The organism is Nocardioides sp. Soil796 (assembly GCF_001429525.1).
In the GTDB taxonomy this organism is placed as follows: Bacteria; Actinomycetota; Actinomycetes; order Propionibacteriales; family Nocardioidaceae; genus Nocardioides.
Genome location: NZ_LMSQ01000018.1, coordinates 1,158,227 through 1,213,296, shown reverse-complemented (window position 1 = coordinate 1,213,296; position 55,070 = coordinate 1,158,227). Strand labels below are relative to the sequence as shown.

Here is a 55,070-nt window from a genome sequence, read left to right as displayed (position 1 = left end):
CGGCAGGTCGGCCTCCTTCACCCACCGCAACCAGCGCATCCACGTCAAGCTGGGCACGACGATCCCGGCCGGCGAGGTCTTCGACCTGCGCGTGAAGTACGCCGGCAGCCCGAGGCCGGTGCCCTCGAGGGTGCTCGGCACGTCGGGGTGGGAGGAGCTGGACGACGGCGTGATCGTCGCCGCGCAGCCGCACGGTGCGCCGTCGTGGTTCCCCTGCAACGACCGCCCCGACAACAAGGCGACCTACTCGATCGCGGTCTCGGCGCCCTCCGACTACTACGTGGCCGTCTCCGGCGAGCTGGTGTCGTCCCGTCGCAGTGGCAGCGCGACCACCTGGCTCTACGAGCAGCAGTCGCCGATGCCGACGTACCTCGCGACGGTGCAGATCGGCCGCTACGAGGTGGTCGAGCTCGAGGCCGACGTACCCCTGCGGGTGATCGGCCCGGCCGACCGCGACGAGGACGCATTCGCTGCGGGATTCGGCCGCCAGCCGGAGATGCTGGCGTTCTTCGTGAAGCTGTTCGGCGACTACCCGTTCGCCTCCTACACGGCGGTGATCACCGACGACGACCTCGAGATTCCCCTGGAGTCACAAGGGCTCTCGACGTTCGGACGCAACTTTGTCAGCGACGACTGGGACGCCGTCCGGCTGGTCGCGCACGAGCTCTCGCACCAGTGGTTCGGCAACGCGGTGACGCTGACCAAGTGGAAGGACATCTGGCTGCACGAGGGCTTCGCCTGCTACGCGGAGTGGCTGTGGTCGGAGGAGTCCGGGTCGAAGAGTGCCGACGAGCGCGCCGCGATCCACCATGCGCGGGTCGCCGACGACGACGGCCCCGACCTGCTGCTGGGCGACCCGGGCGCGGAGCTGATGTTCGACGACCGCGTCTACAAGCGTGGGGCGCTTACCCTGCACGCGTTGCGGGCCGAGGTGGGCGACGAGACGTTCTTCGCGATCCTGCGCGGCTGGGTCGCCGAACACACCGGCGGCAACGTGACCACCGAGCAGTTCATCGCGCACGCGGCGGGGGTCGCCGACCGCGACCTCACGGAGCTCTTCGACGCCTGGTTGTTCAGCGTCGAGCTGCCGGAGCTGCCGAAGCTCTGACCCCGGGTCGGACCGGCAGCACGACGACCGCGGCCACCGAGCCGACGGGCGCGTCCAGCTCGCGCACGTCGTGATCGGCCAGGCGCACCGACGTCATCGCCACGTCGAGTCCGGTGCCGCGCGCCTTGAGGATGGCCTCCTTCGCGGCCCAGGCCCATGTGGCCTCGACGCCGGGCGGGTCGTCCGGATGCAGCACGAGGCCCGGGTCCCAACGCGCCTCGACATCGGCGACCACCTCGATGTCGACGCCGACGGGACTCGTCGCCACCGCTGTGACCAGGTGGTCACCGGCGCGCGACAGGCTGACGTGAGCGCCGGTGGCCCACGGCCGCCCGTGCGCGTCCGAGCCGCAGCGCGGGCACAGTCGACCGACGCGGACGCCGCCCGCGTCGACTCCGAGAAGGGCGGCGACGTGCCGGGCGAGCGCCTCGTCGGCGTCCCCGGTGCGGGGGTGCCAGGCGATGTCGGCGACCCCGTCGCCCGGGAGTCCGCCGGAAGAACTCATGGCGTGAACCCTATGCGTGCCCTTAGTGTGACGTGGGCCACATGTGGGGATCGACAAAGGAGTCGTGTGCATGAAGTGGAAGATCTCGGGCGCGGTTGCTGCGGCAGCCTCGGTCCTCACCGCCACGCTGGTGGCCGCTCCCGCGGCCCACGCCGCCGGTCCGTCGTACGTCGCCCTCGGTGACTCGTACGCCTCGGGTACCGGCACTCGCAGCTACATCGACGACGGCACCTCGTGCCAGCGCTCGACGTACGCCTATCCCTCACTGATCGCGGCGGCCCGCGGCTACTCGCTCAACTTCCGGGCCTGCTCGGGGGCGCGGATCCCCGACGTCACCAACAACCAGCTGAGCGCGCTCACCTCGACCACGAAGTACGTGTCGATCTCGGTGGGCGGCAATGACGCCGGCTTCGCCGACGTGCTCACCGAGTGCGCACAGCCCGGCTGGATGAGCGACTGCGACGGTGCCATCGACGGGGCACAGGCCTACATCAACAACACCCTGCCTGCGAAGCTCTCCACGCTCTATGCCGCGATCCGGGCGAAGTCACCCACCGCCAAGGTGGTCGTGGTCGGCTACCCGCGCATCTTCAACGGTGAGGACTGCAACGCGCTGACCTGGTTCTCGCCGGCGGAGGAGAGCCGGCTCAACGCCACGGCCGACCTGCTCAACAGCCGTACCGCCACGCAGGCCGGCGCCAAGGGCTTCAGCTTCGCCAACCCCACGAGCCGGTTCGTGGGCCACGCCGTCTGCGACGACCCCGAGTACCTCAACGGGCTGTCGAACCCGATCTCGGAGTCCTACCACCCGAACAAGCCGGGCCATGCGAGCGGCTACACGCCGACGGTGAGCCCGCTGCTCACCGGTGCCTCGTTGACGGTGACTGCCGACGTACGCCGGACCGCCGCGGCGAGCGCCGACGACCTGGCGGCGCAGCAGCGCCAGTACGCCGCGGCCGACGCGTCGATCACGCCGGAGACCTTCGGTGTGCCCGACCTCGACAGCCCGCGCGCCCGGGCGGCCGCCCGCAAGGCCGGCATCGACATCGACCGGTGGGTGGCCAGGCAGGCCCGGCGCTGACCCGGAACCTCCGAAAATGGGCCGTTGTGGGGCGAAATCTGCCTCTGCGCACGCTGGGCCACCCCGCAGTGGAGGAGAACTGCGGACTTCTTCGGTGGAAGAACGTGCGAAATGGGGACGGGCGTGCGATACTCAAGGTGAACAGAAAGTGAACAGGAGGTGTCCCATGCGCAGCCACGACCAGAACGACCGCCCCACGATGACGTGGATCGAGGTCAAGGACGCGGATGGTCGCACGCACCTGGAGGCACGCTGGAGCGTCACCACGCACACGTCCGCCGCCACCGTGCACGCGGCCTGAGCTGGATCCAGACCGACGCAGCAAACTCTCGAACCGGCCCGCCACCGAGTGGCGGGCCGGTTCCGTGTTCGGGTAAGGATTGCCCATGCGTGCTGCCTGGCGAGACCTCTCGGAGAGACTCGGCCCCGGCACGCTCCGCGACATCCTGCTGGTGAACCTCGCCGTCGGCATCGTCGGTGTCTCGTACGGCGCGATCACCGTCGGCGACGGACTGCCCCTGTGGGCTCCCAACCTGATGTCGATCGTCGTGCTCGGCGGGGCGAGCCAGTTCCTGTTCACCGGCATCATCGGGGCCGGTGGCAGCCCGGTCGCGGCCGTGCTGGCGGGCCTGCTGGTGAACGCCCGCCACCTCCCCTTCGGCTTCGCCCTTGCCGACACGGTCAAGAATCGGCCCGTGCTGGGTTCCTACCTGATGATCGACGAGGTCGTCGCGTTCGCACTGTCCGAGAAGGATCCGGTGCGGCGCCGCCTGGTGTTCTTCACCTGCGGTGGCTGCCTGTGGGTGTTCTGGAACATCGGCTCGCTGCTGGGCGGGCTGCTCGGCAGCGCGGTCACCGACACGGACGCCTTCGGGCTCGACGCGGCGTTCCCCGCCGTGCTCGTGGCGTTGGTGATGCCCGCCCTGCGTGACCGTCGGACCCGCACCGTCGCGTTGGTCGGTGCGGTCGTGGCGGTGGCGGTCACCCCGCTCCTGCCGGCCGGGACCGCGGTGCTGCTCGCGCTTGCCGCGTTGGCCCTGCTGCCCCTCATGCGCGGAGCCGGTGAGGCGTCGTGATCTCGGCCCCGGTGCTGATCGCCTCCGCCGTCCTGCTCGGCCTCGGCACGTTCGCGTTCCGGGCCGTCGGCCCCCTGCTGCACGCCCGCATCCGGGTGAGCCCGTCCGTGCAGTCGCTGATGTCGATGTCCGCGACCGTCCTGCTGGTCGCCCTCGCCGCGACGGCCGCGATCTTCGACGGGTCGTCGCCGGCCGGCTGGGCCCGGGTGTCCGGGGTCGCGGTCGCCGTGGTCCTGGCCGGGCGCCGGGCGCCGTTCGTGGTCATCGTGCTGGCCGCGGCCGGGACCGCCGCGGGTCTGCGCGCGCTCGGCGTCTGAGAACTGGCGACAGGTCGATCAGAACTGGCGACGGGTCGATCGGAACTGGCGACAGGTCGATCGGAACTGGCGACGGGTCAGTCGTCGTCGACGCGCTTGCCGTTCTTGTACACGATCCTCGTCCTGAGCTCCGGCACCGTCACCTCGGCGGCCACCAGCGGGTGGTCGCTGGCGCGCTGGATGTCCGGGGTGCGCAGCGCGCGGTAGTCGCTGAACTCCACCTTGTCGGAGCCGAACACCCAGTCGACGGCGAGCGGTCGCGGCGGCGGGGCGCACGAGCTGCCGGTGCTCCCTCCGTTGGCCGCCTTGAGTCCCGTCGAGGTGGTGATCCGACAGAAGTAACCTTCCCAGTCGTTCATGTCACCGGTGAGGAAGACGGGCTCGTCGGGGTGGTCGGCGGCGAGCTGGTTGGCCAGGTCGATCTCGACCTGGGTCGCGGCGCCACGCCACTTGGCGGCGTTGCCATGGGCGTTGGCCGGGTTGTGCACGTTCATCAGCCACAGCTTCTGGCCGGTGGCGATGTGCTCGAGCTGGACCACCGGCATCTGCCGGATCTGGCCGAAGAAGTAGGGGATGCCGAACGTCTCGCTCTGCACCAGGTTGAACGTGTCGGTGCGCCACGCGACGGCGTTGGCATGCAGCTGTACGCCGGCGCTGGCCGGCGGGTACACGCCGTACGACCCGCCGGTCTGGGCCAGGAACGCGCCCATCTGCGGGGCCTGGAACTCCTGGAGGCCGACCAGGTCGACACTGCTGTTGCGCAGGGCGCCGACCGCGAGCCCGGTGCGCACGCCGCTGGGGGCCATGCCCTTGCGGTCACCGCCCGGCGCGGTGTGGCTGTGGCCGAGCAGGTTGAAGGACGCGATCGTGAAGCTGAACTGCGGCGCCACGTCGTACTTCGGCTTGGGCTTGCGTTTGATCGTCACCGTCGGGCCGACCAGCTTCTTCTGCACCGTCGAGCCCTCGGGACGCCCCGGAACCGTCGAGGACGCCGTCGGCGATCCCGAAGGCTGCTGCGAGGGCGGGGCGGAAACCGTGGTGCTGGGCTCGGCACTCGTCTTGTTGCTGTCGTCGGACTCGCCGCCGAGCACGAACCCGAAGATCACCACGAGGGCGGTCACGAGCGCAGCCGGAGCCAACATCACGAGGAGCTCGGGTGGTTTGCGCACCGGAGAAGGTTACCTGTGGGAAGGCTCAGTGCCGAACCTGCCGAGATCCACACCCGCACTAGGGTGAAAACATGAGCGATGTCTTCGATGTCCTGGACCCCGTCGACGGATCGGTGATCGACCGGGTGCCCGACGCCACCGTCGCCGACGCGATCGGCGCACTCGACCGGGCGGTCGCCGTACAGGCCGAGTGGGCGGCGACCCCGCCGCGAGACCGCGGGGAGATCCTGCGCCGGGCGTTCGAGCTGATCACCGAGCGCGCCGACGAGTTCGGCCGCACCATCAGCCTCGAGATGGGCAAGCCCTTGGCCGAGGGCAAGGGCGAGGTGGCCTACGGTGCCGAGTTCCTGCGCTGGTTCAGTGAAGAGGCGGTCCGCATCCGCGGCAGCTGGCTGAACGCACCGGCCGGCGGCTCGCGGCTGCTGACCCTCAAGAAGCCGGTCGGCCCGTGCCTGTTCGTCACGCCGTGGAACTTCCCGCTGGCGATGGGAACCCGCAAGATCGGACCGGCAATCGCGGCCGGCTGCACGATGATCGTCAAGCCGGCCTCGGCCACCCCGCTGACGATGATCAAGCTGGCCGAGGTCTTCGCCGAGGCCGGCCTGCCCGACGGGGTCCTCCAGGTGGTCACCACCAGGTCGTCGAAGGAGGTCACGGCGGCGCTGATGGCCGACGACCGACTCCGCAAGGTCTCGTTCACCGGCTCCACCGCGGTCGGCAAGGGCCTGGTCGAGCAGTCGGCCGCCAACCTCCAGCGGGTGTCGATGGAGCTCGGCGGCAACGCACCGTTCCTGGTCTTCGACGACGCCGACGTCGACGCCGCGATCGAGGGCGCGATGGTCGCCAAGATGCGCAACATGGGCGAGGCCTGCACCTCGGCCAACCGGTTCCTGGTGCAGTCGGGTGTGGCCGAGGAGTTCACGAGGAAGCTGGCCGAGCGCATGGGCGCGTTGAAGGTCGGCCGCGGCCAGGACGCCGGGGTCGAGGTCGGGCCGCTGATCGACGCCGACGCCGTGGCCGGCGTCCGCGAGCTGGTCGACGACGCAGTGGCGCAGGGCGCCCGGGTCGCCACCGGTGGTGGTGAGCCAGACGGCAACTTCTACGCGCCGACCGTGCTCGCCGACGTGCCGGCCGGTGCGCGGATCAACCGCGAGGAGGTCTTCGGGCCGGTCGCGCCGGTGACCACGTTCACCGACGAGGACGAGGCGATCCGGCTGGCCAACGACACCGAGTACGGCCTGGCGTCCTACGTCTACACCCGCGACCTCGACCGCACCCTGCGCGTCGTGGAGTCACTCGCCTTCGGCATGGTCGGGGTCAACACCGGCCTGGTCTCCAACCCGGCGGCTCCGTTCGGCGGGGTGAAGGCCAGCGGGTTCGGCCGCGAGGGTGGCTTCGAGGGCATCGAGGAGTACCTCGACACGACGTACGTCGGCATCGCGCGCGGGTGACTCTCGCGAGCGGCTCGGCCGACGTGGCAGGCTGGGACCATGGCTGACAACCCGCAGGGCACGCCAGGGCCGCCCACCACGATCGTCCTCTTCGGCGCCACCGGTGATCTCTCCCGGCGCAAGCTGCTGCCGGGCATGCTGCACCTGTGGCGCTCGGGGCTGCTGCCCGAGATGCAGGTGGTCGGTACGTCGCTCGACGAGCACACCCGCGAGTCGTTCGTCGACTTCGCCCGTGAGGCGATCGGCGAGTTCAGCGACGACGAGCAGGACAAGGACGAGTTCGAGGAGTTCGCCAAGCGGCTCTTCTGGGCCAACGACGGGGTCGACAACCTGAAGGCCGGCATCGAGGAGGCCGAGGCCGACTGCGAGAAGCCGCAGGCCCGACTGCACTATCTCTCCGTGCCGCCGAAGGCCGCGCTCAGCGTCGTGGACACCCTCGACAAGGCCGGCCTGGTCAAGAACAGCCGCATCGTGATGGAGAAGCCGTTCGGCACCGACCTGGCCTCGGCCAAGTCGCTGAACGACTCGATCCACAAGGTCTTCAAGGAAGAGCAGATCTTCCGCATCGACCACTTCCTCGGCAAGGAGCCGGCCCTCAACATCCTCGCGCTGCGCTTCGCCAACGGCCTCTTCGAGCCGATCTGGCACCGCAACCACATCGACCACATCCAGATCGACATCCCCGAGACGCTCGGCGTCGAAGGTCGGGCGGCCTTCTACGAGGGCACCGGCGCCTACCGCGACATGGTGGTCACCCACCTCTTCCAGGTGCTCGCCTTCATCGCGATGGAGCCGCCGACGGCGCTCGACCCGATCTCGATCAGCGAGGAGAAGCACAAGGTCTTCCGCTCGATGCTGCCGCTCGACCCCCACGACGTCGTGCGTGGGCAGTACGACGGCTACCGGGCCGAGGAGGGCGTCGACCCGCAGTCCGACACCGAGACCTTCATCGCGCTGAAGTGCTTCGTCGACAACTGGCGCTGGGCCGACGTGCCGTTCTACCTGCGCACCGGCAAGAAGCTCGCCGAGGGTCAGCGGATCATCTCGATCGCGTTCCGTGAGCCACCGAAGTCGATGTTCCCCGAGGGGTCCGGCATCGGCGACCACGGGCCCGACCACCTCACCTTCGACCTGGCCGACACCGCGAAGATGTCGTTGTCGTTCTACGGCAAGCGCCCGGGCCCGGGGTTCGGCCTCAACAAGCTGTCGATGCAGTTCGCCATGGAGGACACCGGCTGGGCCGGGTCGATCCTCGAGGCCTACGAGCGCCTGATCCTCGAGGCGGTGAAGGGCAACCGCACCCTGTTCACCACCGCCGAGGGCGTCGAGCGGTTGTGGGAGATCTCCGAGCCGCTGCTCGAGCACATGCCGCCGGTGCGCAACTACCCCCAGGGCTCGTGGGGCCCCAACCAGATCCACCAGCTGATCGCCCCGTTCGCGTGGCGGCTGCCGTTCGAACGCAAGTGGCGCGCCAACTAGGCCCTCGCCGCTGATGGAGCCCTACGCCGAGGTCGTCGCGTCGTACACGTCCTTCGCCGAAGAGGCTGGGGACTCGCCCTGCTTCGTGGAGTGGTCGCTCGGCGTCGCCGGTGACCCGGAGGTGCAGCGCCTGATCCGCACCCTGCCGCCGGTCAAGCAGCAGCCGAACCTGGTCTTCGCCGCCGCGCGCTGGCACGGCGCTCCCGCGCCCGGGCCGTACGCCGGACTGCGCGCGACGTTGCTGGAGCGCTGGTCGCAGGTGCGCGAGACGATCCTGGCCCGCTCGACCCAGACCAACGAGGTGGGGCGGCTGGCCACCCTGCTGCCGGCCTTCGCCACGCTCGGTGACCGGCTGCACCTGATCGAGGTCGGTGCCTCGGCCGGGCTGTGCCTCTACCCGGACACCTACCGCCACGAGTGGGTGCAGTACGACGACCCGACGGTGATGCACCACGTGGGCGACGGGCCGGTGCTGACCTGCCGGGTCTCCGGGCCGGTCCCGTTCCCGGAACGGATGCCCCAGGTCGTGTCGCGCGCAGGCATCGACCTGAACCCGCTCGACGTCACCGACGCCGACGAGATGGCGTGGTTGGCGAACCTCGTCTGGCCCGAGCAGGACGCGCGTCGGGCCCGCCTGGCCGCGGCGATCGACGTGGCCAGGCAGGACCCGCCGAACCTGGCCCGCGGCAACCTGCTCGACGCGCTGCCGCGGCTGCTCGACCGGGCACCGGACGAAGGATCGGGGGAGAAGGCGGTCAAGGTCGTCTTCCACTCCGCGGTGATCGCCTACCTCGAGGAGCCCGATCGCCGTCGCTTCGCTGCGCTGATGGCCGGCCTGGTGGCCGAGGGTCGGTGCCACTGGGTCAGCAACGAGGGCCCGAACGTGCTGCCCGGGGTGACCTCCACCGGCCCGGCCCCGACCAGCCCCGGGTTCGTGCTCGGCATCGACGGTCGCTCGGTCGCCTTCACCCACGGCCACGGCAGCACCCTCCGTTGGCACGAGCCAGCAACTCTTGATGCGCGAACCGTGGGTTCTTGATGCGCGAACCGTGGGTTCTTGATGCGCGAACCGTGGATCCTTGACGTCGTTTGACTTCAAGCGAACTTCAAGTTTCACCATGGAGTCATGAGAGCGATCAGACTTCATGACTTCGGCCCCGCCGACAACCTGCGGCTCGACGAGCTGCCCGACCTGACACCCGGAGACGGACAGATCCGCATCGCCGTCGAGGCGGCCGGCGTCCACCTGCTCGACACCACCTTGCGTGCGGGCGACCCGGCCGGGCCGATGCCCCTGCCAGACCTTCCGACCGTGCCCGGTCGCGAGGTGGCCGGTGTCGTCGACCGCGTCGGACCCGGCGTCAGCGAGAGCTGGCGGGGCGCCCGGGTGGTCGCGCACCTCGGCATGGTCCCCGGCGGGTACGCCGACCAGGCGGTCACCTCGGTCGACAACCCCAACCTCTTCCGGGTCCGTGACGGGGTCGACCTGTCCGATGCGGTGGCCATGGTCGGCACCGGCCGGACCGCGCAGGGCATCCTCGAGATCGAGCCGCCGATGGTCGGTGACGTGGTGCTGGTGCCGTCCGCGGCCGGCGGGCTCGGCTGGCTGCTAGCCCAGGCCGCCCGGCGCGGCGGCGCCCGCGTCGTGGCGCTGGCCGGCGGCAAGGAGAAGGTGGACCGGCTCGCCGCACTCCGACCCGATCTCGTCGTGGACTACCGCGAGTCCGGCTGGCACAAGCGGGTGGCGGACGGCCCCGGCCCGATCAGCCTCGTCTACGACGGCGTCGGCGGCGAGGTCGGCCGGCATGCCCTCGAGCTGCTGCGCCCCGGCGGCCGGATGGTGATGTTCGGCTGGTCCTCCGGCACGGCCACCGACTTCACCTCGGCCGACCTGGTCCAGCGCGGGTTGTCCGTCTCGTGGAGCCTCGGCCCGCGGATGGCCGCGCTGCCCGGCGGGATTCCCGGCCTGGCCGGCCGGGCGCTCAACCGCCTGGCAGCCGGTGACTGGAAGCCGCTCGTGTCGACGTACCCGCTGGCCGACGCCGCCCGGGCGCACTCCGACCTCGAGCAGCGCAGGGCGCTCGGCAAGGTTGTCCTGCTGCCCCGACAGTGATCCCGGGGCTGAACCACCGATGAAACAAGGTGCATTTGTCGGTCTGCGCGACAAGAATGGCCCAAGCCTGATCGGAGCACCTCGTGACTGACCTCCACCCCGCGGCCCGGGAGCCGCTGGAGGAACCCCCGCCGCTGCCGCGGCCGTTGCCGCGCGCCCTCGTGCCGTTCCGTACGCCGGCCTACCGCAAGCTCGCCATCGCCCTGGTGTTCACCCTGTTCGCATGGGGTGTCTGGGTGATCGCGCTGGTGTGGGAGGTGATCCGGCTCGGCGGTTCGGCGGGCGACCTGTCCTTCGTCGCCGGGGCCAACGCGGTCGGCATGCTGGTGCCGGTGCTCTTCGCCGGCGTGGTCGCCGACCGGATCCCGCAGAAGGTGATCCTGCTCGGGGTCGCGGCCGTGCAGTTCTCGGCGATCGCGCTCGTCGGATTCCTCTCGCTGACCGACCTGTCGAGCATCCCGGTCCTGATCGGCATCAACTTCGCCTACGGCTGCGCCACAGCGTTCTACTACCCGGCGTACTCCGCCTGGCTGCCCTCGCTCGTCCCCGAGGAGGACCTGCTGGCGGTCAACGGCTTCGAGGGCGCGGTGCGGCCGATGATCGGCCAGGCCATCGGCCCGGCGTTGTCCGGCTTCATGGTCGGTGCGGCCTCGCCCGGGTGGGCGATCATGGTCGCCGCCGTCGCGGCCGGGCTGGGCATCGTCACGCTGCTCGCCGTACCACTCACCCCGGTCCACCGCGACCGGTCCAGCGACGCGCCCGTGCACCCGGTGCGGTCGGCCCTCACCGACATGGGCGAGGGCTTCGGCTACATGGTGCGTACGCCGTGGCTGCTGGCCACCCTGGTCTTCGCGAGCCTGATGATCCTGGTCTTCATCGGCCCGTTCGAGGTGCTGGTGCCGTTCCTGATCAAGGACACGCTCGGCGGTGACGCGGGCGACCACGCCCTCGTGCTTGCCGCGTTCGGCATCGGTGGTGCGGTCGGCTCGTTCGTGATGGGCTCCCTGCCGATGCCACGGCGCTACCTGACCGTGATGAACCTGATGTGGGGCGTCGGCTGCCTGCCGATCGCGTTGTTCGGCATCGTCGACCACGTGTGGATGCTGGTCGGCCTCGGCCTGCTGCTGGGTGGCATGTTCTCGGCGCCGATGGTCATCTGGGGCACACTCCTGCAGCGGCGGGTGCCACCGCACATGCTGGGCCGGGTCTCGTCCCTCGACTTCTTCGTCTCGATCTCGTTGATGCCGGTGTCGATGGCGCTGGCCGGTCCGGTGGCCGAGGTGATCGGCGTCCGCGAGACGTTCTACATCGCCGGCGCCGTGCCGATGGTGGTCGCCGTCGTGGCGATCATCTGGGCGCGCCTGCCGCGCGACGAGATCGCGCACCCGCTCAGGTAGGCAGCTCCTTGCGTCCGCTGATGCCGAGCTTGCGGTAGACGTTCGACAGGTGCCACTCGACGGCCTTCACGGTGACCACGAGCCGGCCCGCGATCTCGCGGTTCGTGAGGCCGCTGGCGGCCAGCTCGACGACGCGCAGCTCGCTCGGAGTCAGGCCTTCCAGCCCCGGTGGTGCCGTGGAGCCGGCAGGCTGGTCGAGGCGCGTCAGCAGTCGTCGTACCCGATCGAGGAGAGGCCGCAGGCGGGAGCGGACGGCGATCAGCTCGGCCTCGCGCAGGAGCCTGATCACCCCCGGTCCGCGGTCCTCGTGCAGCAGGACGAGTACGCCGGCCAGGTCGGTCAGCACCTGGGCACGCAGGCGGGTCGCCTGGATCCCTTCGAGCTCCTCGAGCGCCTGGGTGAGCAGGTCACGCCGACTGCTCGCGCCGTCGACGGCGGCCAGCGTGCGCAACGCGAGCGCACGCGCGTACGCCGACCCGGAGGCCCGGGCCCGGGTCAGGTGCTCGTGGGCCAGCCGGACCGCCTCCGGTGACCGGCCCTGACGGGTCAGCGCGAGTGCCAGGCCGGCGCGCCAGGGCAGCAGGTCGGGGTCGTCGGGGCCGGCCTCACCGGCCGAGCGGAAGTGCCCGGCCGCCCGGTCGTGGTCGCCCTCGAGCTCGGCGAGCCCGGCAAGGGCCCAGTGCGCCAGGCCGGTGTGGTGGTCCTTGCTGGGTGCGTGCAGCGCGGCGTCGGCCAGGTGCGGCATCAGGGGGGCCACCCGGTGGGCCTCACCCAACGCGAGCCGGCTCTCGACGAGGCCGGCCAGCACGGCAGGGTCGGGGCGACGCGGATCGTGCATCTTCTCGAAGAGGACCAGGGCGCGACTGACCTCGCCCTTGCGTAAGAGCTCGTGAGCGTCGAGCGGAGAGGCTCCCGAGGCGACAGGCACCCCCATGTCCAGCAGGTTAGGGCGACCTCACCTCAAATAACCAGACAACTGTCAAGGGATCACCCAAAAGGGGTACGTTGCCCTGATCTCAACGGACCACCCGAGACCCCAGTTTCGGGACAACTCCGACCGAGGAAGGCCAACAGCCGGACCGAGGCCGGAGCGGCGTCGGGGACCGGCAGCGCCTCTGCGAAGCGTACGCCGCGATCCGCCGCGTCGACCAGGGCGTACGCCGCCGGCAGGAGGTCTGTGGCCAGCCCCTCCGGGAGTGGTGCGTCGAAGCGGGTGGCCCGGGCCACGTCCCAGGCGTGGACCGCGATCTCGAGGGCGCCGGCGCTCAGCAGGATGCCGCTGGCCAGGCGTCGGTCGCCGAGCCGGACGGTGCGGGCGGCCGGTGAGGTCCAGGCGCCGAGCAGCGTGCAGGCCTGGTCGTAGAGCACGCCGACAGGTGTCGGGTCGTCGCCGGCCGGCGGGCGGATGCTGATCAGCCCGGAGCTCGCCTCGGTGAACGCGTCGAGCGAGTCGGACATGTGGGCCAGGAGTGCGCCGAGCCGCCACGCGGAGCAGGGCGTGGGGGAGTCGGGGTCCGCGGTGGCCGCGGCGCCGAGTGCTCCGCGGGCGTAGCCGATGGCGCGTTCGAGCAGCTCCACCGGATCGGTGGTGTTCATCGCGGGCTCAGCTGGTTGTGGGGGCGAAGCGCTCGGGAAGGTCGTCCTCGGTGAGCACCAACGGGAGGCCGAAGCGGGCGAAGGCGTCCTTCTCGAAGAACGCGGCCACCCGCGCCACGCGGTTGCCCTCGATCTGGAGCACCTGCAGGTGGAACGGCGTGTAGGTGCCGTCGGGCTGCTTCAGGTAGAGGCCGAACGCGGGCTGGCCGTTGGCGGTCGTCGGCAGCATCGGCATGTCGTTGACCCCGCCGGGGCACTGCGTGGCGATCAGCTCGCCGATGTTCTGGTTGCCGACGTACCAACCGGTGAAGGGCGGCATCTCCCAGATCGCGTCGGCCTTGAGCATGTCGACGATGGCGGTGATGTCCTTGCGCCAGAAGGCGTCGACGTAGGCGTCGAGCAGGGCCTGCTGGTCGGGCGCGACCGTCGCGCTGGCGTCGTCGGAGGAGAGGTGCGCCTCCTCCATCTGGGCGTGGGCCCGCTGGAGTGCGGAGTTCACCGCGGCCGGCGTGGTGTCGAGCGCCTCGGCGACCTCCTTGGCCGACCAGCGGAGGACGTCGCGCAGGATCAGCACCGCACGCTGTCGGGCCGGAAGGTGCTGGAGGGCGGCGACGAAGGCGAGGCGGATCGACTCCCGGTCGGTGACCACGACGGCGGCGTCGGGCACCGGCTCGAGCCACGGCACCTCGTTGTCGGCGATCAGCTCGTCGGAGGCCTGGGCGTCGGCGGTGCCGAGACCGGTGGGCAGCGGCCGGCGGGCCTTGCCCTCGAGGTTGGTCAGGCACACGTTGGTCGCGATGCGGTAGAGCCACGTGCGCACCGAGGAGCGACCCTCGAAGTTGTGGTAGGCCTTCCAGGCGCGCAGGTAGGTCTCCTGGACCAGGTCCTCGGCCTCGTGCACCGACCCGGTCATGCGGTAGCAGTGGGCGATCAGCTCACGGCGGTAGCCGTTGGCGACGTCCTGGAAATCCGTCTCGTTCACAAGTGTGGTGGTCACGCCCGCCTCCTGGTGCGTTTCAGTCTGCCGGAAGTAACGACCGCCCGCCACCGGAAAACTCATCGCTCATCACGAGACGAAGTTCCGTGAGCGATGAGTTCGATGCTCGGGCCGGGTCGGAACGGTGACGCGAACACACGAGAAGGAGCACCACATGGGACGCATGATCTTTCCGAACCTGCCGGTCAAGGACGTCTCCAGGACGATCGACTTCTGGACCAGCCTCGGATTCGAGTTCAACCGTGACTTCAGCAGCCCCGACGCCGCCTGCCTGGTCGTCAACGACCAGGCCAGCGTGATGCTCCTGCAGGAGAAGTTCTTCCACGGGTTCCACGACACCACCCCGCACACCGGCACCGAGACCCTGCTGTGCCTGGGGGTGGAGAGTCGCGAGGAGGTCGACCGCCTCTGCGAGGCCGCTGCCGCAGCCGGCGCCACGGACGCCGACCAGCGGGTCGACCAGGGGCCGATGTACGGCGGCTCGTTCCGCGACCTCGACGGTCACATCTGGGAGGCGTTGTGGATGGCCACTACCTGACCGCGGCCACCAGTTGAAGGGCGCGCTCTGCGGCCGGTACGGCGAGCACGCGGTCGGCCGGAACCAGTCCGACGCGGGTACGCCGGTCGAGCAGGTCGTCGACGTCGACGGCACCCTCATGGGTCACGCCGAAGATCAGCTCCGCCAGCGTGGCCGGAACGGTGGGCGCGATCGGAGCCAACAGTTCCTCGTCGGAGAGACCACTGACCGTGCGGGCGTTCTCGAGCACGGCCCTCGCCTCGGTGCCGAAGCGACGGACCAGTCTGGCCGGCTCCTCGAGCTTCGCGAGCTCGGCGCGCGGGGCGGCACCGACCAGCGGCAGGTTGCGGGTGCGGCAGCGGCCGTCGGCCAGGTGCGTGGCGTCGACGGCGTCCTCGGCCATCTGGCGGTAGGTCGTGAGCTTGCCGCCGACGATCGTGATGACCCCGGTGTCGGAGGTCAGCACCGCGTGCTCGCGTGACAGGTCGGAGGTGCTGCCCTCGCTCTGGAGCAGTGGCCGCAGCCCGGCGTACGCCCCGATCACGTCGGAGCGGTGCAGCGGCCGGTCGAACGCGGCGGCCACCACGTCGAGCAGGAAGCCGATCTCGGCCTCGGACGGTTCGGGGACGTCGGGGATCTCGCCCTCGACCTCTTCGTCGGTGAGCCCGACGTAGATCGTGCCGTCGGGCTGCGGGAGCACGAGCACGAACCGGTTGGAGGTGTGGGGGATCGGTGCGGTGACGGCCGTGGTCAGGCCCGGCAGGGTGTCGGCGCGCAGCACGAGGTGGGTGCCGCGGCTCGGCTTGAGGGTGACGTCGACGATGCTGGCCGCCCAGACGCCGGTGGCGTTGATGACCTTCTTCGCGCGGATCGTGTGCTCCGCGCCGGTGATCTCGTCGCGGATCACGGCGCTGGTGCCGGTGGCGCTGAGCACGCGGGCATGGTTGCGGACGTCGGCGCCGTGCGCGACCGCCGTTCGGGCGACGGCCGTGACGAGTCGGGCGTCGTCCTCGAGCTGGCCGTCCCACGACAGCAGCCCACCGCGGAGTCCGGCGCTGCGCAGGGCGGGCGCCATCCTGAGTGCCTCGGTGCGCGAGACGCGTCGGGGCCTGGGCAGGGTGTCGGCCGTGGTGCGGGCCTTGCGTCGCAACAGGTCTCCGGCGAAGAAGCCGGCCCGGGCCAGGCTCGCCTGCGGCCGGCTCACGCTCGACATCAGCGGCAGCAGCATCGGCATCGCGTGCGTGAGGTGCGGGGCGGTGGTCTCCATCAGGATGCCGCGCTCGACCGCGCTCTCGTGGGCCACGCCCAGCTGCAGCTTGGCGAGGTAGCGCAGGCCGCCGTGCACCAGCTTGGACGACCAGCGCGACGTGCCGAAGGCCAGGTCGAACGCGTCGACGGCCACGACGTCGAGGCCGCGCGAGGCGGCGTCGAGGGCGACGCCGGTGCCGGTGATGCCCAGGCCGATGACGAGCACGTCGGTCTGGTCGGGCAGGTCTGCCACACCGGTGCGGATCCTGGGCTCGGTGACGGGGTCGGTCATGGTGTCAGGCCTCCGGTGATCAGGTCGGCGAGGGCGGCGCCCAGGTCGCCCTCGGAGATGGTGTCGTCGGCCATGGTGTGGGCCGAGAGGGTGAAACCGTGGGCGGCCAGCAGCACGGTGCGAGCCAGCAGCTGCGGGTCGCCCGCCCGGACGTGACCGGCCTTCTGCCCCGCCGCGATGCGCGGCGCGATCATTTCGAGGATCAGCTGCTGGGAGCGACCGCGGCGGACGAGCAGGTAGGGGAGCAGGAGCTCGGGGTCGACGTCGAGGATGCGTCGCATCAGCGGGTTCTCACGCAGTGCGCCGATCGCCGCGACGATGCCGTCGGCGATGCGTCGTGGGGTCGGTGCGTCGTCGGGCGCCTCGGGCACGGTGGCCACGATGTCGCCCCATTCGCGGGTCATCAGGTCGGCGAGGAGGGTCTGCATGTCGGGCCAGGCGCGGTAGATCGTCATGCGCGAGACGCCGGCGCGACGTGCCACCTCGGTCAGCGTCGTGCGCTTCCAGCCGAGGTCGAGGATGCAGCCGCGGGCCGCGTCGAGGTAGATATTGTGACGGGTTGACGTCATATGTCACACTGTAACACATGACCACAGAGATGCACCCCTCCCGCTGGGGCAACCCGGCCGAGGCCACCGCCCTGCCCGAGTCCACCCGAGGGCTGGTCGAACTGGCCCTCGGAGTCCGCGAGACCCCGGCAGTCGAGGAGGTCTCGTTGCCGCCCGTCGGGCTGGCCGACGACGTCCTCGCCGAGCTGCGCGCCCTGCTCGGTGACGACCACGTGCTCACCGACGACGAGCACCGCCGACTCCGCACCCGTGGCAAGTCGACCCCCGACCTGCTGCGCGCCCGCTCCGGTGACCTCACCGACGCGCCCGACGTGGTGGCCCGCCCCGGCACCCACGACGACGTCGTCGCGCTGATCGCGCTCGCCGTTCGCCATCACATTGCGATCGTCCCCTTCGGCGGCGGTACGTCGGTCACCGGCGGCCTGGTCGCCCGACGCGAGGGCTACGCCGGCGTCGTCTCGGTCGACCTGATCCGCATGAAGGCGTTGCGAGAGGTCGACAAGGAGTCGATGACGGTCGTGCTCGAGCCGGGCCTGCGTGGACCGGAGGCCGAGGAGCTCCTCGCGGCCGAGGGCCTGATGCTCGGTCACTTCCCGCAGTCCTTCGAGTTCGCCTCGATCGGTGGTTTCGCGGCCACCCGGTCCAGCGGCCAGTCGAGCGCCGGCTACGGCCGCTTCGACGCGATGGTGATGGGCCTGACCCTGGCCACGCCCCAGGGCACGCTCGAGGTCGGCAGCTCGCCGGCCAACGCCGCCGGCCCCGACCTGCGCCAGCTCGTGCTGGGCTCCGAGGGTGCCTTCGGCATCATCACGTCGGTGCGCGTCCGGGTGAAGAAGCTGCCCGTCGAGAAGGTCTACGAGGCGTGGAACTTCCCCTCGTTCACCGCCGGTGCCGACGCGATGCGCCACCTCGCCCAGAACGGCCTCATGCCCACGGTGCTGCGGCTCTCCGACGAGAACGAGACCGCCCTCAACCTGGCCTCGCACTCCGACGTCGGCGGCGAGTCCACCGGCGGCTGCCTGATGATCGTCGGCCACGAGGGGATCTCGGTGGCCGCTCGCCAGGCCCTCGTCGGCGCGGCCCTCGAAGAGCTCGGTGGCACTCCGCTGGGCGAGGACCGCGGTGCCGTGTGGGCCGAGGGACGCTTCCACGCCCCCTACCTGCGCGACTCGCTCCTCGACGTCGGCGTACTCGTCGAGACCCTCGAGACCGCCACGTTCTGGTCGAACCGCGACCGGCTCTACAAGGCCGTCGCGAGCGCACTCACCGAGGCGCTGGGTGAGAAGACCTTGGTGCTCTGCCACATCTCGCACGTCTACGAGACCGGTTGCTCGCTCTACTTCACCGTGGCCGCGCCCCAGGCCGACGCGCCCCTCGAGCAGTGGCTCGCCGCCAAGGCGAAGGCCAGCCAGGCCATGGTCGACGCCGGCGCCACGATCACCCACCACCACGCGGTCGGCACCGACCACAAGCCCTGGCTCGCCCAGGAGATCGGCGAGGTCGGTGTCCGCATCCTTCGCGCGGTCAAGGCCGACCTCGACCCGACCGACGTGCTCAACCCGGGGGTGCTGATCCCGTGACGCGCTCCTTCTCGTTCCTGGTCAACCCGTCCTCCGGCGGCGGTGCGGCCCCCGGCGCCGTCGTACCCGTCGCCAGGCTGCTCCGCGACGCCGGAGCAGCGGTCGACGTGACCTACTCACCGGGCCCCAAGGCGACCCACGACCTGGTCTCCGGTGCTGTCGAGCGCGGCGACGTGGTCGTCTCGGTCGGTGGCGACGGCATGCTCTCCTCGATCGCCGGCGAGGTGTCGCGACTCGGGGGCACCCTCGGCATCGTGCCGGCAGGACGCGGCAACGACTTCGCCCGCATGCTCGAGCTGCCCGATGAGCCCGACGCCGTGGCCAGGATCCTGCTCGACTCCGTGCCGACCCCTACCGACTTGGTGCGCGCGACGCTGCCCGACGGCACCAGCCACGACGTGGCCGGCTCCGTCTACGCCGGAGTCGACGCGAAGACCGCCGACCTGGTCAACAGGATGCAGTGGCTGCCCAAGAAGCTGCAGTACCCCGCCGCCACGGTGCGGGCACTGGCCACCTTCAACGCGGCGTCGTACACGGTCGACGTCGACGGCGACAGCCACGACTTCGCCGCGGCCACGGTCGTGGTGGCCAACTCCGGCTACTACGGCAAGGGCATGCACATCGCCCCGTCGGCATCCGTCGACGACGGTGAGCTCGACGTCATCGTGATCGAGGCGGCCGGCCGGTTCGACATGATCCGCTCGTTCCCCAAGGTGTACGACGGCCGGCACATCGACCTCGACCAGGTGCACGTCTTCCGTGGCAGGGCGATCACCCTGACGTCGCGTCCCGGTGTGGTGATGGGCGGCGACGGCGAGCCCCTCGGCATGCTCGGTGACGCGCCGGTGCGCATCGAGGTGCTTCCCGGCGCCGTCAACATCCTGCGCTGACTGGCGAAACTCACCCGTCCGGGTTCGCGACGCTCATCGGTCGCGCAGGCGTGCAAGGCGGCCGCGGACCCGGACGGTGAACGGCCGGCTTTCGACGCCCCGCCCCCGAGCAGCGCGGCGCAGCGCCTTGGCGTGCTGCCTGGCCGTCTTCCGCTCGCGGCGCAGGGCCATCCTGATCGCGCCCTCGACGGCCTGGGCGGCGGCGTCGAGCGAGATCGTCGACGGCTCCGGGTCGGTGCCCTCGTCGACCTCGACCCGGTCGAGCAGGTCGAGGTCGCCGATCACCCGGACGCCCAGGGCCTGGAGACCCTCGACGCGTTGGCGGTTCAGCTCGGCGATGCGCTCGACCGCCCACGCGGGAATGCCCGGAACCCTCGCGTCCGTGGGAGCGGGCGCGGCCCGGCGCATGCGCAGGACGACGCCGTTCTGCACCACCTGGTGGTAGAGCTCGCCGGACCAGCCCTCGTCCGCGAAGACGTGGTTGATCCGCCGGACCAGCTCGGCCTCCGGCAGCGTCAGGGACCGGTTCGAGTGCTCGGCGGAGAGGTCGAGCAGCCCGGTCGGAAGCCCGAGGAGCTGCTCGAAGGCATCGGGCGCCATCCGGTTGCGGGCCTCGTCCGCGACGATCACCGTGACGTTGTCCAGTCCGGCGTGCCCCGCCCAACGCTCGACGACCGACGGGGTGCTCTGGGGAAGCCAGATGCGGCGGTGCCGGGGCCCGCCCGTCGGCTGCAGCACCACACGAAGCCACTCGTGGTAGGCCATCTGCTCGCCGCCCTTGACCAGCTCCTGCCAGTACGACGGCAGCAGCCGGTCGTAACGACGAGCCACCATCAGCACGTGCGGCCTGCCCTGGCCGAGCTCGCGCACGATGCGTCCGGCCTGGTAGTCGTGTGCGCGCCCGAAGTCCTCGTTGCTGACCAGCACCGTCGAGTCGCCGGCCGCGCCGACCTCGTCGACGAGGTCGGTCCAGGCGCTCGGCGGGGGCATCGTCCGCCCGCGTGGCGCGGCTCCCATCAAGGCCCAGCCCGCCCGTCGTGGACGTACGTCGTCGCCTGCGTAGACCACTCCGTGATCCGTGAGGGCATCACGTGAGGCGTGGAGGGCGTGCTGCAACGCCGTGGATCCGGTCTTGGGCGGGCCGATGTGGATGACCCGGCTGCCTCGGGGCAGGCGAAGTCCAGGGTCGGCCGGGGGAGCGTCGGGGCTCATTTGCTGCACCTCAAATGTCACGCGACGTGTCTGCGGGGGTCCGGTCACCGTATCCGAGTCGGGCCGTGGCCTCCGGTGTGAGCGAGATCCTCAGCTCGGGGTGGGGGGCTTGATCCGCATGGACTCCAGGGCCAGGGCGACGACGATGTGCTTGTCGTTGCCCGGGTCCTGTGCGTCGTACCAGAGATCGGTGGTCTGGCCGTCGGTGATCGGAGCGGCTCTGCGCACCATCATCGGCCGCTGCACCCACCGCTGCACGCCGTGCGCGTCGTGGAAGGTGAAGGTGACGGTGGTGAAGACGCTCGAGCCCTCGCTGGACGCTGTGTATCCCTTGTCGGACACGGTGGCCAGGGTGCGGGTTCCGGTCTTCATCAGCTCCTCTGCCAGCCGGGCTCGCGCGATCCGGCGGCGGTAGGCGAACAGGCTGAGCAGCAGCAGCGCGGCCGCGAGCACCAGCAAGCCCAGACCGACTCGCTCCGCGACCCGGCTCTCGATCTCGCGTGCCGTCGTCCAGGTGCCGAGGCCGCCTCCCGACGCAGCCGCGGCGAGGCCCTGGGCGATGCCGAGCTTCGAGGAGCGCAACAGCAGGGGACCCCATGCGATCAGGCCGATGACCGTCAGGGTCATGCCGACCGGGACGGCGGCCATGGTGACGGTGCTGGGCGGCGACTCAGTGACGTCGGCGGACATCTCCGTCCAGCCGACGCCGGTCAGGTAGCCGCCGATGACGAGGACGACCAGGTTCAGGCCGACGCGCAGGGCACCCGGGGCACGCTCGGCCTTGGCCCGGCGCGCGGCAATGGGATCGATCGTGCTCATGCGCGACATTCAACAGGAACCCCGCGCTCAACCGCCGAAATTCCACAGCAACAGTTCCGTGGGTGCAGTGGCGGTGACCGTGCCGCCCTCGTCCCTCAGTCGTACGGCGTAGGCCTCGCCGAGCGCCACGTCGTCGAGGGTCGCCGATCCGGTGGTCACGAAGAGGTGTCCGAGTGGGGCATCTGGCAGGTCGACGCGTTCGCCGGGGGCCAGGCGTGCGGCGTACAACGTCGCTCCGGAGGCGCCGATCCGGGTGATCGCGTCGGGTCGTGACCCCGACACGACCGGCTGCCACGCGGCCTCGGGCTCCACTGGTGCCGAGTCGTAGCGGGTCGGGCCGCCGGGCTCGTCGGGCAGCACCCAGGTCTGGATGAACCTGGTCGGGCCGCTGGCCACGTCCACGGTCTCGGAGTGCACGACACCGTCGCCGGCCGACATCACCTGCACCCGACCGGGCTCGATCACGCCGGACGTGCCGGACGAGTCCGCGTGGCGGAGCGCGCCGTCCAGCACCCAGGTGACGATCTCGAGGTCGCGGTGCGGGTGGTCGGGATAGCCGCCACCCGGCTGCACCAGGTCGTCGTTGTGGCAGACCAGCAGGCCGAAGCGCAGGTTGTCGGGGTCGTAGTGCGACCCGAACGACAGCGAGTGGCGGGTCACCCGTCCGTCGGCATCGGTGACGAAACGCTCGCCGGCCCGGTGGATTTCCATGCCTCAGAGACTAGGTTGATCGAGGTGAGCATCGACCTGCCGTCCACCTTCCGATTCGGCGCCAGCACCGCGGCCTACCAGATCGAGGGCGCGGTCGCCGAGGGCGGCAGGGGCCGCAGCATCTGGGACACCTTCTGCGCCGAGCAGGACCGGGTCGTCGACGGGTCGAGTGGAGCGGAGGCCTGCGACCACTACCACCGGTACGCCGAGGACGTCGCGCTGCTCAAGGGGCTGGGCGTCGACGGCTACCGGCTCTCGATCGCCTGGCCGCGGATCCAGCCCGACGGCACCGGGGCGCCGAACGCCGAGGGCATCGCGTTCTACGACCGCCTGCTCGACGAGCTGCTCGGTGCCGGCATCGACCCGATGGTCACGCTCTACCACTGGGACCTGCCCCAGGCCCTGGAGGACGATGGCGGCTGGCTGAACCGGGCGACTGCCGAGCGCTTCTCCGAGTACGCCGCGATCTGCGGCGAGCGATTCGGCGACCGGGTGCGCCAGTGGGTGCCTGTCAACGAGCCCAATGTGGCGAGCCTCATGGGCTACGCCCTCGGGATGCACGCTCCGGGCAAGACGCTGATGTTCGACGCGCTGCCCGCCTGCCACCACCTGCTGCTGGCGCACGGGCTCGGCACGCAGGCGCTGCGCGGGGCCGGGGTCGGCGAGATCGGCTGCGCCAACAACCACGCCCCGATGTGGCCGGCCAGTGACGGCGACGGCGACCTCGCCGCGACCGGGCTCTTCGACGACCTGTGGAACAACCTCTTCGCCGACCCGATGCTGCTCGGCGAGTGGCCCGAGGACCTCGCTCCGCTGATGGAGCCGCTGGCCCGGGAGGGGGACCTCGCGACGATCAACCAGCCCCTCGACTTCTACGGCGTCAACTACTACAACCCCTACCTGGTGGCGGCCGCCGCCGAGGGTGCGGAGTTGCCGTTCGAGTACCGCGACATCGAGGGCTGCCCGACCACCGACTTCGGCTGGCCGGTCGTGCCCGACGGCCTGCGCGAGCAGCTGGTGACCCTGCACCGGCGGTACGCCGACCTGCCGCCCGTGGTCATCACCGAGTCCGGCTGCGCCTACAACCTGGGCCCCGACGAGGCCGGCGTCGTCGACGACCGGGCCCGCATCGACTACCTCGACTCACACCTGCGCGCGGTGGCCGACGCGATCGCCGAAGGTGTCGACGTGCGCGGCTACTTCACCTGGTCGATCATCGACAACTTCGAGTGGAGCGAGGGCTACACCCAGCGCTTCGGCCTGGTGCACGTCGACTACGACACCCAACAGCGCACGCCGAAGAAGTCCTACGACTGGTACCGCGCCTACATCGCGGCGGCGGGGCAGGACCGCTGATTGTGTGTGGGTCCTGACGCACCAGGTGAGTCAGAACCCACACGATGACGAGTGGGCCGTCGTCAGAGGGCTGCGGCGGTGCGGGTTCCCTGCTCGATCGCGCGCTTCGCGTCGAGCTCGGCGGCAACGTCGGCCCCGCCGATCAGGTGTACGCCGCTGGGGTTGAGTGCTGAAGTGGTTGCCCCAACCGCCAGTTCAGCACTCAACTCGTCGTACAACCCGCGCACCGACTCCTGCCCCGCGCAGAGCACGACGTGGTCGACGTCGAGCACCTGCTGGCTGGTCTCGCCGGACGCCGAGGTGACCGTGATGTGCAGTCCGGCGTCGTCGACCTTGTCGTAGGAGGCGCCCGGCACCATGTGCACGCCGGAGTCCTTGAGCACGGCGCGGTGCGCCCAGCCGGACGTCTTGGCCAGGCCCTTGCCGATCGAGGTCGTCTTGCGCTGGAGCAGCCACACCTCGCGGGGAGCGGTGCGCGGCTTCTTCTCGGTCAGGCCGCCTCGGTGGATGGCCGGGTCGCCGACGCCCCAGTGCGCCATCCAGTCGTCGAGGTCGTCGCCGGAGTCGTGGGTCAGGAAGTGGCTGACGTCGACGCCGATGCCGCCGGCACCGATCACCGCGACCCGGCGGCCGACGGTCACCGACCCGTTGAGCACCTCGTCATAGCGCACGACCTTGGCGTGGTCGACGCCCGGGAACGCAGGCACCCGTGGCGTCACACCCGTGGCGACGACGACCTCGTCGAAGCCGGCCAGGGCGTCAGGGGTGGCCTCGGTCGAGAGGCGCACGTCGACACCGAGCACCTCGAGGCGGCGGGTGTAGAACCGCAGCGTCTCGCGGAAGTCCTCCTTGCCGGGGACCTCCATCGCGAGGCGGAACTGGCCGCCGAGGCGGTCGGACTTCTCGAACAGTGTGACGTCGAGACCGCGCTCGGCCGCGGAGACCGCCGCGGAGAGGCCGGCCGGTCCGGCGCCGACGACGGCCACCTTCTGCGTCGTACGCGTCGGGCTGAGCACCAGGGTGGTCTCGCGGCAGGCACGCGGGTTGACCAGGCACGAGCTCATCTTGTTGGCGAAGACGTGGTCGAGGCAGGCCTGGTTGCAGGCGATGCAGGTGTTGATCTCGTCGGCGCGACCGGCGGCGGCCTTGTTCACCAGCTCGGGGTCGGCCAGGAACGGGCGCGCCATCGAGACCAGGTCGGCACCGCCCTCGGCGATGATCGACTCGCCGATCTCGGGGGTGTTGATCCGGTTGGAGGCGCAGACCGCGATGCCGACCTCGGGCCGCAGGCGCGCGGTGTAGTCGCGCCACGCGCCCGGCGGCACCTGCGTGATGATCGTGGGCACCCGTGCCTCGTGCCAGCCGATGCCGGTGTTGAGCAGGTCGACGCCGGCCTCCTCGAGACCCTGGGCGAGCTCGACGGTCTCGTCCCAGGTCTGCCCGCCCTCGACCAGGTCGAGCAGCGAGATGCGGTAGCCGATCATGAAGTCGCGGCCGACCAGCTCGCGGGTGCGACGGACGATCTCGAGCGGGAAGCGCATCCGCTTCTCGGCCGAGCCGCCCCACCTGTCGGTGCGGTCGTTGGTGCGCGCCGCGAGGAACTGGTTGATCAGGTAGCCCTCGGAGCCCATGATCTCGATGCCGTCGTACCCCGCTCGCTGGGCCAGGCGCGCGGCCTTGGCGAAGTCGGTCGCGGTGCGGTCGACGCCCCGCGTCGACAGGGCGGTGGGCTTGAACGGGGTGATCGGCGACTTCCGGCTCGACGCCGAGACGCTGTACGGCGTGTAGCCGTAGCGCCCCGCGTGCAGGATCTGCAGCGCGATCTTGCCGTCGTGCTCGTGCACCGCGTCGGTGACCTGGCGGTGCCGCGCCGCGTGCAGGCTGTTCGACATCGTCGAGCCGAGCGGCTTGAGCTGGCCGCGGAAGTTGGGGGAGTAGCCGCCGGTGATGATCAGCCCGGCACCGCCCTTGGCGCGTTCGGCGAAGTACGCCGCAAGCTTGGGCAGGTTCCAGAAGGCGTCTTCCAGACCGGTGTGCATCGAGNGGGGGTAGTTGTTCATCGCTCAGCTTTCGTGTGGGCGTCGATGTATTCGGTCAGCCAGTCGATCCAGAACTCCTCGAGGCGTACGCCGCCGCGGAGCACGAGGAAGACGTCGAGGTCATGGCCGGAGAGTCCGGACGGGTCCGGGAAGTCGCGGGCTTCGAGATGGTGGTAGAGCGAGAGCTTCTTCCGGTGGTCGTCGAGCTTCTCCCGGGCCTGGTCGAGGATCGTCGTGCGGTCGCCGTACGACGCCCCGCGCATCTTCACCATCAGGTCGGAGCGCAGCGGATCACCCGACGTCGGTTCGGCCAGCCAGCGCTCGAGCTCGAGGCGACCCGGCTCGGTGACGTCGTACACCTTCTTGTCGGGGCGGCCCTGCTGGGCGACGACGGTGGAGGTGACCCAGCCGTCCTTCTCCATGCGGCCCAGAACGCGGTAGATCTGCTGGTGGCTGGCGGTCCAGAAGTAGCCGATCGACTTGTCGAAGCGCCGGGTCAGCTCGCTGCCTGAGGCCGCGCGCTCGCTCAGGGAGACGAGGAGCGCGTGTTCGAGGGCCATGCCGACCATCCTGCGACACCTATGCAACTAGTTGCAAGCCTGCGTGGCGGGGGTCACCTTGCGGTATACCCCCTAGGGGTATACCGTCCTGATCATGAACACGTCCTGGCGCATGGCAATGTCGGCCACCCTCCACTGCCTCACCGGCTGTGCGATCGGTGAGGTCCTGGGCATGGTGCTGGCCACCTGGTTGGGCTGGAGCGCGGGGCCGAGCGTCGTCCTCGCGGTCGCGCTGGCCTTCTTCTTCGGCTACCTGCTCACCTTCGTCGGCGTGCGCCGTGCCGGTCTCGACGTCCGCTCGGCGGTGCGTACGGCGCTGGCCGCCGACACCGTCTCGATCCTGGTCATGGAGATCATCGACAACACCGTGATGGTCACCGTGCCGGGTGCGATGGACGCCGGCCTCGGCGCCTGGCTCTTCTGGACCGCCCTCGCGTTCTCACTGGCCCTGGCCTTCGTGCTCACGGTGCCGGTGAACCGCTGGCTGATGAGTCGGGGCCTGGGCCACGCCGTGGTCCACGAGATGCACCACGGTGGCGCCGACGAGCACGCCCACCACGCCCACTGAGTGATTCCGGCCGCCGATCGTGACAGTGGATCTGTCATGATCGGCGGCATGACTATCGAACTTGGTCAGGGCACTGGTCCGCTGCGTGGAGTGAAGGTCGTCGAGATCGCCGGCATCGGGCCCAGCCCGCACGCCTGCATGATCCTGGCCGACCTCGGTGCCGACGTCATCCGCATCGAGCGACCGCGTGGTCAGATGCTCACCGGCGGATCGCACGACCTGCTCAACCGCGGTCGTCCGAGTGTCGCGCTCAACCTCAAGGACCCGGCTGCCGTCGAGACGGTGCTGAAGCTGGTCGAGGGGGCCGACGTGCTGGTCGAGGGCATGCGCCCCGGCGTCACCGAGCGGATGGGCCTCGGTCCCGACGAGTGCCTGGCCCGCAATCCGAAGCTGGTCTACGGCCGGATGACGGGCTGGGGCCAGACCGGCCCGTTCGCCCAGGTCGCCGGGCACGACATGAACTACATCGCGATCACCGGCACCCTGCACGGGCTCGGCCAGGACAAGGCGCGGCCGTCGTTCCCGGCCAACCTGGTCGGCGACTTCGGCGGTGGGTCGACGTACCTCGTGATGGGCATCCTCGCCGCGCTGCTCGAGTCGCGCACCAGCGGACAGGGCCAGGTCGTCGACGCGGCGATCGTCGACGGCACCGCCCACCTGAACGCGATGACCGCGGCCTTCCTGGCCGGCGGCGGCTTCCATGAGGAGCGCGCCTCGAACCTGCTCGACGGCGGCACGCCGTACTACGACGTCTACGAGACCTCGGACGGCAAGCACATGTCGGTCGGTCCGCTGGAGCCGCAGTTCTACGACCTGTTCGTGGAGCTCCTGGAGATCAAGGACATCGCGCCCGACCGCTACGACGCGGCCAACTACTCCACACTGAAGGCGTTGATCGCCGAGCGTTTCGCGACCCGCACCCAGGCCGAGTGGGTCGAGGTGTTCGAGGGAACCGACGCCTGCGTGGCCGGGATCATCCCGATCAGTGAGGCGATCGAGCACCCGCACATGAAGGCCCGTGGCGTCTTCGTCGAGCACGAGGGCCTGACCCAGCCGGCACCGGCCCCACGGTTCTCGCGCACCGAGGCGACCCTGTCGTCGCCGCCCGCGCCCGGCCCCGGCGCGCACACCCGTGAGGCCCTTGCGGCATGGGGCATCGACGACGTCGACGCGTTGCTCGAGGGTGGCTCCGCAGTCCAGGCCTGAGTCGGACCGTTCGCAGTGCCGAGAGTGAGGTTCGTGTCGTGAGTCGGGCCGTTGGACGACACGAAGGTCACTCTCGGGGCCCTGACTCCGAGTCCCGGTCAGGCGGTCAGGAAGTCGGCCAGCGAGGCGACTTCGGGGGTGGCGCCGGCCTCGGCCAGCGCGTCCTCCAGTGCCCGGTCGTGGTCGGGGCGGGCCTTGGTCAGCGCCTTGCGCCCTGAGGCAGTGAGCTCGGTGTAGATGCCGCGCCGATCGTCGGCGCAGAGGATGCGGGTCAGCAACCCGCGGTCCTCCAGTCGGTTGACCAGGCGCGTGGTCGCGCTCGGGGAGAGTGCGGCAGCGCGGGCCAGCTGGGCCATGCGCATGTGCCAGCCGTCCTGGCGGGACAGCGCGTCCATCACGGTGAACTCGACGACCGAGAGGCCGTGACCGCTCGAGAGTGCCTGCTCGAGCCGCGCCTCGATCATCTGGTGCAGCGCGGCCAGTCGGCGCCAGCCCTGGGCCCGCACCTGGACCGCCTCGTCACTGATTCCCATGCGCACCATCATAGCGCCCGTTTGCAATAACCAGCGCGTGCAACTAATCTCGAGCGAAAACGTTGCACACGCGGCATATTGCACACGCAAAGGAGCTTCCATGAAACCCGGACTGCTGGCCCTCGCCGTGGGCGGCTTCGGCATCGGACTCACTGAGTTCGTGATCGCCGGCCTGCTGCCCGAGGTGGCAGCCGACTTCGCGGTCAGCGAGGCCACTGCCGGCTGGCTGATCTCCGGCTATGCGCTCAGCGTCGCGGTCGGCGCGATCCTGCTGACCGCGGCCGTCGTACGCCTGCCGCGCAAGCAGGTGCTGCTCGGCCTGATGGTGCTGTTCATCGTCGGGAACCTGGTCTCCGCGCTGGCCACGTCGTACGACGCGATGCTGGTCGGCCGCATCATCGCCGCCCTGTGCCACGGCGCGTTCTTCGGCATCGGGTCCGTGGTGGCCGCCTCCCTGGTCGCGCCGGAGAAGAAGGCCGGTGCCATCGCGTTGATGTTCGCCGGACTGACCAGCGCCAACGTGCTCGGCGTGCCGGCCGGCACCCTGCTCGGCCAGGCCGCGGGCTGGCGCTCGACGTTCTGGGCGATCACCGCGATCGGCATCGTCTCGTTCGTCGCCATCGCCCTGCTGGTGCCCGGCAAGGTCGCCGGTGCCGACGCGCCACCTCGCCTGAGGCAGGAGCTGGGGGCGTTCACCAGCGGCCAGGTCTGGTTGTCGCTGGCGGTCACCGTGCTCGGCTTCGGCGGCATGTTCGGGGCGTTCACCTACATCGCCTACACGCTCACCGGGGTCAGCGGCTTCGCCGACTCGTGGATCCCGTGGCTGCTCGTCCTCTTCGGTGTCGGGCTGTTCGTGGGCAACCTGTTCGGCGGCCGGGCGGCCAACAGGGCCGTCGCGCGCACCTTGTTCGTGGTGCTGGCCGGGCTGGTCGTCGTCATGGTCCTCTTCGCGCTCACCGCGGAGAGCAAGGCACTCACCGTCGTCGCCCTCTTCCTCATGGGTGCCTTCGGGTTCGCCACCGTGCCCGGACTCCAGATGCGGGTCATGGACCACGCGGGACAGGCGCCGACCCTCGCCTCGGGTGCCAACATCGGCGCCTTCAACCTCGGCAACGCCATCGGCGCATGGCTGGGCGGTCTCGCGATCACCGCCGGCCTGGGCTACACCTCACCCCTGTGGGTCGGTGCCGGGCTGGCCCTCGCCGCGCTCGTCGTACTCGCCCTGGCGGAGGCAATCGCGGCTCGTGAGGTTCATGACACCGAGGCGCTCGTGAGTGCCTGAAGCGACGCGACGGGGAGGGTGATCTGTCCGATTCGGGTTAGGTTGTGCCGCAGCACTGACCGCAATCCGACGGAGATTCGTGAACATCTTGGGCACCGCCATCGACCGCGAGGCCGCTCTCCCGGCCGCGATCGGCACCATCCCCAGCGGCCTCGCGCTACTGACCGGCCACCCGAAGCTGGCCGCCGGCCTGCTCGCACTGCCGGTCGGGCTGGTGGCGTTCTTCCGTGACCCCGAGCGCGCAGCCGACCTGGCCGACGTCGACGAGGACACCGTCGTCGCCCCCGCCGACGGCAAGGTCATGCACGCCGGCCCGGCCCAGCCCGGCGTGGCACCTCCCAGGGATCCGGCGCAGGGGGACTGGCAGCAGATCAGCATCTTCCTGTCGCTCTTCGACGTGCACATCAACCGGGCGCCGTACGCCGGCGTGGTGGAGTCGGTGACCTACCGGCCCGGGAAGTGGCTGGCCGCCTACAAGTTCGAGTCGGCGTTCGAGAACGAGCGCAGCGACATCGTCATGAACCGCACGGTTCGCGGCGAGCAGCGCACCTACGTCTTCCGTCAGATCGTCGGACTGGTCGCGCGACGCGTGGTCACCCGGGTCAAGGCTGGCGACGAGGTGGGCACCGGCGCGCGCATCGGCCTGATGAAGTTCGGCTCCCGGATGGACGTCTTCCTGCCGCCCGGCGTCGAGCTGCACGTCAAGGAGGGCGACCGCACGGTCGCCGGGGAGACGGTCCTGGCCACCTGGCCCGGAGCCGCCCGATGACGGACAGCTCACTGCGACGCCGGCTGCTTCGGCGCTGGCGACTCGAGTCCCACTCCGGCGCCGAGGTCGTCTCGCTTCGCCAGCTCAGCGCCCGCGAGCAGTTGCGGGTCACCTCGCCGAGCCTTTTCACGACGGCCAACATGGGCTGTGGGTTCTCGTCGGTCCTGCTGGCCACCTCCGGGCACTTCCAGCTCGCCGCGATCCTGATCGCGGTCGCCATCGTGATGGACATCGCCGACGGTGCGGTCGCCCGGCTGGTGGGCGCCACCTCCCCGTTCGGAGTCCAGCTCGACTCGCTGGCCGACCTGGTCTCGTTCGGCCTCGCGCCGGCCGTGCTGGTCTACACCTGGGTGCTGCCCGAGTGGCCGGTGATCGCCTGGCTGGCGGCGTTCTTCTGGCTCGCCTGCGCCGGCTTCCGGCTGGCGCGCTTCAACTTCACCATCGACCCGACCGACGACAAGCGCTACTTCATCGGCCTGCCCTCGCCGGCCGCCGCCGCGGTCGTGATGGCCACGGTGTTCGCGATGGACAACCCCGACGTCGCCGGCCCCGACTTCCGGGTCGGCCCGGCCATCCTGGTCCCGGTCGCGATCAGCCTCGTGCCCGCCCTGCTGATGGTCTCGACGGTCCGGTTCCGCTCCTTCCGCGACCTGGTCACGCCCCGCACCACGCAGACCCGCGTGTGCACCACGGTCGCCGTACTCGTCGTGGCCGCCGGGCTGGCGCTGGCCCCGGCCACCACGGGTGTCACGGTGGCCTACCTGTACGTCGCGACCGCGCCCCTCGGCGTGCTCACCGCCCCGCTACGGGCACGCATCTTCGGTGCTGACTCGGTGGCCCCGCCCCGCACCCGCCAGCAGTCGGTCTTCCTGCCGCTGGCCGGCGACGAGGACGCCGTCGGCGACGAGGCCTGAACCGCACCGGAACCTCCCGGTCGCCGTCCTGCGATAGAACTGGTGCATGGCCGACGCGAAGCAGGAGGGCAGTGCGTCCCTCGTGACCGTGCTGGTGGCGCTGGTCGCCAATGCCCTCGTGGCGACGGCGAAGTCCGTGGCCGCCGCGGTCACCGGGTCGGCCTCGATGGTGGCCGAGGCGGCACACTCATGGGCCGACACCGGCAACGAGGTCTTCCTGCTCTTCGCCGAGCGCTCGGGCGGGCGGGCCCGCGACGAGAGCCACCCCCGCGGCTACGGCCGGGCGACGTACGTCTGGTCGCTGGTGGCCGCGTTCGGCCTGTTCGCGGCCGGTGCGGTGGTCTCGGTCTGGCACGGGCTCACCGAGCTGACCGGGGAGTCCGAGGATCCCGACTACCTGATCAACTACGTCGTGCTCGGCATCGCGTTCGTGCTCGAGGGCATCTCGCTGACCCAGGCCACCCGCCAGGTGGTCGGCCAGGCGCGCTCCTTCGGCATGCGGCCGCTCAAGTTCGTCGACCGCACCTCCGACTCGACCCTGCGCGCGGTCTTCATGGAGGACTCGGCCGCCATCATCGGTCTGGTCCTCGCGGCCAGCGGCATCGCGCTGCACCAGCTGACCGGCAACGCGATCTTCGACGCCCTGGGCTCGATCGCCGTGGGCCTGCTGCTGGGCTTCGTGGCGGTGTTCCTGATGCGGCGCAACATGGACTACCTGCTCGGGGAGGAGATCTCGCCGCAGCTCGAGGGCCGGGTGCTGGCCACCCTGAAGGCGCGTCCGGAGATCCACCGGGTCAGCTACCTCCACGTCGAGTACGTCGGCCCGCACCGGTTCTTCATCGTGGCCGCCGTCGACCTCACCGGCGACGACCGCGAGGGCGAGCTGGCCATCCGGTTGCGCGGGCTCGAGGCGTCGCTCGAGCAGGAGGAGATGATCGAGGACGCCATCCTGACGCTCTCGATCCCCACCGAGCCCACGCTCTGACCCACCTGCCGTCCCACGCTCTGACCTACCCGCCGTCCCACCCCTCTGACCCACCCGCCGTCGTACCGAAGAACGGGCGCAATGGCCCGATTCGGCTCAAATGTGGGGGAAAGTGCGGCGTTGTGCCCGTTCGGCGGTACGCGCGGGTGCCCGGGTCGAAGTCAGGCCAGGGCGATCGTCGCCTCGAGCACGAACTGCGGGTCGGCCAGGCGGTCGCCGTACAGCTCGCGCAGCCGGCCGACGCGGTAGCGCACTGTCTGCGGGTGCACGAAGAGTGCGGCGGCGATGTCGTCGCGCCGGCCCTGATGGAGCAGCCAGGCGCGCAGGGTCTCGGTGAGCTTGGCGACCGTCGAGGGGCGCAGGCCGTCCATCGGTGCGAGCACACGGGCCCGCAGGTCGGCCAGGGCGGAGCCGTCGGCGGTGGTCACCAGCGGCACCAGGTGGTCGTCGGTGTCGACGGACGACTCCTCACCGCCCAGGCCGAGCCCGAGCGTGCGCAGGGCGCGCACGTAGGAGCCCTTGGCGTCGATCCACGGCCGGCTCGGTCCGATCGCTGCGGTGCGGTCGCCGATGCGGCGAACCAGCTCGCGGCGGCCCCGGGAGTCGAGGTCGGCGACCAGGATCGCGGTCATGTCGGGGTGCTCGTCGAGGCCGGGCGCCTCCGTGCCGGCGATCAGCGAGCGAGGATCGATGAGCGTTCGCAGGGTGCCCAGCGTCGACTCCGGCGTGATCACCGCGGTCAGCGTGGTGGGCGGCTCCCAGTCGGCGCGCTCGGCCAGGGCCAGCGCGTCATCGGCGCCGAGGTCGGCCAGGAGTCCGGCGGCCAGTCGTTCCAGATGCCGCTCGCGGACGCGCCCGGACGTGGCCAGCTCGTCCGCGTGACCGGAGACGCTGACCGCCGACAGCTCGTCGATGTAGTCGAAGACCAGCTCCGCGAAGCGGGCCAGCTCGGCGGCGGGGAGCCCCGCCTCGACGGCGCTGCTGCTCAGGTCGTGCCAGGCGGTGCGGGCGCCCACGCGGTACGCCGCAGCAAGGGCGTCCATGCTGCGCCCGCTGCGCGCCTCGCCGCGACCCAGGGCGTACGCCGCCTCGAAGACCGACTCGACCCGGCTGCCCGGGCCAGCCCCGGCGGGCGTGGCGGTCATGTCGAGGAAGCCGCTCAGTGCCATCGTCACGGCGGTCTCGATGTTGCGCCCCATGCGGCCGCGGAACGGCTCGGAGTAGCTCGGCACCTCGCGGATCACCGAGCTGACCACGCGCTCGGCACAGCCGGCCAGCTCGCCACGCATGGCGGCGATCACCGGGTCCGGCAGGCGCAGTCCGCCCAGACGGGCACTGCGTGGCTCGCTCATGGACGCCTTCTTTCACTCGCTGCGAACAAAAGACTACTCCAGATTCACGCAGGGAGGGTCAGGACTTCACACGTGGAGGCGGGCACGATGGTCACATGGTCCTTCTTGATGGTGCTGGCAGCTCGACACGACTCCGTGACCGACTGGTCAGGGTCGTGGAGGCAGCGACCACGCCGCTGCTGCCGGCCGACTACCTCGACCTGTTCGCCCCCTTGCGCAGTGGGGCGGACCTCCGGGGCCGCATCGTCTCGGTGCACCCGGAGACCGCGGATGCCGCGACGATCGTGATCCGCCCCGGGGCGGACTGGGCAGGCCACGTGCCCGGCCAGTACCTCCGGATCGGCATCGACGTCGACGGCGTCCGTGAATGGCGCGCCTACTCGCTGACCCACGGCCCGCGCGCCGACGGCAACATCTCGATCACCGTCAAGGCCGTCCCCGACGGCAAGGTCAGCAACCACCTCGTCCACCGCGCCGAGGCTGGCACGCTGGTCCACCTCGAGCAGGCGACCGGCGACTTCGTGCTCGCGTCGAAGCCGGGCAAGCTGCTCTTCGTCACCGCCGGCTCCGGGGTCACCCCGGTCGTCGGCATGCTGCGCAACCTCTTCCCGGCCACGGACTCCGGCGTCCTGCGGCTCGACCGCAGCAAGGCGCTCGACATCACGGTCGTCCACGTTGCCCCGAGCCGCCCCGAGTCGATCTTCATCGACAACCTGCACGAGCTGCACGAGGCCGGCGCGATCAACCTGGTCGACCGGTACGACGACGTGCACGGCGTGCTCGACATCGACACGCTCTCCGAGCTCGTCCCCGACCTGGCCGAGCGTACGACGTACGCCTGTGGCCCCGGTGGTCTTCTCGACGCGCTCGCGAAGCACCACGAGGCCGCCGGGCTCGAGCTGTTCACCGAGCAGTTCCGCCCGGTCGTCATCGCCGCGGGCGAGGGGGGCACGGTCACCTTGGAGAAGTCGGGCGTGAGCCTCGACCTCGACGGTGCGACCACGATCCTCGACGCGGCCGAGCAGGCCGGCGTCCTGATGCCCAGCGGTTGCCGCATGGGCATCTGCATGGGCTGCGTGCTGCCGATGCGTGAAGGCGCCGTCCGCGACCTGCGCAACGGCGCGATCACCACCGCCACCCCGGGCGAGACCGACAACGGCGGCGTACCGATCCAGACCTGCATCAGCGCGGCCGCCGGGCCGTGCCACATCGACCACTGACTTCAACTGTCCTCGATCTCGAGACGGTCGCAGAGCGACCTCCTCGATCAGCGGAGAAGGAGACATCACCATGACTGTCATCACGAAGAAGGCCGAGAACCCGACGGCGCACCTGACGCCCGAAGACATCGAGCAGATCGGCATCGAGCTCGACGCGATCCGCCAGGACATCATCGACTCCCGCGGCGCCAGCGACGCCGCCTACATCCGCAAGGTCGTCGACGTGCAGCGCAAGCTCGAGCTCGGCTCGCGTGCGGTGCTGCTGGCCAGCATCTTCCCGCCCGCCTGGATCGCGGGCACGGTCGGCCTGAGCGTCGCCAAGATCCTCGAGAACATGGAGATCGGGCACAACGTCATGCACGGCCAGTGGGACTGGATGCGTGACCCGAAGATCCACTCGACCACGTGGGAGTGGGACAACGCCTCCACCGCGGAGGGCTGGAAGCACTCGCACAACCAGGTGCACCACACCTACACGAACATCGTCGGCAAGGACAACGACCTCGGCTACGGCATCATGCGGGTCGACGAGGACCAGCGCTGGTCGCCGTTCCTGCTCGGCCAGCCGGTGTGGAACTTCATCAACGCCTGCTTCTTCGAGTACGGCATCGCGGCGTACGACCTCGAGCTCGGCAAGAACCTGCGCATTCCCAAGGAGAAGCGCAGCGACGCCTTCAAGCGCAACGCGAAGAACACGCTGAAGAAGATCCGCCGTCAGGCCACCAAGGACTACGTGGTCCACCCGGCGCTGTCGATCCCGACCGGCTCGTTCCTGCCGACCCTCGCCGCGAACTTCACCGCGAACCTGGTCCGCAACCTGTGGACGCACTCGGTGATCATGTGCGGCCACTTCCCCGAAGGCGTAGAGACGTTCGAGAAGAAGTCGATCCCCGCCAACGAGACCCGCGGCCAGTGGTACGTCCGCCAGATGCTCGGTTCGGCCAACATCTCCGGCTCGAAGCCGATGCACCTGATGACCGGCAACCTGAGCTTCCAGATCGAGCACCACCTCTTCCCGGACCTGCCCAGCAACCGGTACTCCGAGGTCGCGCCCAGGGTGCAGGCGCTCTTCGAGAAGTACGAGCTCAACTACCACTCGGCGTCGCTGCCCCGCCAGGTCGGCAGCGCGTGGCACAAGATCGTCCGGCTCTCGCTGCCGAACGGCTGGCTCGAGCAGACCAACGTGAAGAACGCGCCCCAGCAGTTCGCCCTGCTCTACAAGCTCACCACCGGTGGGCCGAAGGTGCGACGGGCGTACGACGCCGTGCAGCGCCGTGCCGAGAACAAGAAGCTGGCCGAAGCTGCCGCTTGATCCATCCTGCCTCAACCCGGACCGCCTGTTCTGCAGGCGGTCCGGTTCATTTGAGCAGACAGTTCGTCGCTCGACCTTGACCTTCCACGCTCAGCGAACGGCTCAGGGGTCCGAACTGCCTGTTCAAGTGAACGCTGGTTGCCGCCCTCGCCCCTGCGGTCGCAGAATCGTTGGAACTCTTGTCCACCTGCGGACACAAACAGGGCATGGTGACAAGCATCTTCGGGGGCATCGACATGGCTGAGCTCAGCGACAATGAGCTGGTCGACGGCTTGCGCAACGGTGAAGGATCCGCGCTCGGCATCCTGTTCGACAGGTACGCCGACCGCATCTACAACCACTGCTTCCGTCGTACGGCGTCGTGGGATGCCGCACAGGACGCGACCTCCACGGTCTTTCTCGAGGCCTGGCGCGGGCGTGAACGCGTGATGTTGCACGACTCGTCGGCGCTGCCGTGGCTCTACGGCATCGCCACCAACGTGTGCCGCAACCTCAATCGCAAGCAACGCCGGCACCTCGCCGCCGTACGACGTCTGCCCGTCGATGCCGACTCTCCTGACCATGCCGAGGCGGTCATCGGCCGCCTGGACGACGAACGCCGGATGGCTGCACTGCTGACCGCTCATGAGGGCCTGCCGCGCCGCGACCAGGAGATCTTCTCCCTGGTCGTGTGGTCCGAGCTGACCTACGAGCAGGCAGCGGCGGCACTCGGCATACCCGTCGGAACCGTGCGCTCGCGTCTCTCGCGGGCGAGGCGGCGGCTCCACGCAGCAGTCTCCGAAGGGGAGAACGACCATGACTGACCACAACCCGACTGACGACCAACTGCCTCCCGAGCGTCCGCTCGACGAGCAGTCGAAGGCGCGCATGCGTGCCGAGCTGACCGAGGCGATCGGCCGCTCCGACGCCGACCGGCCGCGCCACGCGTGGCTCGTGCCGACCGTCGCCGCGGCCGCCATGGTCGGCATCGCCGCGTTGGGGGCCGGCCTGTTCCTGAACGGCGACGACGACGGCCGGGACCGCTCCGGCGAGATCGCGCCCGCAGGGTCCGGCACGGCCAGCGACCCGGACCCGACGGTGAAGGCGCCGGACCCGCCGGCGTCGACGATGCCCGGCCGGGGTTCGACCACGGCGAAGATCCCCGAGAACGAAATGCGGGTGGAGCCGCCCGTCCCCTGTGCGGACGAGGTCGGCAACCTCCTCTCGGCCGCGCGGCTCGCCGGCAGCACGACGTACGACGAGGGCACGGCACAGCTGTGGACCGACGGGGCGACCTGGGTGATCTGCGACGACTGGGCTGCCACCTCCGACGGGGGTGTGCCGACCCTGATCGGCAACCGTTCGACCAACGACGTCTGGTCGAAGCAGACCTACGCGCTCAGCCAGAACTACTCCATGGACGACCACCTGGTGGGGCAGTACGTCGCCGGCGGGCCGACGCTGCCCGACGTCGCGTCGATCAGTTACACGTTCCCCGACGGCCACACGCAGGACGCGGTGATCGGCAAGGACATGTGGCTGATGACCTACGTGGCCACGAGCGGTCCGTTGGTGGACCAGACGGCCGAGACCGAGCCGGTGCGGGTCCAGGTGACCTTCGACGACGGCACGACCGCCTCGTACGACCTGCAATGGGGCCAGGACACCTGTGCCCAGATCAACCACGGTTGCTGAGCGGTCGCGAGTCGACCCTTCTGCCATTGACCTTCCCTAATTGAATAACATTCAGTAGCCTCGGTCGGGTGAGCGAACACGTCGACGTCCTCATCATCGGTGCCGGTCTCTCGGGGATCGGCGCCGCCGCCACCCTGGCCACGCGCCAACCCGACAAGACCTACCTCGTCCTCGAGCGGCGGCCGTCCAGCGGTGGCACGTGGGACCTCTTCCGCTACCCGGGCGTGCGGTCCGACTCCGACATGTACACGCTCGGCTACAGGTTCAAGCCGTGGCTCGGCGACAAGGCGCTGGCCGACGGCGCCTCGATCCTCGACTACGTCCGCGAGACCGCGCGGGAGTACGGCGTCGACGAGCGGATCCGCTACGACCAGCACGTCACCTCGGCCGACTGGGACTCCGAGTCGGCGACCTGGCGGGTGGCCGTCGACGAGGGCGACGAGTCGAAGACCTACACCGCGTCATTCCTCTGGTCGTGCACCGGCTACTACAACTACGACGAGGGCTACACGCCCGAGTTCACGGGCCGCGAGCGCTTCCGTGGCGAGATCGTGCACCCGCAGCACTGGCCGGCGGACCTGACGTACGCCGGGAAGAAGGTCGTCGTGATCGGCTCCGGAGCGACCGCGGTGACGCTGGTCCCGGCGATGGCGGACGACGCCGCCAAGATCACCATGCTGCAGCGCTCGCCGACGTACATCCTCTCGCTGCCGGCCCGCGACCCGCTCGCGCTCGGACTGCGCAAGGTGCTGCCCCGGCAGGCGGCGTACAACGTCACCCGGATCAAGAACATCGCCCAGGCCAGTGCGCTCTACAACGTCAGCCAGAAGCAGCCCAGGCTGGTACGCCGACTGATCCGCCGGCTGAACCAGAAGCAGCTGCCCGAGGGCTATCCGGTCGACGTGCACTTCAAGCCGACGTACGGCCCGTGGGACCAGCGCCTGTGCCTGGTGCCGAACGGCGACCTGTTCCGTGCGATCCGCCACGGCAAGGCGGAGGTCGTCACCGACACCATCGACACGTTCACCGAGACCGGCCTGCGTCTGGGCTCGGGTGCGGAGCTCGAGGCCGACATCATCATCACCGCGACCGGCCTCAACCTGCGCCTGTTCGGCGGTGTCGAGGTGACCGTCGACGGCGAGAAGCTCGACGCGCCCTCGACGATGGCCTACCGCGGGCTGATGCTCAGCGACCTGCCCAACTTCGCCTACACGGTCGGCTACACGAACGCGTCGTGGACGCTCAAGGCCGACCTGGTCGCCGAGTTCGTCTGCCGGCTGCTCCAACACATGACCGAGGTCGGCGCGCGCACCGTCGTACCCGTGCGCCAGGCGGGTGTCGGGGAAGAGCCGTTCATGGACTTCGAGGCCGGCTACGTGCTGCGCTCGCTCGACGAGCTGCCCAAGCAGGGCGACGTCGAGCCGTGGAAGCTGAAGCAGAGCTGGTTCCACGACGTCCGCACGATCCGCAGGACCGACCTCGACGACGGGGTCCTGCAGTTCCGCTGACCCTGTGCAGCCGATCAGCCTGAGTCTGATCAACGTTCTGTCTGATCAACGCTGTGTGACTGGTCACTGGATGCCACCAATGGGGCTTGTGTGCCCTATCCTTGTAAATAGCAACCCGTTGAGTCTTGCCTCGGGTCGCCGGCGCGCGGAGCCCTCCAGTGGGATTCGCCTTTCATGCGCTGCCTTCCGAACCTCGGGGTTCGTGACTGTTTGGTGAGACACACCAACGGATAGCGACTACTTCTCTTGTCTACTGCTTCAACTGTGCCCTCTTTCGGCGATCTCGGCGTTTCCGCGAATCTCGTGGCCGTGCTCAACGATCTCGGCATCACCGTCCCCACTCCCATCCAGGCCGCCACGCTTCCTGACTCGCTGGCCGGCCGCGACGTCCTCGGCCGTGGCCGCACCGGCTCCGGCAAGACGTTCGCGTTCGCGCTGCCGCTGGTGGCGCGCCTCGCCGCGTCCAACCGCAAGCCCCGCACCAAGGCGCCCCGCGCGCTGATCCTGGCCCCCACGCGTGAGCTGGTCGGCCAGATCAACGAGTCGCTCAAGCCGCTGGCCAAGGTCTTCGGCCTGTCCACGCAGACCGTCTTCGGTGGTGTCGGCCAGAACCCGCAGGTCCAGGGCCTGCGCAACGGCGTCGACATCGTGCTGGCCTGCCCGGGTCGCCTCGAGGACCTCATCGCCCAGGGGCACTGCACCCTCGGCGACGTCGAGGTCACCATCCTCGACGAGGCCGACCACATGGCCGACCTGGGCTTCCTGCCCGCCGTACGCCGCCTGCTCAAGCAGACGCCGACCAACGGCCAGCGCCTGCTGTTCTCCGCGACGCTCGACAACGCGATCGACACGCTGGTCAAGCAGTTCCTGCACAACCCGAAGACCCACCAGGCCGACTCGGCGCAGTCGCCGGTCTCGCAGATGAGCCACCACGTGCTGCACCTGAACCGCGAACACCGCGTGCCGGTGCTCGCCGACCTGGCCAGTGCCCCCGGCCGCACGGTGATCTTCACCCGCACCAAGCACGGCGCCAAGGCGCTGGCCCGTCAGCTCAACAAGAACGGCATCCCGACGGTCGACCTGCACGGCAACCTCAGCCAGAACGCGCGCACCCGCAACATGGATGCGTTCCACGCCGGCAAGGCCACCACGCTCGTCGCCACCGACGTCGCCGCCCGCGGCATCCACGTCGATGACGTCGCGCTCGTCGTGCACGCGGACCCGCCGGCCGAGCACAAGGCCTACCTGCACCGCTCCGGCCGTACGGCGCGAGCCGGCGCCGAGGGCACGGTCATCACGTTGATGACCGACGACCAGGTCGGCGACGTGCGCGCGCTGACCCGGGCCGCGGGCATCAAGCCGACCACGACCCGCCTCAATGGTGCGGCCCACCCGATCCTCGAGCAGCTCGCCCCCGGTGAGCGCCTGACGCCCGGAGGCCTGGTCATCGAGTCCGGCGGCAACAACATGGGCTCGGCCGGTTCCGGCTCGGGCTCGGGCGGCAAGTCCGGTGGCGGTCGTCCGCGTCGTTCGCGTGGCGGTGCCGCCAAGACCAACGGTGGCGCGCGTTCCGGCGGCAACAGCGGCGGCTCCTCGTCGCGCGGCAGCTCCGCGCGCAGCGGTGGTGCCGGTGCCGGCAAGCCCTCGGGCAACGGCAGCGGCGGCGGCAACCGCAGCCGCTCGCGTGGTCGCAGCGGTGGCGCGTCCGGCGGCGCATCGGCTGGGGGCGGCTCGCACAGCGCGGCCTCCTTCAGCAGCGGTCGCCGCTGACCTCAGACCCTTCACGACGTCCTGCGTCACGGTTGCTTGGTCAACCACGACAACGTCCTGCCGTCACGGTTGCTCGGGCAACCACGACGCAGGACGTTGTTCATTCGGTGTCCCTTGACTCTGAGGGTGACCGTGCTGGACTGGAGTCGACCTACTGACCCAGCGAGAAGGAGCACGACGCCATGAGCTTCATCGACAAGGCCAAGAACGCAGCCGAAGACGCAATCGGCAAGGTGAAGGAAGCCGTCGGAGACGTCACCGGCAACGACAGTCTCGAGGCCGACGGCAAGTCCGACCAGGCCGAGGCCAGCGTCAAGGACGCCGGCGAGAAGGCCAAGGACCTCGGCAACGACCTGAAGGACAAGTTCTGATCCGTTGATCGGACAACGTGTGGGTTCTGACGTACCAGATGAGTCAGAACCCACACGTTCTTGCGTTCTCTAGGCCGTCAACAGGCCGATGCCCAGGCTGAGCAGGCCCGCGGCCAGCACGACGGCGCCGACGACGACCATGGCCATGAAACCGTTGGGCTCGGTGCGTCCCTTGCCCATCGAGGCGAAGAAGAACCCGCCGGGCATCAGCAGTGCCGCGATCGGCACCGCCGCCCGGGAGAGCCAGTCGAAGAAGCCGGTCTGCGTGGTGGCGTCGGCGAGGAGCTGGCAGAGAAGGCCGAGCAGCAGCAGTACGCCGGCATGCGCGTGGCCGGCCCTGGCGAACTTCTCCTGGAACGGCGTCGCCGGCACCTTGCCGCGCACGATCGCCAGCATGTAGGCGCCGCCGGTCTCGACGGTGACCAGCGAGAGCAGCAGGATGCCGGCAAGGATGCGGGATTCGTCGGACATGGCGACCTCTCCTCGTTTGGATACTGGACTATCCAATAGTTGGATAGGTGGCTGTCCAATGTCAAGATGTTTGCCATGTGGATGTCCGAGCTCTCCGAGCGCAGCGGCGTGCCAGTGCCGACCGTGAAGTTCTACCTGCGCGAGAAGCTGCTGCCTCCGGGCGTGGCCACCGGCGCCACCCGAGCGGTGTACGACGAACGCCACGTCGAGCGACTCCGCCTGATCCGTGCCCTGGTCGACGTGGCGGGGATGGGCCTCGATCGGGTGCGTGCGGTGATCGACGCCGTCGACGACACCAAGGCCGACCTGCACGACGTACTTGCCAGTGCGCACGAGGAGCTGTCGCCGGTCCCGAGCCGCCAGCCGAGCGAGGAGTCGCGCGAGCTCGTGGCGCGGATGATCAAGTCCCGGCGCTGGAAGGTCACCAATGGTGGAAGGCATGCCGAGGCCCTGGCCGCTGCTCTCGACGCGCTCGATGCCGCCGGCCAGGGGCTGGACGCGGAGGCGCTGGCGGCCTATGCGGACGCGGCCGCCGACGTCGCGAAGAACGAGATCGCCGGCATGTCCGACGTCAGTCGCGAGGGCGCGGCGACGTACGCCGTGATCGGCACTGTGCTCGCCGAGCCCGTCCTGCTGACCCTGCGGCGTCTGGCGCACGAGGACCTCTCGGCGCGGCGCTTCGCCCGCATGCCGCGCACGTCTCTGGGTACCGCGCCAGTGACCGGGAAGAGACGCTGACCACTGAGAAGGAGCATCAGATGAGCCTCGCGGACAAGGCCAAGAACGCAATGCAGGATGCCAAGGGCAAGGTGAAGGAATCCACCGGCAAGGCCAAGGGCGATGAAGAGCTCGAGGCCGAGGGCAAGGGTGACCAGGCCGAGGCGAGTTTCAAGAACGCCGGAGAGAAGGCAAAGGACGCGATCGACGACGTGAAGGACGGCTTCAAGTCCTGACCTTGGTCAGTCCGTCGTGCTCGCGTTGGCCGAGGAACGCGCGCTGCGCTCTCGTGGATTGCGGTGCGCGCTGCGACCGTGAGCCGACGCGTCGACTACGACCACCCCGCTCCCTACGACCACGACCCGACGGCGCCATCGGCCCAGACCGGTGTCCACAACTCCGCCCTACTGGGCCGCTACCAACACCGGGTGAAGACCCACGCCCAGTTCACCGTGCGAGAACCCAGGCCAGGCACCCATGTCTGGCGCTCACCCCACAAGGCCCACCGACTCGTCGACCCCACTGGAACCCACCCCGTCCACGAGGCGCTCGGTGACGCCCTCGTGGACGGCACACACCTCGAACAGCGCTTCGCCGTGTCGATCGCCGAACACACCAACCGCGTGTGACCCGCGGCTGGGTCCGCCGTCCCACGACGGGTGCGACAGGTCCGGCCTGACTCAGACGTGCAGGGTTGCCCGGCCCACCACGGTCACGGTGCCGTCGGCGAGCTCCCCGCGCAGGCACACTGAGGTCTCGTCGACGCGCTCGAGCGTGAAGACCGGCTCGGCGCCCAGCGGAGTCACCGCCGTGAAACGCACCGTCAGGCCGGCGAGTCGTGCCTGCGGAAACGCCGAGGTGACCAGACGTCCGAGCCAGGCCATCGACAGCATGCCGTGCGCGAACACGTCGGGCTGACCTGCTGCCCGGGCAGCCTCCGGGTCCAGGTGCACGGGATTGCCATCACCGGAGGCGGCGGCGAACGCCGCGAGCGTCTCCCGGGTGATGGTGGGAGCTTCGAGCCTCACGAAGCCACCTCCGGGCACAGGAGGAGGGTCACGAGTCGAGCGACCGGGCGCCCTCCGCGCGAGACCTCGGTCGTGCGAGCGATCCGTTGGAACCTGGCACGCTGCTCGACCTGACTGCACGTCGAGGAGAGGGTGACCGTGTCTCCCGCGTACACCATCTCGGCGTAGTCGAAGGACTGCTCGCCGTGCAGCGCTCGGGCCATGTCGAAGCCCCTCTCAGTGGCCCACCCGAACGCATTACCGGTCCGTAGCGCGAGACCGAAGAGGTAGGTCGGCGGCACCAGGAGGTCGGGATGTCCGCCGGCTCGAGCGGATCGGACGGAGTGATACATCGGTCGCGTTTCCCCAATGCTGGTTGAGAAATCTCGAACTCCATCACGTGTGATCCGGACCGAGGCGACTTCCGGTGCGGGGTCGGTCTGCGTGCCCATCGGTGACTCCCTGAAGTGAGGCGGTGTCGGCGTCTCGTTGACACCCCATCAGAAATGAACTTAGGTTCACTCGCTATGAACTGAGATTCATCTCACACATCTGGAGAGACCCATGTCCGATTCACAGCAGGAACTCGGCGCGGCGCAGATGCGCCGAGTCGCCTTCGCCAGCCTCTCGGGAACCACGATCGAGTGGTACGACTTCTACATCTACGGCACGGCCGCAGCACTGGTCTTCCCCACGCTCTTCTTTCCCGGCCTCGGCTCCGCGGCGGCGCTGATCGCGTCGTTCGCCACCTTCGGTGTCGCGTTCGTCGCGCGGCCGCTGGGTGCCGTGGTGTTCGGGCACTACGGCGACCGTATCGGTCGGAAGCGAACCCTCGTGGTCAGCTTGCTGCTGATGGGCATCGCCACGCTCGTCGTCGGCGTCCTGCCGACCGCCGGAACGATCGGGGTGGCTGCGCCGGTCATCCTGGTCCTGATGCGCCTGGCCCAAGGCCTCGCCGTCGGGGGTGAGTGGGCCGGTGCCGCCCTCCTCACGGCGGAGAATGCTCCCGCCGCCAAGCGGGGCCACTACGGCATGTACCCCCAGCTCGGCCCGGGCATCGCCCTGGTCCTCTCCAGTGCGACGTACCTGGCAGCCGCACTGTTCCTGACCGACGGTCAGTTCATGGCCTGGGGGTGGCGTATCCCGTTCCTGGTGAGCATCGCACTGATTGCGGTGGGCCTCTGGATCAGGCTGACCATCGAGGAGACGACGTCGTTCAAGAAGGTCCGCAGCAGCGACGCCGTGGTCCGGCTGCCGTTCGCTGACGTCTTCCGTCACCAGTGGCGCGAGGTGCTCCTGGTCGCCGGTGCCCTGACGATCCTCTTCGCGTCCTTCTACCTGGGCGTCAGCTACCTGACCAGCTACGCGTCGACCGAGCTCGGTCTCGAGCGCACCGCGGTGCTGACGAGCAACATCGTTGCCGGTGTGGTCTTCGCGGTCACCACGATCGTCGCCGCCAAGCTGTCCGACCGGGTGGGACGCAAGACACTCGTGATTGCCGGGAACGTCTTCGCCACCGGCTGGGCACTGGTCGTCTTCCGGATCCTGGACGGCTCCGGCGCGGTCAGCTTCACTGCGGCGCTCAGCCTCACCATGGTGGGTGTCGGCCTGATCTACGGCCCTGTCGGCTCCTACGTGCCGGAGCTGTTCGCCACCCGCTACCGCTACACGGGGGCCGGCGTGGCCTACAGCCTGGCCGGCATCCTGGGCGGGTCCATCCCGCCGGTCATTGCCGCCAGCCTGGCTGCACGTTTCGGCACGCCGTCCATCGGCATCTACCTGGCCGCCATGGGCCTGCTCAGCATCGCTTGCGTGGCTCGCCTGAGTGACACTCGGGCCAAGGTGCTGGATGGTTCGGGTGCGACCGCGAGCGGAGTGCCGGCCGTGGTGGCATGACCGACGTCGGGTTCAGGCGCCGGCGTTGCCGAGCAGGGCGGCGTACTTGCGGCGCTGGCGTGGCGGGATGAGTGCCCGCAGGGCGATCGCGGTCTGCATGGTGGCGAACTCCTCGACGGTGTAGCGCCGCTCGTAGTACCAGTGCTTGAGGGCCCAGGAGTGCGTCAGCAGCAGCACGTTGTAGGTCTCGAGGTCGACGTCGATGACTTCGAAGGCGCCGCTCTTCTGGCCGGCCCGCAGGGCTTCGCGGAGTGGCTCCATCGTGGAGAGCTCGAGCTCCATGATGCGGTGGCGTCCCTCCGGGCTGAGCTGCTTGGTCGCGCGGTAGGTCAGGACGACGGCGTAGCGCTGGTCGTCGATGACCTCGCAGAGCGCGCGCACCCCTGCGGCCAGGCGATGGACCGGATCCTCGCCGGCTTCGTCCATCGCCTTGGGGACCTCGGTGCCGAATGCGTCCAGGACGTTGAGGATCACGGCCAGCAGCAGCTCGTCCTTGCCGCCGAAGTAGCGGTAGATCAGCCCGACGCTCACCCCGGCCTCGGTGGCGAGGGACTGCATCGACACCGACTCAGGACCGTCGCGGTCCATCAGGCGTGCTGCCGCCTCGAGCAGCTGCGCGCTGCGCTGCTCGGCACGGGCCTGGCGTGCCGCCTCGGCGGGATCGGTGTCGATCGACATGCGGTCTCCTGGGGCTTCGAAAATGAACTGCCATTCACTTTATCGCATGGATCCCCTTGACACGGTCCATGAAATGAATCTAGATTCATTCGCAGTGAACCAAGATTCATTTCCCCGCAGCCACTCGATCCGAAAGGTCGCCGACATGACGAACTTCGAAGACATCACCTACGTCGTTGAGGACACCGCGGCGATCGTCACGATCAACCGCCCCCACCGCTACAACGCGTTCCGCGCCCAGACCGTGGAGGAACTGCTCAAGGCCTTCCAGCTGGCGTGGGCCGACACGCAGGTGCAGTCGGTGATCCTCACCGGTGCCGGCGAGAAGGCCTTCTGCACCGGCGGAGACGTGAAGCAGCGTGCCGAGACCGGTGACTACGGCCCGAGCGAGTCCGGCCGCTTCATGATCGGCGACCTGCACAAGGCGATCCGCGACATCCCCAAGCCCGTCATCGCCGCGGTCAACGGCATCGCGGTCGGTGGGGGACACGTGCTCCACGTGCTGGCAGACCTGACCATTGCCGCCGACACCGCGAAGTTCGGCCAGGCCGGCCCGCGGGTCGGCTCCTTCGACGCCGGCTACGGCTCGGCCTTCCTGGCCAGGGTCGTGGGCGAGAAGCGGGCCCGCGAGATCTGGTACCTCACCCGGCAGTACGACGCGAAGACGGCCGAGGACTGGGGCCTGGTCAACTGGGTCGTCCCCGCCGGTGACCTGATGAACGAGGCGAAGAAGGTCGCCGCCGACATCGGTAGGCAGAGCCCCACCGCGATCCGTTTCCTCAAGCAGTCGTTCAACGCCGACACCGACCACCAGGGCGGTCTGTCCAACCTGGCCATGTCGGCGCTCGACCTCTTCGTCGCCGCGCCCGAGGGCCTCGAGGGCGCCGCAGCCTTCTCCGAGAAGCGCGCTCCCGAGTTCGCCAAGCACGCCAACTGGCACTGATTCCGCGACTCGAGGCAAGGAGAGACGGTCATGGACTACTCACTCGACGAGGAGCAGGACGCCTTCCGTACGGAGGTGCGCCGGTTCGCGGAGAAGGTGCTCGCCCCGCACTACCAGAGCGACGACAAGGCGGCTGAGTTCCGTCGCCAGCTCGCGCTCGACATGGCAGGGCTCGGGCTGACCGGACTCCGCATTCCCGAGGAGTACGGCGGGCAGGCGGCCACCGCCGTGATCGCCGGACTGGCGGCTGAAGAAGTGGGTCGCGCCGACTTCAACGCGACGTACGTCATCATCAACACCGCCCTGATCAGCGACGTGATCGTCCGGAATGCGACGGACGAGCAGAAGGCGGCCTGGCTGCCCGGCATCGCCGACGGCACCACCGTGCCGTGCATCTGCATCACCGAGCCGGGCCACGGCACCGATGCGGCCAGCCTGGAGCTGAAGGCGGTGCCCGACGGCGACGGCTGGAAGCTCCAGGGGGAGAAGACCTCCATCACCCTGGGCATGGCGGCCGACCGCGCCGTGGTGCTCGCCCGCACCGGTGGTCCCGGGGCCAGGGGCGTCAGCGCCTTCTGGGTCGACCTCGGCCACGAGAGCGTCGGCCGGGCCGCGTTCGACGACCTCGGCAGCCGCGCCATCGGCCGCGCGTCGTTGCACTTCGACGGTACGCCGGTCACCCGCGCCGACCTGATCGGCAACGAGGGCGACGGCTTCGTCTCGGTGATGCAGGGCTTCGACTACTCCCGGGCGATCATCGGCCTGGCCTGCCTCGGCGCTGCCCAGGCCTCCCTCGACGAGGCCACCCAGTGGGCGCGTGATCGCGAAGCGTTCGGGCAGCCGATCGGCAAGTTCCAGGGGGTGGCGTTCCCACTCGCGGAGCACGCGACGTACATCACCGGCGCCCGACACGTCTGCCTCGAGGCGCTCTGGAAGAAGGACAACGACCTCGAGCACTCGGCCGAGGCCGCGATGGCGAAGTTCTGGGCGCCGAAGCTGTCGGTCGACGTGATCCACCAGTGCCTGCTCACGCTCGGGCACCTGGGCTACTCGACCGAGAGCCCGGTCGGCCAGCGGCTGCGCGACGTGATCGGCCTCGAGATCGGCGACGGCACCGCCCAGGTGTCGAAGCTGGTCATCTCCCGCGACCTGCTCGGCCGCGCCTACGCGCCCTGACCACCGACACCAGACCAAGGAGTTCAACCATGGGAAAGCTCGACAAGAAGATCGCGATCGTGACCGGCGCCGGGCAAGGCATCGGCAAGGCCATCGCGGAGAAGCTCGCGGCCGAGGGTGCCACCGTGGTGGTGACCGACATCAACGAGGCCACCGCCAAGGAGACCGCCGACAGCCTGGGCAACGACTCCGTCGGTATCCGCACCGACGTGACCTCCCCGGAGTCGGTCGACGTCATGGTCGACCAGGTGAGGAACCAGTTCGGCCGCATCGACGTCCTCGTCAACAACGCCGGCTGGGACAAGGGTGAGGCGTTCGTCGACTCCGAGCGTGAGACCTGGGACCGCATCATCCAGATCAACCTCTACGGAGTGCTCAACACCTCCAAGGCGGTGCTGCCGATCATGGCCGAGCAGGGCTTCGGCTCCGTGGTCAACCTCGGCTCCGACGCCGGTCGGGTGGGTTCCTCGGGCGAGGCGGTCTACTCGGCCGCGAAGGGTGGCGTCATCGCGTTCACCAAGGCCTCGGCCCGCGAGATGGCGCGCAGCCAGGTCAACGTCAACTGCGTGTGCCCCGGCCCCACCGACACCGCACTGTTCGCCTCCATGGGCGGCGACAAGCTGCGCGAGGCGCTCACCAGGGCGATCCCGTTCAAGCGCCTCGGGCAGCCCTCGGACCTCGCCAACGTCGTCGCCTTCCTCGCCTCCGACGAAGCCAACTTCGTCACCGGCCAGACCGTCAGCGTCAGCGGCGGTCTCACCATGAGCTGACCGGAGAACCCGCCATGAGCTTCGAGACGATCCTGACCTCCGAGATGGTCGCCGACCACACCGGCAAGGGCTACTGGCTCGACCGCACCATCACCGACTACCTCGACGACTGGGCCGGCCGTACGCCGGACAAGGTGGCCTTCGTGGACCCCCGACGGTCGGTGACCTACGCCGGGCTGAAGGACGAGGTCGACCGGGCCGCGCTCCGGCTGCTCGACCTGGGGGTGCAGCCCGGCGACGTGGTGTCCTTCCAGCTGCCCAACTGGATCGAGTGGGTCGTCGTGCACTACGCCGCCACCCGGATCGGCGCGATCAGCAACCCGCTGATCCCGATCTACCGGCAGCGCGAGGTCGGCTTCATGGTGGGTCTCGCCGAGTCGAAGGTGATCGTCGTTCCGCAGGAGTTCCGTGGGTTCGACTACCCGGCGATGGTCGAGGAGCTGCGTGGAGGCTGGCCGGCGCTGGAGCACGTGCTGGTCGTCGACGGTGACGGTGAGGACTCCTGGAACAGCTTCCTCCACCGTCGGACTGACCGCGAGGCGACCGAGCTCGCAACGATGCGCCCCGACCCCAACGACGTCACCCTGCTGATCTTCACCTCCGGCACGACCGGTGAGCCCAAGGGCGTGATGCACACCCACAACACCGTGGTCGCCGCCAACGACGCGCTGCCGGAGCGGCTCGGGATCACCAGCGACACCGTCTTCCACATGGCCTCGACACTGGCCCACCTGACCGGGTTCCTGTACGGCGCCCGGCTCAACGTGCAGAACGGTGCGACCGCGGTCCTCCAGGACGTGTGGGACGCGCATCGCTTCGTCGAGCTGGTGGCCGAGCACGGCATCAGCTACACGTCGGCAGCCACTCCGTTCCTGCACGACACCCTCCAGGCCGACAACCTGGCCGATCACGACCTCTCGTCGCTCACCCGATTCTGTTGCATGGGGGCCCCGATTCCGCGGGCCATCGTGCGCGAGGCCAAGGAGCAGCTGCCGGACATGGTGGTGCTCGGTGGCTGGGGCCAGTCCGAGAACGGCCTGGTCACGCTCGGCATCCCCGGTGACCCGGAGGACAAGATCATCGAGCGCGACGGCTTTCCGTGGCCCGGCATGGAGATCCGCACCGTGGATCCGGAAGGCAGGACGGTGCCCGCGGGGGAGGAGGGTCGACTGCAGGTGCGCGGCCCGTTCCTCTTCGTCGGCTACGCGAAGCGTCTCGAGATGACCCGGGACCTCTTCGAGGACGGCTGGTTCGACACCGGTGACCTCGCCAGGATCGACGAGGAGGGCTACGTCAGCCTCTCCGGCCGCACCAAGGACGTGATCATCCGCGGTGGTGAGAACATCCCGGTCTCCTACATCGAGAACGTGCTCTACGAGAGCCCCAAGCTCGAGATGGTCGCGTTGGTCGCCGTACCCGACCCGCGCCTGCAGGAGCGGGCCTGCGCCTGCGTGATCCTCAAGGACGGCGTCGACGACTTCACCTTCGAGGAGATGCAGCAGTTCCTCGCGGGCAAGGGCGTGGCCAAGCAGTACTGGCCCGAGTACCTGCGTGTGCTCGCCGACTTCCCCAAGACGCCCAGCGGCAAGATCCAGAAGTTCCAGCTCAGGGACCAGGTGAAGGTATGACCGAGGCATTCCTGGTGGCCGGGGTCCGCACCCCGATCGGACGGTACGGCGGCGCACTGGCCGGCGTACGCCCCGACGACCTGGCCGCCCACGTGATCCGGGAACTGGCAGCATCCCTGCCCTCCGTGGACTGGGCGAACGTCGACGACGTGATCCTGGGCTGCGCCAACCAGGCCGGCGAGGACAACCGCAACGTGGCTCGGATGGCCGCCCTGCTCGCCGACCTCCCGGTCGAGGTCCCCGGCACCACGATGAACCGACTGTGCGGGTCCGGTCTCGACACCGTGGCCACCGCGGCCCGCAGCATCCGTGCCGGCGACGCCGACCTGGTGATCGCCGGGGGAGTGGAGAGCATGACCCGGGCGCCGTTCGTGCTGCCCAAGGCGGGATCCGCCTGGTCGCGCGCGACCGAGGTGCACGACACCACGATCGGGTGGCGCTTCGTGAACCCGCGCATGCACGAGCAGTACGGCACCGACTCGATGCCGGCGACCGCCCAGATCGTCGCCGACGAGCACGGCATCTCCCGCGAGGACCAGGATGCCTTCGCCCTGCGCTCGCAGGAGCGCGCGGCGAAGGCGATCGTGAACGGGCGCCTGGCCCGCGAGATCGTTGCGGTCACCGTCCCGCAGCGGCGCGGCGACGACGTGGTGGTCTCCGTCGACGAGCACCCGCGCCAGACCTCGTTGGAGAAGCTCGCAGCGCTTCGGCCGATCGTGGCCGGAGGCAGTGTGACTGCGGGCAATGCGTCGGGGGTCAACGACGGCGCCGCGGCCGTGCTGGTCGCTTCGGCCGCAGCGGTCGAGCGCTACGGGTTGACCCCGCTGGCCCGCGTCACCGCCGGTGCGTCTGCCGGCGTACCCCCGCGGACCATGGGTGTCGGACCGGTGCCCGCGACCCGCAAGCTGCTCGACCGACAGGGCCTGGCGGTCACCGAGCTCGACGTGATCGAGCTGAACGAGGCGTTCGCGTCGCAGGCGCTGGCCGTGCTGCGCGGACTCGACCTGCCCGACGACGCCGACCACGTGAACCCCAACGGGGGCGCCATCGCCCTGGGCCACCCACTGGGGGCAAGCGGCGCACGGCTGGCGTTGACCGCGGCCCTGGAACTGTCCGACCGGGGTGCCCGCCGGGCGCTGGCGACCATGTGTGTCGGCGTCGGCCAAGGCATCTCCGTGCTCTTCGAAGGAGTCTGACGATGGACTACGACACCCTGCTCGTGGACGTCACCGACGCGGTGGCGTTCGTGACCATCAACCGCCCCGACGTGCGCAACGCGGTCAGCCGCGAGGTGCAGGACGACGTCCGAGCCTTCCTCGCCCGGGCCCGCACTGACGAGAAGATCGGCGCGGTCGTCTTCACCGGTGCGGGGGAGAAGGCGTTCGTCGCGGGTGCCGACATCTCCCAGCTTGCCGACTACACACTGCACACCGGGCTGGCCTCCGAGATGCAGAGGCTGTACGACGAGGTCGAGGCGTTCGAGAAGCCGACCGTCGCGGCGGTCAACGGGTTCGCCCTCGGAGGCGGCTGCGAGCTGGCGATGGCCTGCGACATCCGCATTGCCTCCGACAACGCCCGCTTCGGCCTGCCCGAGACCAACCTCTCCGTGCTCCCCGGAGCCGGCGGGACGCAGCGGCTGGCCCGCCTGATCGGCACCGGGCGCGCCATCGAGATGATCCTGACCGGTCGGATGATGCCGGCCGACGAGGCGCTGGCAGCCGGGCTGGTCACCAGTGTCGTGCCGCGTGGTGACCTGCTGACGAAGGCCGCCGAGGTGGCCGGCCAGATCCTGGCCAAGGGCCCGCTCGCCGTCCGGCTGGCCAAGCTCGTCGTGCGGACCGGCATGGACGCCGACCAGCACACCGGCCTGGTGGTCGAGCGGCTGGCCCAGGCGCTGCTCTACACCTCCGACGACAAGCGGGAGGGCACCGAGGCGTTCCTCGCCAAGCGCCGTCCCGCGTTCACCGGGAGCTGACATGGAGATCCAGAAGATCTTGGTCGTCGGCTCGGGTGCGATGGGCTCGCAGATCGCCATGGTCTGTGCGCTGGCCGGCCTCGAGGTGGCGGTGCAGGACCTGGCCGAGGCCTCGCTGGAGAAGGCGCAGTCCGAGCTGCGTGCCCGGGTCGACCGCAATGTCGCCAAGGGCCGACTCTCCGCCGAGGAGCGTGACGCGGCGTTCGCCCGGTTGACGTTCGACACGGACCTGGCGCCCGCCGCGGAGGGCGTCGACTTCGTCATCGAGGCCGCCGTGGAGAAGCTCGACGTGAAGCGCGAGCTGTTCGCCGAGCTCGACCGGCTCACCCCTGAGCACGCGATCCTGGCCACCAACTCGTCGTCGTTCGTGCCCTCCAGGATCGCCGATGCCACCGGCCGCCCCGACCGGGTGGTGAACATGCACTTCTTCAACCCTGCCCTGGTGATGAGGTGCGTCGAGGTGGTGCGAAGTCCGCAGACCTCCGACGCCACGGTCGATGCGACCGTCGCGTTGACCGAGCGGATCGGCAAGCTCCCCGTCGTACTCGACAAGGAGATCCCCGGGTTCATCGCCAACCGCCTGCTGGGTGCCGTGCGCGACGAGGCGATCCGGCTGCTCGAGGGCGGCTACGCGTCGGTCGAGGCGATCGACACCGCTGCCCGCACCGCGTTGGGCTACCCGATGGGTCCGTTCGAGTTGATGGACCTGACCGGCATCGACATCGGCTACTACACCAAGCAGGGCCGTTTCGAGGAGACCGGCGACCCCGCCGACGCCCCCTCGCGCAGCGTCACCGAGAAGGTGGAGGCGGGCGAGCTCGGTCGCAAGACCGGCAAGGGCTGGTACGACTACACAGAAGGAGACCACTGAGATGGACCTGACCCTGACCGAGGACCAGCTCGGCTTCCAGAAGCTGGCCCGGGAGTTCCTCGACAACGAGGTCGTGCCGCATCGTGCGGAGTGGGATCGTCGCGAGTCCGTCGACACCGCGATCATCCCGAAGCTCGGGGAGATCGGCTTCTTCGGGCTGACCATCCCCGAGGAGTACGGCGGCCTCGGCGGCGACTACATCACCTACTGCATCGGCATGGAGGAGCTCGGGCGGGCCGACTCCTCGGTGCGCGGCATCGTGTCGGTCTCGATGGGCCTCTTCGGCAAGATCGTGCTGGAGCATGGCACCGAGGAGCAGAAGCAGGAATGGCTTCCCGGCATCGCGAACGGGACCAAGCTCGGCTGCTTCGGACTCACCGAGCCCGACACCGGTTCGGATGCCGGCAACCTGAAGACGCGCGCCGTCCGGGACGGCGGCGACTACCTGATCACGGGCAACAAGATCTTCATCACCAACGGCACCTGGGCTGACGTGTGCATCGTCTTCGCCCGCACCGGCGAGCCCGGCCCGAAGGGCGTCTCGGCGTTCCTGGTGCCCACCGACGCTCCCGGCTTCACCCGCACCGAGATCCACGGCAAGCTCGGCCTGCGTGGCCAGGCCACCGCCGAGCTGAGCTTCGACAAGGTCCGGGTGCCGGCCAGCGCGATGGTCGGAGCCGAGGGTGAGGGCTTCAAGCTCGCGATGAAGTCCCTCGACAAGGGCCGGGTCTCCGTCGGCGCCGGCTGCACGGGGATCATCCAGGGCTGCCTGGAGGCCGTGGTCTCCTACAGCCAGGAGCGCAAGCAGTTCGGTCGTCCGCTCGCGTCGTTCCAGATGATCCAGGACATGATCGCCGAGATCTCCATCGACGCCGATGCGGCGCGACTGCTCACCTGGCGGGCCGCGGACATGATCGAGCGCGGCATCCCGTTCGCGACCGAGGCGTCAAAGGCCAAGTACTTCGCCTCCGAGGCGGCCGTGAAGGCCGCCAACCTCGCCATCCAGGCCTTCGGTGGCTACGGGTACGTCGACGAGTACCCGGTGCAGAAGTACATGCGCGATGCGCGGGTCATGACGCTCTACGAAGGCACCTCCCAGATCCAGAAACTCCTCATCGGGCGCGCCGAGACCGGCATCAGCGCCTTCCTCTGAAAGGACTCCTCATGGTCACCTCACCGCAGAGCCCGTTGGGCTTCGTCAACACCGACTCCCTCCTGTCGGAGGAGGATGTCGCGATCCGCGACACGGTGCGCAAGTACGTCGAGTCGAAGGTGAAGCCGCAGCTGGCTGGTTGGTACGAGTCGGCGTCGATCCCGGCCCGTGAGCTGGCCAAGGAGCTCGGGTCGTTGGGTGTGTTGGGCATGCATCTGGAGGGTTATGGGTGTGCGGGC

At 69.7% G+C, this 55,070-nt stretch carries 58 protein-coding genes (1 of these 58 cut by a window edge); 40 read left to right on the top strand and 18 right to left on the bottom strand.

What is annotated here, in order from left to right; all coding sequences use genetic code 11:
- A protein-coding gene (locus ASH02_RS17200; RefSeq protein ID WP_057295129.1) for a M1 family metallopeptidase crosses the window boundary here: on the top strand, window positions 1-1,108 show its 3' portion. Its footprint begins 203 nt before the window's first position; 1,108 of the gene's 1,311 nt are visible here — the last part of the coding sequence; its start codon lies beyond the left edge, outside the window; its stop codon occupies window positions 1,106-1,108.
- Here the strand turns inward: ASH02_RS17200 and ASH02_RS17195 are convergent.
- The gene (locus ASH02_RS17195) at window positions 1,074-1,613 is read right to left on the bottom strand and encodes a 4'-phosphopantetheinyl transferase family protein (RefSeq protein WP_056684638.1); all 540 of its coding nucleotides are present in this window, start codon (window positions 1,611-1,613) and stop codon (window positions 1,074-1,076) included. The two genes, ASH02_RS17200 and ASH02_RS17195, sit on opposite strands and share 35 nt — an antisense overlap.
- A gap of 70 nt (window positions 1,614-1,683) precedes the next feature.
- On the opposite strand from ASH02_RS17195, the gene ASH02_RS17190 reads away from it, so the two are divergent.
- The 4 genes from ASH02_RS17190 (at window position 1,684) to ASH02_RS17180 (ending at window position 4,087) form a co-directional block, all read left to right on the top strand.
- Window positions 1,684-2,694 (top strand): SGNH/GDSL hydrolase family protein, encoded by a 1,011-nt coding sequence (locus ASH02_RS17190; protein ID WP_056684641.1) that lies wholly within the window; start codon window positions 1,684-1,686, stop codon window positions 2,692-2,694.
- A 166-nt stretch (window positions 2,695-2,860) separates the two neighbouring features.
- On the top strand, window positions 2,861-2,995 hold the full coding sequence (locus ASH02_RS27310) for a hypothetical protein (protein WP_268788297.1): 135 nt from the start codon (window positions 2,861-2,863) through the stop codon (window positions 2,993-2,995).
- Window positions 2,996-3,080: 85 nt separating this feature from the next.
- On the top strand, window positions 3,081-3,770 hold the full coding sequence (locus ASH02_RS17185; RefSeq protein WP_057295128.1) for an AzlC family ABC transporter permease: 690 nt from the start codon (window positions 3,081-3,083) through the stop codon (window positions 3,768-3,770).
- Complete coding sequence (locus ASH02_RS17180) at window positions 3,767-4,087, top strand: AzlD domain-containing protein (RefSeq protein ID WP_057295127.1); 321 nt, start codon at window positions 3,767-3,769, stop codon at window positions 4,085-4,087. Before ASH02_RS17185 ends, ASH02_RS17180 begins: the two co-directional genes overlap by 4 nt.
- Window positions 4,088-4,164: 77 nt before the next feature.
- Here ASH02_RS17180 and ASH02_RS17175 read toward each other — a convergent pair whose 3' ends face one another.
- Window positions 4,165-5,256, bottom strand: coding sequence for an endonuclease/exonuclease/phosphatase family protein (locus ASH02_RS17175; RefSeq protein WP_057295126.1), 1,092 nt, complete (start codon window positions 5,254-5,256; stop codon window positions 4,165-4,167).
- 71 nt (window positions 5,257-5,327) lie between these two features.
- Here ASH02_RS17175 and ASH02_RS17170 point away from each other — a divergent pair, with 71 nt between their 5' ends.
- The 5 genes from ASH02_RS17170 to ASH02_RS17150 all read left to right on the top strand — a co-directional run bounded on the left by ASH02_RS17170 (window position 5,328) and on the right by ASH02_RS17150 (window position 11,696).
- Complete coding sequence (locus ASH02_RS17170) at window positions 5,328-6,707, top strand: NAD-dependent succinate-semialdehyde dehydrogenase (protein WP_082620918.1); 1,380 nt, start codon at window positions 5,328-5,330, stop codon at window positions 6,705-6,707.
- Window positions 6,708-6,746: 39 nt separating this feature from the next.
- Complete coding sequence (gene zwf / locus ASH02_RS17165) at window positions 6,747-8,186, top strand: glucose-6-phosphate dehydrogenase (RefSeq protein WP_056684654.1); 1,440 nt, start codon at window positions 6,747-6,749, stop codon at window positions 8,184-8,186.
- Between the two features lie 13 nt (window positions 8,187-8,199).
- Window positions 8,200-9,225, top strand: a complete 1,026-nt coding sequence (locus tag ASH02_RS17160) for a DUF2332 domain-containing protein (RefSeq protein WP_057295125.1) — start codon at window positions 8,200-8,202, stop codon at window positions 9,223-9,225.
- Between the two features lie 87 nt (window positions 9,226-9,312).
- Window positions 9,313-10,299 carry a zinc-binding dehydrogenase gene (locus ASH02_RS17155; protein WP_056890417.1) on the top strand — a complete coding sequence of 329 codons (987 nt, stop codon included), beginning with the start codon at window positions 9,313-9,315 and terminating at the stop codon, window positions 10,297-10,299.
- An 83-nt stretch (window positions 10,300-10,382) separates the two neighbouring features.
- Complete coding sequence (locus tag ASH02_RS17150) at window positions 10,383-11,696, top strand: MFS transporter (RefSeq protein ID WP_200949897.1); 1,314 nt, start codon at window positions 10,383-10,385, stop codon at window positions 11,694-11,696.
- Here ASH02_RS17150 and ASH02_RS17145 read toward each other — a convergent pair.
- From ASH02_RS17145 to ASH02_RS17135, 3 genes are read right to left on the bottom strand one after another with little or no spacing between them, the layout of a single operon-like run.
- On the bottom strand, window positions 11,689-12,630 hold the full coding sequence (locus ASH02_RS17145; protein ID WP_056684662.1) for a LuxR C-terminal-related transcriptional regulator: 942 nt from the start codon (window positions 12,628-12,630) through the stop codon (window positions 11,689-11,691). The genes ASH02_RS17150 and ASH02_RS17145 overlap by 8 nt on opposite strands.
- Window positions 12,631-12,683: 53 nt before the next feature.
- The gene (locus ASH02_RS17140; protein ID WP_056890416.1) at window positions 12,684-13,292 is read right to left on the bottom strand and encodes a TIGR03086 family metal-binding protein; all 609 of its coding nucleotides are present in this window, start codon (window positions 13,290-13,292) and stop codon (window positions 12,684-12,686) included.
- A gap of 7 nt (window positions 13,293-13,299) precedes the next feature.
- A complete protein-coding gene (locus tag ASH02_RS17135) occupies window positions 13,300-14,352 on the bottom strand; it encodes a sigma-70 family RNA polymerase sigma factor (protein WP_082599353.1) in 1,053 nt (350 codons plus the stop codon).
- Window positions 14,353-14,443: 91 nt separating this feature from the next.
- Between ASH02_RS17135 and ASH02_RS17130 the strand changes: the two genes are divergently transcribed.
- Entirely contained in the window at window positions 14,444-14,827 is a 384-nt protein-coding gene (locus ASH02_RS17130; protein WP_056684670.1) for a VOC family protein, read from the top strand.
- Here ASH02_RS17130 and ASH02_RS17125 read toward each other — a convergent pair.
- Window positions 14,820-16,346, bottom strand: coding sequence for a glycerol-3-phosphate dehydrogenase/oxidase (locus ASH02_RS17125; RefSeq protein WP_056684673.1), 1,527 nt, complete (start codon window positions 16,344-16,346; stop codon window positions 14,820-14,822). The genes ASH02_RS17130 and ASH02_RS17125 overlap by 8 nt on opposite strands.
- On the bottom strand, window positions 16,343-16,915 hold the full coding sequence (locus ASH02_RS17120) for a TetR/AcrR family transcriptional regulator (RefSeq protein ID WP_057295124.1): 573 nt from the start codon (window positions 16,913-16,915) through the stop codon (window positions 16,343-16,345). Before ASH02_RS17120 ends, ASH02_RS17125 begins: the two co-directional genes overlap by 4 nt.
- A 17-nt stretch (window positions 16,916-16,932) precedes the next feature.
- Between ASH02_RS17120 and ASH02_RS17115 the strand changes: the two genes are divergently transcribed.
- A complete protein-coding gene (locus ASH02_RS17115) occupies window positions 16,933-18,495 on the top strand; it encodes an FAD-binding oxidoreductase (protein ID WP_056684678.1) in 1,563 nt (520 codons plus the stop codon).
- Window positions 18,492-19,385, top strand: a complete 894-nt coding sequence (locus tag ASH02_RS17110; protein ID WP_056684681.1) for a diacylglycerol/lipid kinase family protein — start codon at window positions 18,492-18,494, stop codon at window positions 19,383-19,385. The genes ASH02_RS17115 and ASH02_RS17110 overlap by 4 nt, the downstream gene beginning before the upstream one ends.
- Before the next feature lie 33 nt (window positions 19,386-19,418).
- On the opposite strand, the gene ASH02_RS17105 is transcribed toward ASH02_RS17110, so the two are convergent.
- The 3 genes from ASH02_RS17105 to ASH02_RS17095 form a co-directional block, all read right to left on the bottom strand.
- Window positions 19,419-20,597 (bottom strand): hypothetical protein, encoded by a 1,179-nt coding sequence (locus ASH02_RS17105; protein WP_156393687.1) that lies wholly within the window; start codon window positions 20,595-20,597, stop codon window positions 19,419-19,421.
- Between the two features lie 90 nt (window positions 20,598-20,687).
- Window positions 20,688-21,416 carry a DUF3592 domain-containing protein gene (locus tag ASH02_RS17100; RefSeq protein ID WP_056890410.1) on the bottom strand — a complete coding sequence of 243 codons (729 nt, stop codon included), beginning with the start codon at window positions 21,414-21,416 and terminating at the stop codon, window positions 20,688-20,690.
- 27 nt (window positions 21,417-21,443) lie between these two features.
- Window positions 21,444-22,127, bottom strand: a complete 684-nt coding sequence (locus tag ASH02_RS17095; protein ID WP_056684690.1) for a pirin family protein — start codon at window positions 22,125-22,127, stop codon at window positions 21,444-21,446.
- A 24-nt stretch (window positions 22,128-22,151) separates the two neighbouring features.
- Here ASH02_RS17095 and ASH02_RS17090 point away from each other — a divergent pair, with 24 nt between their 5' ends.
- Entirely contained in the window at window positions 22,152-23,483 is a 1,332-nt protein-coding gene (locus ASH02_RS17090; protein ID WP_056685270.1) for a GH1 family beta-glucosidase, read from the top strand.
- Between the two features lie 62 nt (window positions 23,484-23,545).
- Here the strand turns inward: ASH02_RS17090 and ASH02_RS17085 are convergent, their stop codons facing one another.
- Window positions 23,546-25,522 (bottom strand): NADPH-dependent 2,4-dienoyl-CoA reductase, encoded by a 1,977-nt coding sequence (locus ASH02_RS17085; RefSeq protein ID WP_235539068.1) that lies wholly within the window; start codon window positions 25,520-25,522, stop codon window positions 23,546-23,548.
- 17 nt (window positions 25,523-25,539) lie between these two features.
- Window positions 25,540-26,082, bottom strand: a complete 543-nt coding sequence (locus tag ASH02_RS17080; protein ID WP_056685273.1) for a PadR family transcriptional regulator — start codon at window positions 26,080-26,082, stop codon at window positions 25,540-25,542.
- A gap of 94 nt (window positions 26,083-26,176) precedes the next feature.
- On the opposite strand from ASH02_RS17080, the gene ASH02_RS17075 reads away from it, so the two are divergent.
- Window positions 26,177-26,650 carry a DUF4396 domain-containing protein gene (locus tag ASH02_RS17075; protein WP_056684696.1) on the top strand — a complete coding sequence of 158 codons (474 nt, stop codon included), beginning with the start codon at window positions 26,177-26,179 and terminating at the stop codon, window positions 26,648-26,650.
- Between the two features lie 48 nt (window positions 26,651-26,698).
- Window positions 26,699-27,856, top strand: a complete 1,158-nt coding sequence (locus ASH02_RS17070; RefSeq protein ID WP_056685276.1) for a CaiB/BaiF CoA transferase family protein — start codon at window positions 26,699-26,701, stop codon at window positions 27,854-27,856.
- 98 nt (window positions 27,857-27,954) lie between these two features.
- Here the strand turns inward: ASH02_RS17070 and ASH02_RS17065 are convergent, their stop codons facing one another.
- Window positions 27,955-28,389: a MarR family winged helix-turn-helix transcriptional regulator gene (locus tag ASH02_RS17065; protein ID WP_056685279.1), complete on the bottom strand. Its 435-nt coding sequence runs from the start codon at window positions 28,387-28,389 to the stop codon at window positions 27,955-27,957.
- A 100-nt stretch (window positions 28,390-28,489) separates the two neighbouring features.
- On the opposite strand from ASH02_RS17065, the gene ASH02_RS17060 reads away from it, so the two are divergent.
- From ASH02_RS17060 to ASH02_RS17045, 4 genes are all read left to right on the top strand, one after another.
- Window positions 28,490-29,671, top strand: a complete 1,182-nt coding sequence (locus ASH02_RS17060; RefSeq protein ID WP_056684700.1) for an MFS transporter — start codon at window positions 28,490-28,492, stop codon at window positions 29,669-29,671.
- A 79-nt stretch (window positions 29,672-29,750) separates the two neighbouring features.
- On the top strand, window positions 29,751-30,440 hold the full coding sequence (locus ASH02_RS17055; protein ID WP_200949896.1) for a phosphatidylserine decarboxylase: 690 nt from the start codon (window positions 29,751-29,753) through the stop codon (window positions 30,438-30,440).
- A complete protein-coding gene (gene pssA / locus ASH02_RS17050) occupies window positions 30,437-31,354 on the top strand; it encodes a CDP-diacylglycerol--serine O-phosphatidyltransferase (RefSeq protein ID WP_056684703.1) in 918 nt (305 codons plus the stop codon). The genes ASH02_RS17055 and pssA overlap by 4 nt, the downstream gene beginning before the upstream one ends.
- Window positions 31,355-31,400: 46 nt before the next feature.
- Window positions 31,401-32,339 carry a cation diffusion facilitator family transporter gene (locus ASH02_RS17045; protein WP_056684706.1) on the top strand — a complete coding sequence of 313 codons (939 nt, stop codon included), beginning with the start codon at window positions 31,401-31,403 and terminating at the stop codon, window positions 32,337-32,339.
- A gap of 161 nt (window positions 32,340-32,500) precedes the next feature.
- Here the strand turns inward: ASH02_RS17045 and ASH02_RS17040 are convergent, their stop codons facing one another.
- Entirely contained in the window at window positions 32,501-33,691 is a 1,191-nt protein-coding gene (locus ASH02_RS17040) for a PucR family transcriptional regulator (protein ID WP_056684709.1), read from the bottom strand.
- A 95-nt stretch (window positions 33,692-33,786) separates the two neighbouring features.
- Here ASH02_RS17040 and ASH02_RS17035 point away from each other — a divergent pair, with 95 nt between their 5' ends.
- The 7 genes from ASH02_RS17035 (at window position 33,787) to ASH02_RS17005 (ending at window position 41,546) form a co-directional block, all read left to right on the top strand.
- Window positions 33,787-34,911 (top strand): ferredoxin reductase, encoded by a 1,125-nt coding sequence (locus tag ASH02_RS17035; protein WP_056684712.1) that lies wholly within the window; start codon window positions 33,787-33,789, stop codon window positions 34,909-34,911.
- Window positions 34,912-34,981: 70 nt separating this feature from the next.
- Window positions 34,982-36,223, top strand: coding sequence for a fatty acid desaturase family protein (locus ASH02_RS17030; protein ID WP_056684714.1), 1,242 nt, complete (start codon window positions 34,982-34,984; stop codon window positions 36,221-36,223).
- 206 nt (window positions 36,224-36,429) lie between these two features.
- Entirely contained in the window at window positions 36,430-37,026 is a 597-nt protein-coding gene (locus tag ASH02_RS17025) for an RNA polymerase sigma factor (protein ID WP_235529981.1), read from the top strand.
- Complete coding sequence (locus ASH02_RS17020) at window positions 37,019-37,897, top strand: hypothetical protein (protein WP_056684717.1); 879 nt, start codon at window positions 37,019-37,021, stop codon at window positions 37,895-37,897. The genes ASH02_RS17025 and ASH02_RS17020 overlap by 8 nt, the downstream gene beginning before the upstream one ends.
- Window positions 37,898-37,965: 68 nt before the next feature.
- Window positions 37,966-39,405: a flavin-containing monooxygenase gene (locus ASH02_RS17015; RefSeq protein ID WP_056684720.1), complete on the top strand. Its 1,440-nt coding sequence runs from the start codon at window positions 37,966-37,968 to the stop codon at window positions 39,403-39,405.
- Window positions 39,406-39,714: 309 nt separating this feature from the next.
- The gene (locus ASH02_RS17010) at window positions 39,715-41,175 is read left to right on the top strand and encodes a DEAD/DEAH box helicase (RefSeq protein ID WP_235532618.1); all 1,461 of its coding nucleotides are present in this window, start codon (window positions 39,715-39,717) and stop codon (window positions 41,173-41,175) included.
- A gap of 182 nt (window positions 41,176-41,357) precedes the next feature.
- Window positions 41,358-41,546, top strand: a complete 189-nt coding sequence (locus ASH02_RS17005; protein WP_056684726.1) for a CsbD family protein — start codon at window positions 41,358-41,360, stop codon at window positions 41,544-41,546.
- Between the two features lie 69 nt (window positions 41,547-41,615).
- On the opposite strand, the gene ASH02_RS17000 is transcribed toward ASH02_RS17005, so the two are convergent.
- Complete coding sequence (locus ASH02_RS17000) at window positions 41,616-42,017, bottom strand: hypothetical protein (protein WP_056684728.1); 402 nt, start codon at window positions 42,015-42,017, stop codon at window positions 41,616-41,618.
- A gap of 66 nt (window positions 42,018-42,083) precedes the next feature.
- Here ASH02_RS17000 and ASH02_RS16995 point away from each other — a divergent pair, with 66 nt between their 5' ends.
- From ASH02_RS16995 to ASH02_RS16985, 3 genes are all read left to right on the top strand, one after another.
- Window positions 42,084-42,755 carry a MerR family transcriptional regulator gene (locus ASH02_RS16995; RefSeq protein ID WP_082563936.1) on the top strand — a complete coding sequence of 224 codons (672 nt, stop codon included), beginning with the start codon at window positions 42,084-42,086 and terminating at the stop codon, window positions 42,753-42,755.
- A 20-nt stretch (window positions 42,756-42,775) separates the two neighbouring features.
- Window positions 42,776-42,970, top strand: coding sequence for a CsbD family protein (locus ASH02_RS16990; RefSeq protein WP_056684734.1), 195 nt, complete (start codon window positions 42,776-42,778; stop codon window positions 42,968-42,970).
- 78 nt (window positions 42,971-43,048) lie between these two features.
- The gene (locus ASH02_RS16985; RefSeq protein WP_156393688.1) at window positions 43,049-43,363 is read left to right on the top strand and encodes a hypothetical protein; all 315 of its coding nucleotides are present in this window, start codon (window positions 43,049-43,051) and stop codon (window positions 43,361-43,363) included.
- A gap of 51 nt (window positions 43,364-43,414) precedes the next feature.
- Here the strand turns inward: ASH02_RS16985 and ASH02_RS16980 are convergent, their stop codons facing one another.
- Both ASH02_RS16980 and ASH02_RS16975 read right to left on the bottom strand, forming a co-directional pair.
- Window positions 43,415-43,762 carry a MaoC/PaaZ C-terminal domain-containing protein gene (locus tag ASH02_RS16980; protein ID WP_056684740.1) on the bottom strand — a complete coding sequence of 116 codons (348 nt, stop codon included), beginning with the start codon at window positions 43,760-43,762 and terminating at the stop codon, window positions 43,415-43,417.
- Window positions 43,759-44,193, bottom strand: a complete 435-nt coding sequence (locus ASH02_RS16975) for an FAS1-like dehydratase domain-containing protein (RefSeq protein WP_082563937.1) — start codon at window positions 44,191-44,193, stop codon at window positions 43,759-43,761. The genes ASH02_RS16980 and ASH02_RS16975 overlap by 4 nt, the downstream gene beginning before the upstream one ends.
- Before the next feature lie 112 nt (window positions 44,194-44,305).
- Between ASH02_RS16975 and ASH02_RS16970 the strand changes: the two genes are divergently transcribed.
- Window positions 44,306-45,637, top strand: a complete 1,332-nt coding sequence (locus ASH02_RS16970) for an MFS transporter (protein WP_056684745.1) — start codon at window positions 44,306-44,308, stop codon at window positions 45,635-45,637.
- Between the two features lie 12 nt (window positions 45,638-45,649).
- Here the strand turns inward: ASH02_RS16970 and ASH02_RS16965 are convergent, their stop codons facing one another.
- Window positions 45,650-46,315, bottom strand: a complete 666-nt coding sequence (locus ASH02_RS16965; protein WP_056684749.1) for a TetR/AcrR family transcriptional regulator — start codon at window positions 46,313-46,315, stop codon at window positions 45,650-45,652.
- A gap of 145 nt (window positions 46,316-46,460) precedes the next feature.
- Between ASH02_RS16965 and ASH02_RS16960 the strand changes: the two genes are divergently transcribed.
- The 9 genes from ASH02_RS16960 to ASH02_RS27095 form a co-directional block, all read left to right on the top strand.
- Entirely contained in the window at window positions 46,461-47,258 is a 798-nt protein-coding gene (locus ASH02_RS16960; RefSeq protein ID WP_056684753.1) for an enoyl-CoA hydratase-related protein, read from the top strand.
- Window positions 47,259-47,288: 30 nt separating this feature from the next.
- A complete protein-coding gene (locus ASH02_RS16955; protein ID WP_056684756.1) occupies window positions 47,289-48,434 on the top strand; it encodes an acyl-CoA dehydrogenase family protein in 1,146 nt (381 codons plus the stop codon).
- Between the two features lie 29 nt (window positions 48,435-48,463).
- Complete coding sequence (locus ASH02_RS16950; protein WP_056684759.1) at window positions 48,464-49,204, top strand: SDR family NAD(P)-dependent oxidoreductase; 741 nt, start codon at window positions 48,464-48,466, stop codon at window positions 49,202-49,204.
- Between the two features lie 14 nt (window positions 49,205-49,218).
- A complete protein-coding gene (locus ASH02_RS16945; protein WP_056684763.1) occupies window positions 49,219-50,832 on the top strand; it encodes an AMP-binding protein in 1,614 nt (537 codons plus the stop codon).
- The gene (gene pcaF, locus ASH02_RS16940; protein WP_056684766.1) at window positions 50,829-52,028 is read left to right on the top strand and encodes a 3-oxoadipyl-CoA thiolase; all 1,200 of its coding nucleotides are present in this window, start codon (window positions 50,829-50,831) and stop codon (window positions 52,026-52,028) included. The genes ASH02_RS16945 and pcaF overlap by 4 nt, the downstream gene beginning before the upstream one ends.
- A gap of 2 nt (window positions 52,029-52,030) precedes the next feature.
- Window positions 52,031-52,807 (top strand): enoyl-CoA hydratase/isomerase family protein, encoded by a 777-nt coding sequence (locus ASH02_RS16935; protein WP_056684769.1) that lies wholly within the window; start codon window positions 52,031-52,033, stop codon window positions 52,805-52,807.
- A 1-nt stretch (window position 52,808) separates the two neighbouring features.
- A complete protein-coding gene (locus ASH02_RS16930; RefSeq protein ID WP_057295122.1) occupies window positions 52,809-53,678 on the top strand; it encodes a 3-hydroxyacyl-CoA dehydrogenase family protein in 870 nt (289 codons plus the stop codon).
- A 1-nt stretch (window position 53,679) separates the two neighbouring features.
- Window positions 53,680-54,831: an acyl-CoA dehydrogenase family protein gene (locus tag ASH02_RS16925; RefSeq protein WP_056684774.1), complete on the top strand. Its 1,152-nt coding sequence runs from the start codon at window positions 53,680-53,682 to the stop codon at window positions 54,829-54,831.
- 11 nt (window positions 54,832-54,842) lie between these two features.
- Window positions 54,843-55,070, top strand: a 228-nt coding sequence (locus tag ASH02_RS27095; protein WP_235539063.1) for an acyl-CoA dehydrogenase family protein, incomplete at its 3' end; no start/stop codon positions are given.

Bases quoted from the DNA above. Each gene is read 5' to 3' on its own strand.
- ASH02_RS16925 (WP_056684774.1), top strand. From the start codon at position 53,680: ATGGACCTGACCCTGACCGAGGACCAGCTCGGCTTCCAGAAGCTGGCC.
- ASH02_RS17020 (WP_056684717.1), top strand. From the start codon at position 37,019: ATGACTGACCACAACCCGACTGACGACCAACTGCCTCCCGAGCGTCCG.
- ASH02_RS17000 (WP_056684728.1), bottom strand. From the start codon at position 42,017: ATGTCCGACGAATCCCGCATCCTTGCCGGCATCCTGCTGCTCTCGCTG.
- ASH02_RS17170 (WP_082620918.1), top strand. From the start codon at position 5,328: ATGAGCGATGTCTTCGATGTCCTGGACCCCGTCGACGGATCGGTGATC.
- ASH02_RS17115 (WP_056684678.1), top strand. From the start codon at position 16,933: ATGACCACAGAGATGCACCCCTCCCGCTGGGGCAACCCGGCCGAGGCC.
- ASH02_RS17070 (WP_056685276.1), top strand. From the start codon at position 26,699: ATGACTATCGAACTTGGTCAGGGCACTGGTCCGCTGCGTGGAGTGAAG.
- ASH02_RS17040 (WP_056684709.1), bottom strand. From the start codon at position 33,691: ATGAGCGAGCCACGCAGTGCCCGTCTGGGCGGACTGCGCCTGCCGGAC.
- ASH02_RS16935 (WP_056684769.1), top strand. From the start codon at position 52,031: ATGGACTACGACACCCTGCTCGTGGACGTCACCGACGCGGTGGCGTTC.
- ASH02_RS17080 (WP_056685273.1), bottom strand. From the start codon at position 26,082: ATGGCCCTCGAACACGCGCTCCTCGTCTCCCTGAGCGAGCGCGCGGCC.
- ASH02_RS17045 (WP_056684706.1), top strand. From the start codon at position 31,401: ATGGCCGACGCGAAGCAGGAGGGCAGTGCGTCCCTCGTGACCGTGCTG.
- ASH02_RS16955 (WP_056684756.1), top strand. From the start codon at position 47,289: ATGGACTACTCACTCGACGAGGAGCAGGACGCCTTCCGTACGGAGGTG.
- ASH02_RS16965 (WP_056684749.1), bottom strand. From the start codon at position 46,315: ATGTCGATCGACACCGATCCCGCCGAGGCGGCACGCCAGGCCCGTGCC.
- ASH02_RS17075 (WP_056684696.1), top strand. From the start codon at position 26,177: ATGAACACGTCCTGGCGCATGGCAATGTCGGCCACCCTCCACTGCCTC.
- ASH02_RS17130 (WP_056684670.1), top strand. From the start codon at position 14,444: ATGGGACGCATGATCTTTCCGAACCTGCCGGTCAAGGACGTCTCCAGG.
- ASH02_RS17195 (WP_056684638.1), bottom strand. From the start codon at position 1,613: ATGAGTTCTTCCGGCGGACTCCCGGGCGACGGGGTCGCCGACATCGCC.
- ASH02_RS17125 (WP_056684673.1), bottom strand. From the start codon at position 16,346: ATGACCGACCCCGTCACCGAGCCCAGGATCCGCACCGGTGTGGCAGAC.
- ASH02_RS17145 (WP_056684662.1), bottom strand. From the start codon at position 12,630: ATGGGGGTGCCTGTCGCCTCGGGAGCCTCTCCGCTCGACGCTCACGAG.
- ASH02_RS16990 (WP_056684734.1), top strand. From the start codon at position 42,776: ATGAGCCTCGCGGACAAGGCCAAGAACGCAATGCAGGATGCCAAGGGC.
- ASH02_RS17155 (WP_056890417.1), top strand. From the start codon at position 9,313: ATGAGAGCGATCAGACTTCATGACTTCGGCCCCGCCGACAACCTGCGG.
- ASH02_RS17030 (WP_056684714.1), top strand. From the start codon at position 34,982: ATGACTGTCATCACGAAGAAGGCCGAGAACCCGACGGCGCACCTGACG.
- ASH02_RS17085 (WP_235539068.1), bottom strand. From the start codon at position 25,522: ATGCACACCGGTCTGGAAGACGCCTTCTGGAACCTGCCCAAGCTTGCG.
- ASH02_RS16930 (WP_057295122.1), top strand. From the start codon at position 52,809: ATGGAGATCCAGAAGATCTTGGTCGTCGGCTCGGGTGCGATGGGCTCG.
- pssA (WP_056684703.1), top strand. From the start codon at position 30,437: ATGACGGACAGCTCACTGCGACGCCGGCTGCTTCGGCGCTGGCGACTC.
- zwf (WP_056684654.1), top strand. From the start codon at position 6,747: ATGGCTGACAACCCGCAGGGCACGCCAGGGCCGCCCACCACGATCGTC.
- ASH02_RS27310 (WP_268788297.1), top strand. From the start codon at position 2,861: ATGCGCAGCCACGACCAGAACGACCGCCCCACGATGACGTGGATCGAG.
- ASH02_RS17065 (WP_056685279.1), bottom strand. From the start codon at position 28,389: ATGGGAATCAGTGACGAGGCGGTCCAGGTGCGGGCCCAGGGCTGGCGC.
- ASH02_RS17005 (WP_056684726.1), top strand. From the start codon at position 41,358: ATGAGCTTCATCGACAAGGCCAAGAACGCAGCCGAAGACGCAATCGGC.
- ASH02_RS17035 (WP_056684712.1), top strand. From the start codon at position 33,787: ATGGTCCTTCTTGATGGTGCTGGCAGCTCGACACGACTCCGTGACCGA.
- ASH02_RS17060 (WP_056684700.1), top strand. From the start codon at position 28,490: ATGAAACCCGGACTGCTGGCCCTCGCCGTGGGCGGCTTCGGCATCGGA.
- ASH02_RS17100 (WP_056890410.1), bottom strand. From the start codon at position 21,416: ATGAGCACGATCGATCCCATTGCCGCGCGCCGGGCCAAGGCCGAGCGT.
- ASH02_RS16970 (WP_056684745.1), top strand. From the start codon at position 44,306: ATGTCCGATTCACAGCAGGAACTCGGCGCGGCGCAGATGCGCCGAGTC.
- ASH02_RS17160 (WP_057295125.1), top strand. From the start codon at position 8,200: ATGGAGCCCTACGCCGAGGTCGTCGCGTCGTACACGTCCTTCGCCGAA.
- pcaF (WP_056684766.1), top strand. From the start codon at position 50,829: ATGACCGAGGCATTCCTGGTGGCCGGGGTCCGCACCCCGATCGGACGG.
- ASH02_RS17105 (WP_156393687.1), bottom strand. From the start codon at position 20,597: ATGAGCCCCGACGCTCCCCCGGCCGACCCTGGACTTCGCCTGCCCCGA.
- ASH02_RS17190 (WP_056684641.1), top strand. From the start codon at position 1,684: ATGAAGTGGAAGATCTCGGGCGCGGTTGCTGCGGCAGCCTCGGTCCTC.
- ASH02_RS16975 (WP_082563937.1), bottom strand. From the start codon at position 44,193: ATGGGCACGCAGACCGACCCCGCACCGGAAGTCGCCTCGGTCCGGATC.
- ASH02_RS16960 (WP_056684753.1), top strand. From the start codon at position 46,461: ATGACGAACTTCGAAGACATCACCTACGTCGTTGAGGACACCGCGGCG.
- ASH02_RS17095 (WP_056684690.1), bottom strand. From the start codon at position 22,127: ATGGAAATCCACCGGGCCGGCGAGCGTTTCGTCACCGATGCCGACGGA.
- ASH02_RS17120 (WP_057295124.1), bottom strand. From the start codon at position 16,915: ATGACGTCAACCCGTCACAATATCTACCTCGACGCGGCCCGCGGCTGC.
- ASH02_RS17025 (WP_235529981.1), top strand. From the start codon at position 36,430: ATGGTGACAAGCATCTTCGGGGGCATCGACATGGCTGAGCTCAGCGAC.
- ASH02_RS16945 (WP_056684763.1), top strand. From the start codon at position 49,219: ATGAGCTTCGAGACGATCCTGACCTCCGAGATGGTCGCCGACCACACC.
- ASH02_RS17135 (WP_082599353.1), bottom strand. From the start codon at position 14,352: ATGAGTTTTCCGGTGGCGGGCGGTCGTTACTTCCGGCAGACTGAAACG.
- ASH02_RS16995 (WP_082563936.1), top strand. From the start codon at position 42,084: ATGTTTGCCATGTGGATGTCCGAGCTCTCCGAGCGCAGCGGCGTGCCA.
- ASH02_RS16950 (WP_056684759.1), top strand. From the start codon at position 48,464: ATGGGAAAGCTCGACAAGAAGATCGCGATCGTGACCGGCGCCGGGCAA.
- ASH02_RS17140 (WP_056890416.1), bottom strand. From the start codon at position 13,292: ATGAACACCACCGATCCGGTGGAGCTGCTCGAACGCGCCATCGGCTAC.
- ASH02_RS17185 (WP_057295128.1), top strand. From the start codon at position 3,081: ATGCGTGCTGCCTGGCGAGACCTCTCGGAGAGACTCGGCCCCGGCACG.